The sequence below is a fragment of the Pantoea sp. QMID4 genome (assembly GCF_030270445.1).
GTDB classification, from domain to species: Bacteria; Pseudomonadota; Gammaproteobacteria; order Enterobacterales; family Enterobacteriaceae; genus Pantoea; species Pantoea vagans.
The window spans coordinates 806,212-859,955 of sequence record NZ_BSXL01000001.1 but is presented as its reverse complement, the minus strand read 5'-3'; the positions used below and the strand labels follow the sequence as shown (position 1 = coordinate 859,955).

General features: G+C 51.3%; 64 protein-coding genes and 2 pseudogenes (2 of these 66 only partly in view). 30 read left to right on the top strand and 36 right to left on the bottom strand.

Annotated features, from left to right (window positions below; translation table 11 throughout):
- From cspE to QSK07_RS03930, 4 genes are all read right to left on the bottom strand, one after another.
- On the bottom strand, positions 1-23 hold the 5' end (the start) of the coding sequence (gene cspE / locus QSK07_RS03945) for a transcription antiterminator/RNA stability regulator CspE (protein WP_003852684.1). The gene continues 187 nt to the left of window position 1, outside the view; 23 of the gene's 210 nt are visible here — the first part of the coding sequence; its start codon is at positions 21-23; its stop codon lies beyond the left edge, outside the window.
- 81 nt (positions 24-104) lie between these two features.
- Positions 105-152, bottom strand: a complete 48-nt coding sequence (locus QSK07_RS03940) for a DUF2627 domain-containing protein (RefSeq protein ID WP_285720606.1) — start codon at positions 150-152, stop codon at positions 105-107.
- 467 nt (positions 153-619) lie between these two features.
- Positions 620-1,681 (bottom strand): MBL fold metallo-hydrolase, encoded by a 1,062-nt coding sequence (locus QSK07_RS03935; RefSeq protein ID WP_285720504.1) that lies wholly within the window; start codon positions 1,679-1,681, stop codon positions 620-622.
- Positions 1,682-1,699: 18 nt separating this feature from the next.
- Positions 1,700-1,972 (bottom strand): YebO family protein, encoded by a 273-nt coding sequence (locus QSK07_RS03930; protein WP_098050321.1) that lies wholly within the window; start codon positions 1,970-1,972, stop codon positions 1,700-1,702.
- Between the two features lie 212 nt (positions 1,973-2,184).
- Here QSK07_RS03930 and QSK07_RS03925 point away from each other — a divergent pair, with 212 nt between their 5' ends.
- Complete coding sequence (locus QSK07_RS03925) at positions 2,185-2,421, top strand: YobH family protein (RefSeq protein ID WP_090960331.1); 237 nt, start codon at positions 2,185-2,187, stop codon at positions 2,419-2,421.
- A 30-nt stretch (positions 2,422-2,451) separates the two neighbouring features.
- Here the strand turns inward: QSK07_RS03925 and kdgR are convergent, their stop codons facing one another.
- Entirely contained in the window at positions 2,452-3,243 is a 792-nt protein-coding gene (gene kdgR, locus QSK07_RS03920; protein WP_275219316.1) for a DNA-binding transcriptional regulator KdgR, read from the bottom strand.
- A 186-nt stretch (positions 3,244-3,429) separates the two neighbouring features.
- Between kdgR and QSK07_RS03915 the strand changes: the two genes are divergently transcribed.
- Entirely contained in the window at positions 3,430-4,800 is a 1,371-nt protein-coding gene (locus tag QSK07_RS03915; RefSeq protein ID WP_285720503.1) for an MFS transporter, read from the top strand.
- Positions 4,801-5,139: 339 nt separating this feature from the next.
- Here QSK07_RS03915 and htpX read toward each other — a convergent pair whose 3' ends face one another.
- The 4 genes from htpX to msrC all read right to left on the bottom strand — a co-directional run bounded on the left by htpX (position 5,140) and on the right by msrC (position 9,623).
- The gene (htpX, locus tag QSK07_RS03910) at positions 5,140-6,021 is read right to left on the bottom strand and encodes a protease HtpX (protein ID WP_098050318.1); all 882 of its coding nucleotides are present in this window, start codon (positions 6,019-6,021) and stop codon (positions 5,140-5,142) included.
- A gap of 244 nt (positions 6,022-6,265) precedes the next feature.
- Positions 6,266-8,305: a carboxy terminal-processing peptidase gene (prc, locus tag QSK07_RS03905; RefSeq protein WP_285720502.1), complete on the bottom strand. Its 2,040-nt coding sequence runs from the start codon at positions 8,303-8,305 to the stop codon at positions 6,266-6,268.
- A gap of 19 nt (positions 8,306-8,324) precedes the next feature.
- Positions 8,325-9,026 carry an RNA chaperone ProQ gene (gene proQ / locus QSK07_RS03900; RefSeq protein WP_285720501.1) on the bottom strand — a complete coding sequence of 234 codons (702 nt, stop codon included), beginning with the start codon at positions 9,024-9,026 and terminating at the stop codon, positions 8,325-8,327.
- 96 nt (positions 9,027-9,122) lie between these two features.
- Positions 9,123-9,623 carry a free L-methionine (R)-S-oxide reductase MsrC gene (msrC, locus tag QSK07_RS03895; protein ID WP_285720500.1) on the bottom strand — a complete coding sequence of 167 codons (501 nt, stop codon included), beginning with the start codon at positions 9,621-9,623 and terminating at the stop codon, positions 9,123-9,125.
- 214 nt (positions 9,624-9,837) lie between these two features.
- On the opposite strand from msrC, the gene yebS reads away from it, so the two are divergent.
- Genes yebS through rsmF form a run of 3 tightly spaced genes read left to right on the top strand, consistent with a single transcriptional unit; the run spans position 9,838 to position 15,193 of the window.
- On the top strand, positions 9,838-11,082 hold the full coding sequence (gene yebS, locus QSK07_RS03890) for a membrane integrity lipid transport subunit YebS (protein ID WP_098050316.1): 1,245 nt from the start codon (positions 9,838-9,840) through the stop codon (positions 11,080-11,082).
- Complete coding sequence (locus tag QSK07_RS03885; protein WP_098050315.1) at positions 11,051-13,684, top strand: PqiB family protein; 2,634 nt, start codon at positions 11,051-11,053, stop codon at positions 13,682-13,684. The genes yebS and QSK07_RS03885 overlap by 32 nt, the downstream gene beginning before the upstream one ends.
- Positions 13,685-13,726: 42 nt before the next feature.
- Positions 13,727-15,193 (top strand): 16S rRNA (cytosine(1407)-C(5))-methyltransferase RsmF, encoded by a 1,467-nt coding sequence (gene rsmF, locus QSK07_RS03880; protein WP_285720499.1) that lies wholly within the window; start codon positions 13,727-13,729, stop codon positions 15,191-15,193.
- 1 nt (position 15,194) lies between these two features.
- On the opposite strand, the gene QSK07_RS03875 is transcribed toward rsmF, so the two are convergent.
- The 4 genes from QSK07_RS03875 to QSK07_RS03860 form a co-directional block, all read right to left on the bottom strand.
- Positions 15,195-15,842, bottom strand: a complete 648-nt coding sequence (locus QSK07_RS03875; protein ID WP_285720498.1) for a metallophosphoesterase — start codon at positions 15,840-15,842, stop codon at positions 15,195-15,197.
- Positions 15,843-16,074: 232 nt separating this feature from the next.
- Positions 16,075-16,323 (bottom strand): DUF1272 domain-containing protein, encoded by a 249-nt coding sequence (locus QSK07_RS03870; protein ID WP_285720497.1) that lies wholly within the window; start codon positions 16,321-16,323, stop codon positions 16,075-16,077.
- 146 nt (positions 16,324-16,469) lie between these two features.
- Entirely contained in the window at positions 16,470-17,831 is a 1,362-nt protein-coding gene (locus QSK07_RS03865) for an MFS transporter (RefSeq protein WP_098050311.1), read from the bottom strand.
- 135 nt (positions 17,832-17,966) lie between these two features.
- Positions 17,967-19,997 (bottom strand): choline transporter, encoded by a 2,031-nt coding sequence (locus QSK07_RS03860; RefSeq protein ID WP_098050310.1) that lies wholly within the window; start codon positions 19,995-19,997, stop codon positions 17,967-17,969.
- A gap of 255 nt (positions 19,998-20,252) precedes the next feature.
- On the opposite strand from QSK07_RS03860, the gene betI reads away from it, so the two are divergent.
- From betI to QSK07_RS03820, 8 genes are all read left to right on the top strand, one after another.
- The gene (betI, locus tag QSK07_RS03855; RefSeq protein WP_098050309.1) at positions 20,253-20,846 is read left to right on the top strand and encodes a transcriptional regulator BetI; all 594 of its coding nucleotides are present in this window, start codon (positions 20,253-20,255) and stop codon (positions 20,844-20,846) included.
- 14 nt (positions 20,847-20,860) lie between these two features.
- Positions 20,861-22,333 carry a betaine-aldehyde dehydrogenase gene (gene betB, locus QSK07_RS03850; RefSeq protein WP_285720496.1) on the top strand — a complete coding sequence of 491 codons (1,473 nt, stop codon included), beginning with the start codon at positions 20,861-20,863 and terminating at the stop codon, positions 22,331-22,333.
- Between the two features lie 23 nt (positions 22,334-22,356).
- A complete protein-coding gene (gene betA / locus QSK07_RS03845) occupies positions 22,357-24,039 on the top strand; it encodes a choline dehydrogenase (protein WP_275219308.1) in 1,683 nt (560 codons plus the stop codon).
- Positions 24,040-24,467: 428 nt separating this feature from the next.
- Complete coding sequence (mdtJ, locus tag QSK07_RS03840) at positions 24,468-24,818, top strand: multidrug/spermidine efflux SMR transporter subunit MdtJ (RefSeq protein ID WP_095707088.1); 351 nt, start codon at positions 24,468-24,470, stop codon at positions 24,816-24,818.
- Positions 24,805-25,134, top strand: a complete 330-nt coding sequence (mdtI, locus tag QSK07_RS03835; RefSeq protein WP_285720495.1) for a multidrug/spermidine efflux SMR transporter subunit MdtI — start codon at positions 24,805-24,807, stop codon at positions 25,132-25,134. Before mdtJ ends, mdtI begins: the two co-directional genes overlap by 14 nt.
- A gap of 207 nt (positions 25,135-25,341) precedes the next feature.
- A complete protein-coding gene (locus QSK07_RS03830; protein WP_098050304.1) occupies positions 25,342-26,484 on the top strand; it encodes an acyltransferase family protein in 1,143 nt (380 codons plus the stop codon).
- 412 nt (positions 26,485-26,896) lie between these two features.
- Positions 26,897-27,157, top strand: coding sequence for a hypothetical protein (locus tag QSK07_RS03825; protein WP_285720494.1), 261 nt, complete (start codon positions 26,897-26,899; stop codon positions 27,155-27,157).
- Between the two features lie 116 nt (positions 27,158-27,273).
- Positions 27,274-27,459, top strand: a complete 186-nt coding sequence (locus tag QSK07_RS03820; RefSeq protein ID WP_013358127.1) for a hypothetical protein — start codon at positions 27,274-27,276, stop codon at positions 27,457-27,459.
- Between the two features lie 95 nt (positions 27,460-27,554).
- Here QSK07_RS03820 and QSK07_RS03815 read toward each other — a convergent pair whose 3' ends face one another.
- The 4 genes from QSK07_RS03815 to QSK07_RS03800 form a co-directional block, all read right to left on the bottom strand.
- Positions 27,555-27,692 (bottom strand): hypothetical protein, encoded by a 138-nt coding sequence (locus QSK07_RS03815; RefSeq protein WP_285720493.1) that lies wholly within the window; start codon positions 27,690-27,692, stop codon positions 27,555-27,557.
- 216 nt (positions 27,693-27,908) lie between these two features.
- Positions 27,909-28,931, bottom strand: a complete 1,023-nt coding sequence (adhP, locus tag QSK07_RS03810; RefSeq protein ID WP_285720492.1) for an alcohol dehydrogenase AdhP — start codon at positions 28,929-28,931, stop codon at positions 27,909-27,911.
- 289 nt (positions 28,932-29,220) lie between these two features.
- The gene (locus QSK07_RS03805) at positions 29,221-29,505 is read right to left on the bottom strand and encodes a hypothetical protein (RefSeq protein WP_285720491.1); all 285 of its coding nucleotides are present in this window, start codon (positions 29,503-29,505) and stop codon (positions 29,221-29,223) included.
- Positions 29,506-30,084: 579 nt separating this feature from the next.
- Positions 30,085-30,795 (bottom strand): hypothetical protein, encoded by a 711-nt coding sequence (locus tag QSK07_RS03800; protein WP_195858010.1) that lies wholly within the window; start codon positions 30,793-30,795, stop codon positions 30,085-30,087.
- Positions 30,796-30,863: 68 nt separating this feature from the next.
- On the opposite strand from QSK07_RS03800, the gene QSK07_RS03795 reads away from it, so the two are divergent.
- The gene (locus QSK07_RS03795) at positions 30,864-31,121 is read left to right on the top strand and encodes a hypothetical protein (RefSeq protein WP_230299992.1); all 258 of its coding nucleotides are present in this window, start codon (positions 30,864-30,866) and stop codon (positions 31,119-31,121) included.
- 522 nt (positions 31,122-31,643) lie between these two features.
- Here the strand turns inward: QSK07_RS03795 and QSK07_RS03790 are convergent.
- Together QSK07_RS03790 and QSK07_RS03785 are read right to left on the bottom strand one after the other, a co-directional pair.
- Entirely contained in the window at positions 31,644-31,967 is a 324-nt protein-coding gene (locus QSK07_RS03790; RefSeq protein ID WP_285720490.1) for a S24/S26 family peptidase, read from the bottom strand.
- Between the two features lies 1 nt (position 31,968).
- Positions 31,969-32,208 carry a DNA polymerase V gene (locus QSK07_RS03785; protein WP_285720489.1) on the bottom strand — a complete coding sequence of 80 codons (240 nt, stop codon included), beginning with the start codon at positions 32,206-32,208 and terminating at the stop codon, positions 31,969-31,971.
- 269 nt (positions 32,209-32,477) lie between these two features.
- Here QSK07_RS03785 and QSK07_RS03780 point away from each other — a divergent pair, with 269 nt between their 5' ends.
- The 3 genes from QSK07_RS03780 to QSK07_RS03770 all read left to right on the top strand — a co-directional run bounded on the left by QSK07_RS03780 (position 32,478) and on the right by QSK07_RS03770 (position 34,425).
- Positions 32,478-32,705, top strand: a complete 228-nt coding sequence (locus tag QSK07_RS03780; RefSeq protein ID WP_285720488.1) for a putative hemolysin — start codon at positions 32,478-32,480, stop codon at positions 32,703-32,705.
- 236 nt (positions 32,706-32,941) lie between these two features.
- A complete protein-coding gene (locus QSK07_RS03775) occupies positions 32,942-33,400 on the top strand; it encodes a RuvC family protein (RefSeq protein WP_285720487.1) in 459 nt (152 codons plus the stop codon).
- Entirely contained in the window at positions 33,397-34,425 is a 1,029-nt protein-coding gene (locus QSK07_RS03770; protein WP_285720486.1) for a serine/threonine-protein kinase, read from the top strand. Before QSK07_RS03775 ends, QSK07_RS03770 begins: the two co-directional genes overlap by 4 nt.
- Before the next feature lie 296 nt (positions 34,426-34,721).
- On the opposite strand, the gene QSK07_RS03765 is transcribed toward QSK07_RS03770, so the two are convergent.
- The 3 genes from QSK07_RS03765 to QSK07_RS03755 form a co-directional block, all read right to left on the bottom strand.
- Entirely contained in the window at positions 34,722-35,861 is a 1,140-nt protein-coding gene (locus QSK07_RS03765) for a tail fiber domain-containing protein (RefSeq protein ID WP_285720485.1), read from the bottom strand.
- A 62-nt stretch (positions 35,862-35,923) separates the two neighbouring features.
- Positions 35,924-36,940: a DUF6453 family protein gene (locus QSK07_RS03760; protein WP_285720484.1), complete on the bottom strand. Its 1,017-nt coding sequence runs from the start codon at positions 36,938-36,940 to the stop codon at positions 35,924-35,926.
- Entirely contained in the window at positions 36,915-37,409 is a 495-nt protein-coding gene (locus tag QSK07_RS03755; RefSeq protein ID WP_285720483.1) for a F0F1 ATP synthase subunit B family protein, read from the bottom strand. The genes QSK07_RS03760 and QSK07_RS03755 overlap by 26 nt, the downstream gene beginning before the upstream one ends.
- 100 nt (positions 37,410-37,509) lie before the next feature.
- Here QSK07_RS03755 and QSK07_RS03750 point away from each other — a divergent pair, with 100 nt between their 5' ends.
- The gene (locus QSK07_RS03750; RefSeq protein ID WP_285720482.1) at positions 37,510-38,007 is read left to right on the top strand and encodes a hypothetical protein; all 498 of its coding nucleotides are present in this window, start codon (positions 37,510-37,512) and stop codon (positions 38,005-38,007) included.
- On the opposite strand, the gene QSK07_RS03745 is transcribed toward QSK07_RS03750, so the two are convergent.
- The 3 genes from QSK07_RS03745 to QSK07_RS03735 are packed head-to-tail and all read right to left on the bottom strand — an operon-like array spanning position 38,004 to position 41,003.
- The gene (locus QSK07_RS03745; protein ID WP_285720481.1) at positions 38,004-38,909 is read right to left on the bottom strand and encodes a minor capsid protein; all 906 of its coding nucleotides are present in this window, start codon (positions 38,907-38,909) and stop codon (positions 38,004-38,006) included. The genes QSK07_RS03750 and QSK07_RS03745 overlap by 4 nt on opposite strands.
- Before the next feature lie 7 nt (positions 38,910-38,916).
- The gene (locus QSK07_RS03740; RefSeq protein ID WP_352230952.1) at positions 38,917-40,401 is read right to left on the bottom strand and encodes a terminase large subunit; all 1,485 of its coding nucleotides are present in this window, start codon (positions 40,399-40,401) and stop codon (positions 38,917-38,919) included.
- A 2-nt stretch (positions 40,402-40,403) separates the two neighbouring features.
- Positions 40,404-41,003 (bottom strand): hypothetical protein, encoded by a 600-nt coding sequence (locus QSK07_RS03735; RefSeq protein ID WP_285720480.1) that lies wholly within the window; start codon positions 41,001-41,003, stop codon positions 40,404-40,406.
- Between QSK07_RS03735 and QSK07_RS03730 the strand changes: the two genes are divergently transcribed.
- Together QSK07_RS03730 and QSK07_RS03725 are read left to right on the top strand one after the other, a co-directional pair.
- A complete protein-coding gene (locus tag QSK07_RS03730; RefSeq protein ID WP_285720479.1) occupies positions 40,978-41,505 on the top strand; it encodes a hypothetical protein in 528 nt (175 codons plus the stop codon). The two genes, QSK07_RS03735 and QSK07_RS03730, sit on opposite strands and share 26 nt — an antisense overlap.
- A gap of 77 nt (positions 41,506-41,582) precedes the next feature.
- Positions 41,583-42,038, top strand: coding sequence for a hypothetical protein (locus tag QSK07_RS03725; RefSeq protein WP_285720478.1), 456 nt, complete (start codon positions 41,583-41,585; stop codon positions 42,036-42,038).
- Between the two features lie 87 nt (positions 42,039-42,125).
- Here QSK07_RS03725 and QSK07_RS03720 read toward each other — a convergent pair whose 3' ends face one another.
- From QSK07_RS03720 to QSK07_RS03700, 5 genes are all read right to left on the bottom strand, one after another.
- A complete protein-coding gene (locus QSK07_RS03720; protein ID WP_285720477.1) occupies positions 42,126-42,374 on the bottom strand; it encodes a hypothetical protein in 249 nt (82 codons plus the stop codon).
- A gap of 167 nt (positions 42,375-42,541) precedes the next feature.
- Positions 42,542-43,039, bottom strand: a complete 498-nt coding sequence (locus QSK07_RS03715; protein ID WP_285720476.1) for an HNH endonuclease — start codon at positions 43,037-43,039, stop codon at positions 42,542-42,544.
- 8 nt (positions 43,040-43,047) lie between these two features.
- Positions 43,048-43,518 (bottom strand): lysis protein, encoded by a 471-nt coding sequence (locus QSK07_RS03710; protein WP_285720475.1) that lies wholly within the window; start codon positions 43,516-43,518, stop codon positions 43,048-43,050.
- Complete coding sequence (locus tag QSK07_RS03705; protein WP_285720474.1) at positions 43,502-44,011, bottom strand: lysozyme; 510 nt, start codon at positions 44,009-44,011, stop codon at positions 43,502-43,504. Before QSK07_RS03705 ends, QSK07_RS03710 begins: the two co-directional genes overlap by 17 nt.
- 3 nt (positions 44,012-44,014) lie before the next feature.
- On the bottom strand, positions 44,015-44,257 hold the full coding sequence (locus QSK07_RS03700; RefSeq protein ID WP_285720473.1) for a phage holin: 243 nt from the start codon (positions 44,255-44,257) through the stop codon (positions 44,015-44,017).
- Positions 44,258-44,449: 192 nt separating this feature from the next.
- Between QSK07_RS03700 and QSK07_RS03695 the strand changes: the two genes are divergently transcribed.
- On the top strand, positions 44,450-44,764 hold the full coding sequence (locus QSK07_RS03695) for a hypothetical protein (protein ID WP_285720472.1): 315 nt from the start codon (positions 44,450-44,452) through the stop codon (positions 44,762-44,764).
- A 454-nt stretch (positions 44,765-45,218) separates the two neighbouring features.
- Here the strand turns inward: QSK07_RS03695 and QSK07_RS03690 are convergent.
- Positions 45,219-45,332 (bottom strand): annotated as a pseudogene (locus tag QSK07_RS03690) (antitermination protein); the annotation flags it as partial.
- Between QSK07_RS03690 and QSK07_RS03685 the strand changes: the two are divergent.
- The 6 genes and pseudogenes from QSK07_RS03685 to QSK07_RS03660 form a co-directional block, all read left to right on the top strand.
- Positions 45,330-45,752, top strand: a pseudogene (locus QSK07_RS03685) (PD-(D/E)XK nuclease-like domain-containing protein); the annotation flags it as partial. The pseudogenes QSK07_RS03690 and QSK07_RS03685 sit on opposite strands and share 3 nt — an antisense overlap.
- A complete protein-coding gene (locus tag QSK07_RS03680) occupies positions 45,749-46,651 on the top strand; it encodes a RecT family recombinase (RefSeq protein WP_285720471.1) in 903 nt (300 codons plus the stop codon). The pseudogene QSK07_RS03685 and the gene QSK07_RS03680, both read left to right, overlap by 4 nt.
- A gap of 11 nt (positions 46,652-46,662) precedes the next feature.
- The gene (locus tag QSK07_RS03675) at positions 46,663-46,893 is read left to right on the top strand and encodes a hypothetical protein (RefSeq protein ID WP_167423269.1); all 231 of its coding nucleotides are present in this window, start codon (positions 46,663-46,665) and stop codon (positions 46,891-46,893) included.
- 112 nt (positions 46,894-47,005) lie between these two features.
- The gene (locus tag QSK07_RS03670) at positions 47,006-47,287 is read left to right on the top strand and encodes a hypothetical protein (RefSeq protein WP_147789070.1); all 282 of its coding nucleotides are present in this window, start codon (positions 47,006-47,008) and stop codon (positions 47,285-47,287) included.
- Positions 47,288-47,380: 93 nt separating this feature from the next.
- Complete coding sequence (locus QSK07_RS03665) at positions 47,381-47,791, top strand: hypothetical protein (RefSeq protein ID WP_285720470.1); 411 nt, start codon at positions 47,381-47,383, stop codon at positions 47,789-47,791.
- A 109-nt stretch (positions 47,792-47,900) separates the two neighbouring features.
- Entirely contained in the window at positions 47,901-48,038 is a 138-nt protein-coding gene (locus QSK07_RS03660; protein WP_285720469.1) for a hypothetical protein, read from the top strand.
- Between the two features lie 73 nt (positions 48,039-48,111).
- Here the strand turns inward: QSK07_RS03660 and QSK07_RS03655 are convergent, their stop codons facing one another.
- The 3 genes from QSK07_RS03655 to QSK07_RS03645 are packed head-to-tail and all read right to left on the bottom strand — an operon-like array spanning position 48,112 to position 49,663.
- Entirely contained in the window at positions 48,112-48,342 is a 231-nt protein-coding gene (locus QSK07_RS03655) for a hypothetical protein (RefSeq protein ID WP_285720468.1), read from the bottom strand.
- A 60-nt stretch (positions 48,343-48,402) separates the two neighbouring features.
- Complete coding sequence (locus tag QSK07_RS03650; RefSeq protein WP_285720467.1) at positions 48,403-48,873, bottom strand: hypothetical protein; 471 nt, start codon at positions 48,871-48,873, stop codon at positions 48,403-48,405.
- 40 nt (positions 48,874-48,913) lie between these two features.
- On the bottom strand, positions 48,914-49,663 hold the full coding sequence (locus QSK07_RS03645; protein ID WP_285720466.1) for a hypothetical protein: 750 nt from the start codon (positions 49,661-49,663) through the stop codon (positions 48,914-48,916).
- A gap of 429 nt (positions 49,664-50,092) precedes the next feature.
- On the opposite strand from QSK07_RS03645, the gene QSK07_RS03640 reads away from it, so the two are divergent.
- The 3 genes from QSK07_RS03640 (at position 50,093) to QSK07_RS03630 (ending at position 52,331) form a co-directional block, all read left to right on the top strand.
- Positions 50,093-50,842, top strand: coding sequence for a DNA cytosine methyltransferase (locus QSK07_RS03640; protein WP_285720465.1), 750 nt, complete (start codon positions 50,093-50,095; stop codon positions 50,840-50,842).
- A 162-nt stretch (positions 50,843-51,004) separates the two neighbouring features.
- Positions 51,005-51,277: an excisionase gene (locus tag QSK07_RS03635; RefSeq protein WP_095707051.1), complete on the top strand. Its 273-nt coding sequence runs from the start codon at positions 51,005-51,007 to the stop codon at positions 51,275-51,277.
- The gene (locus QSK07_RS03630; protein WP_285720464.1) at positions 51,246-52,331 is read left to right on the top strand and encodes a tyrosine-type recombinase/integrase; all 1,086 of its coding nucleotides are present in this window, start codon (positions 51,246-51,248) and stop codon (positions 52,329-52,331) included. The genes QSK07_RS03635 and QSK07_RS03630 overlap by 32 nt, the downstream gene beginning before the upstream one ends.
- Before the next feature lie 308 nt (positions 52,332-52,639).
- Here the strand turns inward: QSK07_RS03630 and QSK07_RS03625 are convergent, their stop codons facing one another.
- Together QSK07_RS03625 and copD are read right to left on the bottom strand one after the other, a co-directional pair.
- Entirely contained in the window at positions 52,640-52,987 is a 348-nt protein-coding gene (locus QSK07_RS03625; protein WP_013358153.1) for a YebY family protein, read from the bottom strand.
- Positions 52,988-53,015: 28 nt separating this feature from the next.
- Positions 53,016-53,744: the 3' portion of a copper homeostasis membrane protein CopD gene (gene copD, locus QSK07_RS03620; protein ID WP_285720463.1), read on the bottom strand. 147 nt of this gene lie beyond the right edge of the window; only the last 729 of its 876 coding nucleotides appear in the window; the start codon falls outside the window, past its right edge; its stop codon occupies positions 53,016-53,018.

Sequence of the window (53,744 nt, the reverse complement as noted above, 5' to 3'; positions counted from 1 at the left end):
ACCTGACCTTTAATCTTTGCCATTTTGCAAATTCCTTTAGATGTTTATTTAGCCTGAAGGCTGTCATACAGAAAAACCAGAGACATTACTGCATGAGGCACTAATTAAGGTTCGGCAAGGAAGCGGTATTCAACGTCAACGTCTTTACTCATACTTCTTTACTGAAGATGCCATGCATAAACAGAACTGTACCTCGTTTAACTCAGGAATTGTTATCACATATCCTAAAAACAATGGCAAGCCATTTTTAAGGCCTCAGCAAGCCTGCGCACATAATTGCCAGAAGGCTCACAATGCATGTTCGGCGGGGTTTACAAAAACCCGCGTGAATAACGCGTCAGCAAGGCCAGCGCCCTCTTCTGCCACTGCTTCCAGGGCCAACACGATGGATACCATAAGAAATTAATATTTCACAAATATGGCAATGACAGAATTAATAAGCGAAGCGGTGACGAAGACAGTTTTCAGAAGTGGGGCGTCAATCCTGTACAGCGCCTTTTATTTCGTACAAATAACATTTTTTTGCACCAAAAGCAGGAGAGACACATTAGTCCTGCTCCAAATAAAAGCAACGAAGCCGATTTTACTTATTAAGAATTTAACTTTTTATTTGGAAAATTCACATCAGATAAATAACTGCCGGGATTTTTTTATCCCGGGGGGGGGGGGTTTGGGATAATTCCTGGGCGCAATTATTCAGACTGCGGCTTTCGCCTATTCGCCAGGGCGCGAAGCGGCCGTTATGTTCGTCTGCCCGCTGTAGCGCATTCGCCAGCTCCTGTGGTGGCGCATCCAGCGACTCATCGGCCAGCTCAAACACGCCCCAGTGAATAGGCAGCGTCAATGGCCTGCCTGCCACCTGCCATAATGCCACCGCCTGATCGGGATCCATATGCTGGCTTGCCATGAACCATTTAGGTGCATACGCGCCAATCGGCAACGCAGCCATGCTGAACGGGCCAAGCCGGGCCGGAATATCCAGCAGGCGATCGCTGTAGCCACTGTCGCCCGAAAACCAGAAACGCAGGGAGGCAGAGCGCACGACCCAGCCGCACCAGAGCGAACGGTTGCGATCGCGTGGGGTTCGCATACTCCAGTGACGGGCTGGCACAGCATCAAAACAGAGGTCGCCGACCGTTATCTGCTGCCACCAGTCGAGCTGATGGACGTTTTTCACGCCCCGCGCCCTGCACCACTTTGCCAGACCCAGCGGCACAATAAAGGTCGCTTGCGGAAACCGCTGGATAATCGCTTTAACCGTCGTTTTATCCAGATGATCGTAATGGTTGTGTGAAATCAGCACGATATCAAGCCGCGGCAGATCAGCGATGCTAATGGGCGCTGGCGTTTTACGCTGTGGCCCCGCAAACGCCAGCGGCGAGGCGCGTGATGAGAGCGCCGGATCGATCAGGATATAGTGTCCATTGAGCCGCAACAGTACGGCGGCATGTCCCAGCCACCAGATACGGTCGTCACTGCCGCAGATATCGGCAGGCTGCCACCATTGATCGGTGAACGCCCTGTAGCCCTGCTGGGGTGGCGCCGGCAGCGCCTGTACTTTACGCTCCCTGCGCCAGCGTTTCAGGTCACCCGGCCTGCGCTGTTCCGGTTCAGGATTACGGAATCCCTCTGGCGTGTGATGCGCTTTGCTGCTGTCATACCACGGATTTTTCCAGGCCATTCCGTCTCTCTGCTGTGATTAACGTTCCGGGATTAACCGGATAAAGTCGCGCTTCTCACGCTCGTCATCGGTTTTTGTATTTTCTGCCCCAGGCTGCATCTCAATCAGACGGCGCAACAACTGATTCTGTTTCTTCTGCTCTTCCAGCAAGAATTCCAGTAAACGGATTTGCTCACCCGCGCGCACGCTGGCCCGGTTAACAAAGAACCAGGCGATAAACGCCACAATCAAAATAATGACCAGCAGGCCATAGCTTACCAGGGGGCCCGGATTTGCGGCTAACTCATTCATAACTGCCTCGTAAAACTCAGTGGAAACGCCAGAACATGGCAACCGCCTATTCTACCTGTAGCCACCGCAAAAGATAATGGGGTAGACAGCAATGCAGAATTTACCGTTTCAGTTATCTCTGATCGATCCCACCAGAAAAGCGAGGCATGCTGATATCATCATAACCGGCAACACCAGGTGGCGCGCTGAGTTATCTTTCACAAGGAGACACAATGAAACTGTTTATTCGCACAATAGGCTTGCTGGCGGTGATCTGGCTGGCAATGCTGTTTACCGGCTATGGCGTGTTAACCGGCAGCACTAAAAATGCCGCCGGACTTGGCCTGCAGTGCAGCTATCTGACTGCGCGCGGCGTCATCAGCGCGCAGTATCTGCATACCGACAGTGGCGTGGTGGGCGTGACGGATTGTCCGTTGCTGAAGAAAAGCGGAGAAGTGATCGATAACTAATGGTAAAGCGGGCCGGATGGCCCGCTTTATTCAGAATGGGTAGTCGTGATAGCCCATTTCTGCTGAAAGCGTACGCGCCGCCCGATGCAGCATCGCCACATAATCCTGGCGGGCATCTTCAGAAAAACGGATGGTGGGAAACGAGATGCTGAGTCCCGCAATCACCACGCCAAACCGATCGAACACCGGCACGGCAAGGCAGCGTAATCCCTCTTCCTGCTCTTCATTATCTTCGCCGTAACCCTGTGCGTTGACCTGATCCAGCGTCGTAATCAGCGCCTCCGCGCTCAGCAACGTATTAGCCGTGCTACGTTTGAATTCCACATCCCGCAGAATTTCCTCAACATCGCTGCGATCGCGCCAGGCGAGCAGAACTTTACCAATCGCGGTGGTATGCAGCGGGTTGCGGCGGCCAATGCGCGAATACATACGCAGGTTATAGAGGGAGTCGATTTTATGGATGTAGACAATACTGTCTTCTTCCAGTGCCCCCAGGTGAATCGTCTCTTTTGTCAGACGCGACAGCTCACGCATCTGCACATCCGCACTGCGAATCAAATCGACGTTCTGCAGCGCCTTAGCACCCAGTTCAAACAGCTTCAGCGTCAGTGAGTACTTCTCGCTCTCACCTTCCTGTGTCACATAGCCCAGCGATTTCATGGTTTGCAGGAAACGGTAAACGGTACTTTTTGACATCATTACGCGCTGCGCAAGCTCGGTTATGCCGTGATCGCGCTCTTCACCCAGCGCCTGCAGAATGCCGAATACTTTAAGAACCGAAGAGACGGAATCGGGCTGTTTATCATTTTCAGCAGAGGACATCGCACACCTTGTTAAACCTGTTTCAAAAAAAATGGAACGGACTGTCAGTATAGAGGGATGCACAGGACGGCAGCAATGTTTTAACCATTGAGTCATATTTTAAGACAGTTTTTATCCAGCCGGACGCTGCTTTTCAGGGCTGATTTCATTAGCATGATGATATTCACCCTCTTTAGTAATTAACTTATGACACTCTCACCTCCTCAGGATGGATTACCCCCGCGTCAGCGCTATGTGGCTATCGTCACCATTGCGCTGGGCCTGACCATGGCGGTATTAGACGGTGCGATTGCCAATGTCGCGTTACCGACCATATCGCGTGAACTGAATGCCAGTCCGGCACAGTCCATCTGGATTGTGAATGCCTATCAGATTGCGATTATCGTTTCGCTGCTGTCACTTTCGTTTCTGGGCGACATGCTGGGTTATCGCCGCGTCTATCAGGCTGGCCTGGCACTGTTTATCGCGACCTCTCTGTTCTGCGCCTTTTCGACCACCCTGACCATGCTGACCTTTGCCCGTGTGCTGCAGGGGTTGGGCGGCGCGGCGCTGATGAGTGTGAATACCGCGCTGATACGCATTATCTACCCGCAGCGTTATCTGGGACGCGGCATGGCGATCAACTCGCTGGTGGTGGCCGTCTCAACCGCGGCTGGCCCGACGGTAGCGGCAGCAATACTCTCGGTAGCCAGCTGGAAATGGCTGTTTCTGATTAATGTCCCGCTGGGGGCCACTGCACTCTGGCTGGCACTGCGAACCCTGCCTGATAACCCGCAGAAAGCCGCAACACAGAAATTCGATGTGCCCAGTGCCATCATGAACGCCCTGTTTTTTGGCCTGATCATCTCCGCTTTGAGCGGCTTTGCCCAGGGACAGAGTCATCTGCTGGTGCTCTCCGAGGTCGTTGCGCTGCTGGTCGTGGGCTGGTTCTTTATTCGTCGTCAGCTCAACATGGCGGTGCCGCTGCTGCCGGTTGATCTGCTGCGTATCCCGATTTTCAGCCTGTCGATGGGGACGTCTGTCTGTTCGTTCTGTGCCCAGATGCTGGCGATGGTCTCACTGCCCTTCTTTCTGCAGAACGTCCTGCAGCGTAATGAGGTGGCAACCGGTCTGTTGCTTACGCCCTGGCCGCTGGCAACGATGGTATTTGCGCCGATTGCCGGCCGCCTGATTGAGCGGGTGCATGCCGGGCTGTTGGGGGGAATCGGACTGGCGATGTTTGCGCTGGGACTGTTCCTGCTCGCCTGGCTGCCGGCCAATCCGGGCGATGGCGATATTATCTGGCGCATGATGCTGTGCGGTGCCGGTTTCGGGCTGTTCCAGTCACCCAACAACCACACTATCGTCACCTCCGCGCCAGGTAATCGCAGTGGCGGTGCCAGCGGCATGCTGGGTACTGCGCGTCTTCTGGGGCAGAGTATGGGTGCCGCGCTGGTCGCACTGATGTTTAATCTGTTTGATGAAGGTGGGACGCACGTTTCGCTGCTGCTGGCGGGCAGTTTCGCTGCCGTGGCGGCACTGGTGAGCGTGTCGCGCATGACGCAGACCCGCGCCTGATGGCAGTAAAAAAGGCGTGCTCCTGACATAAGGCGACCCGATTCGCTGTAAGGCCGAGCCTGCACAGGGAACCCTGTCAGATCGGAAAGACGACAGTCATCCATGACGGTCGGTCCGCACCATTCCGCACCTTATCCCTGAGGTGCGACCGTAAACGGGCCAACGCTATGCGTTGTTTAAAAACGCTCCCGGCGTATTTATCCAGGCGTCAGGACGCTTTCCTCCTCAGCCTGGGTTCGCTGCCCGTTGAGCTAAGATATTGCTGTCAGATTCAATCTGATGCTGATTTCTAAAACAGAAAAGGCGACCCGGGGGTCGCCTTGTTTGCTCTGCTTAACACTACTTCAGATACTGACCGCTGCGCAGTGCTTCAATACGCTTGTCTAACGGCGGGTGTGACATGAACAGCTCGCTGAACGATTTGCCCTTACCGTTGATGCAGAACGCCATCATGCTGCCCGGCTCCTGCGGTTCGTAGCTGGTTTTCAGACGTTGTAACGCCGCAATCATCTTCTCACGGCCGACCAGCTTCGCTGAACCGGCATCGGCGTGGAACTCACGATGGCGCGAGAACCACATGGTGATGATGCTGGCGAGAATACCAAACACCAGCTCCAGCACCATCGACACTGCAAAGTAGACCAGCGGGTTGCCGTTGCTGCTCTCCTCACCATCGCGGTTGCCGGACATAAAGCCCGCCGCAATCTGCGCCAGAATACGTGAAACAAAAATCACGAAGGTGTTCACCACACCCTGGATCAGCGTCATGGTGATCATGTCACCGTTAGCGATGTGCGACACTTCGTGAGCCAGCACCGCTTCCGCCTCATCACGGCTCATGTTCTGCAGCAGGCCGGTTGAGACAGCCACCAGTGAGGCGTTACGACGCGCACCGGTCGCAAAGGCGTTGATATCAGGTGCGTGATAGATCGCGACCTGTGGCATTGCAATGCCCGCCTGTTGGGCCTGACGGCCAATGGTATCCACCAGCCAGCGCTCAGTTTCATTGCGTGGCTGTTCAATCACTTCACCACCAACCGAACGCAGCGCCATCCACTTCGACATCAGCAGTGAAACAAACGCACCGCCGAAGCCAAACAGACCTGCCATGATCATCAGGCCCTGAACACTGCTTGACTGGATCCCTGTCAGGCTGAGAATCAGCCCGAATACCAACATCACAGCCAGGTTGGTCATCAGGAAAAGAGCAATACGCATCATTTTTGTTAATCTTCCTCAGTAGTTCACGCGCCTATACGCGGATACATATCCTATGAGCATTATGCGGCTTTTCAAGCGACCTTAACGTTTAAGTGCCTAAAAAGACATAACTTTACATTCTGACACGTCTGTCGGGCGGCACGGCTTGCAGACGGGTTCATCATCGCTAATCATTGGTTACCGAAAAATTTTCTGCGTGCAAAAAAAAGCACCGCAGCGCGGTGCTTTTTCTGACAACAGCAGATTATTTCGCCGCTGGCGCGTCTGGCTGGGATTTCTCCAGTTGCGCAAGATCGTTAGCGATCTTCACCGTCTCATCGAGATACGGATCCGGCTCTTTATAATCTTTCGGCAACTCATCCAGGTTCTTCAGCGGTTTTTTGCCTTCAGCCTGATAGCGCGCATTGATGCGCTCCAGACGTGACGCATCATCTTCGTGGTTCTCTTTCTCACGCTGAGTAAGATTGAGTGACACGATGTTGCGCTTATCTTTCAGGGCATTGTAACGGGCAATGTCCTTCATGATGTACTGGAACTCGCGATCCTGAGCGATACGGTCAGCATGCTGCTTCGTCAGCTGCGCAACCAGCGGTTTAACATCACCGGTTTTGGTATAGGTTGCCGCTTTGATGCTGTCCCACGGCAGGGCGTTATCTTCAAATTTCTCACCGGTTTCAGCCGCTTCAACGCCGGTTGGCATAAGCAGATCCGGCGTGACGCCTTTACGCTGTGTGCTGCCGCCGTTGATGCGATAGAATTTCTGAATGGTATAAGAAACGGAGCCTAACGCTGGCCACTCCGGACGCAGCATCTGATCGTAGATGCGATTCAGAGAGCGATACTGCTGAACGGTGCCTTTACCAAAGGTTGGCTCGCCAACAATCACTGCACGACCGTAGTCCTGCATCGCGGCAGCAAAAATCTCAGAAGCAGAGGCGCTGAAGCGATCGACCAGCACCACCAGCGGACCTTTGTAGTAGACCACGCCATCGTTATCGCTGTCTTCACGCACCCGACCATTGTTGTCGCGAACCTGCACCACCGGACCACTCGGAATAAACAGACCAGAAAGCGAGACCGCTTCGGTTAGCGCTCCACCGCCATTGGTACGGAGATCGATCACCACGCTATCGACGTTCTGTTTCTGCAGCTTCTGCAGCTGAACTTTCACGTCGTCGGTGAGACCCACATAGAAGCCAGGAATATCGAGCACGCCCACTTTCTGCTTGCCGACATTTTTGATGGTCAGTTTAACCGCGCGATCTTCCAGACGGATTTTCTCACGCGTCAGGGTCACAGTACGGGTTTTGGTGCCCTTACCGGCGGGCAGAACTTCCAGGCGCACTTTGCTGCCCTTGGGTCCTTTGATTTTTGCCACGACATCATCCAGACGCCAGCCGATAACATCTTCCATCGGCTTGCCCGGCTGACCAACACCCACGATACGATCGCCCACGGTGATGGCTTTGCTTTTCGCTGCCGGACCGCCTGCCACCATCGAGTTGATCACGGTGTAGTCGTCATCCATCTGCAGGACTGCACCGATGCCTTCCAGTGACAGGCTCATCTCGGTATTGAACTGCTCGGTGTTACGCGGCGACAGATAGCTGGTGTGGGGATCGATTTCGCGGGCAAATGCGTTCATTACCAGCTGGAAAACGTCTTCACCGTTGCTCTGGGCCAGACGACGGATCGCGAAGTTATAACGTTTGGTCAGAACATCGCGGATCTCATTATCATCTTTGCCTGCCAGCTTCAGACTCAGCTGGTCATATTTGACCTTGGCATCCCAGAGCGCATTCAGTTCAGCCTGATCTTTCGGCCAGGGCGCTTTGGCGCGGTCAATGTCGATTGTGTCATTGCCGCTGAAATTCATCGGACGCGCCAGCACCGTCAGCGCATACTGATAGCGCTCAAAACGGCGTTTCTGCGCCAGATTATAAATATCGTAAAAGAGATCCAGCTTGCCACTGCGCAGCTCATCGCCAACGGTGGTTTTTTTGCTGGCAAACTGCGCCACATCTGACGCCAGCAGCACATTGTGGCTGTAGTCGAGCATGTTCAGGTAGCGATCAAAAATTTTCGCTGAAAAGTTCTGATCCAGATCGAACTGGCGGTAGTGGGATCGGGTAAAGCGCGACGTGACGCGCTCACTGACCGTCGGATCCTGCGGGTCTTCGTGAAGCTGGGGAATCTGATCGGCGCGGGTAATATTCTCTGCGCCGAAGGTTGGGCCTGCTAAGAGCAGGCCCGCAATAAGTCCAACTTTAAAAAGGGTGTTCATGCCGGGGTTAGCCTCCGTTTCAGAACTGCAAGTGTTCTGCGCGCACAATCATTGCCATGCCGGAAGCGAGCTGGACCCGAACGCCGTCTTTAGATACTTCAAGAACGGTAGCGTCCATCGCACTTTTGCCTGCTTTAACTTTAATACTCTGGCCGGGTTGCAAAGTTGAGGTATCAGTGATGGGTCGGGCTTCCTGCTCCGGACGTGGGGCTGGCTTGCGATGCTGTGAGGCGGTCGCACGCGGAGCAGTCGTCTGCGGACGGGGTTTACGCGCAGCATCGGCTTCTGCAGGCTTACGCGGCGCGGGCTTGCGTGGACGACGCGGTGCGGTGCCCTCTTCACTTTCGCCTGCTTCACGGCGTGCAGCACGCTGCTGGTCACGCTGTGCCTGAACGCGTGCTTTGGCTTCTTCCAGCTGCTTGCGGGCATGCTCAACGTGCTGCTCATCCAGCACGCCACAGGCGTTGCCGTCGAGATCGACACGAATCGCACCGGCTTTGATGCCGTAGAGATAACGCCAGCTTGACGTATAAAGACGCAGCGCGGAACGAAGCTGTGTTTTGCTCAGACCCATTTCGCCCTGAACACGCTCGACCAGATCCTGAAAGATACCGATTTTGAGCGGACGCGCTTCACCTTCAGCGCTAAAGCAGTGCGGAAAGCGCTCCGCCAGAAAAGTGATGACTTCTTTACTGCTATTCAACTTAGGTTGATTTTCCATGAAATTTCCTGATTACAACGGGTTTGCCGACCAGCGCAGGCATGAACAGGCGACATTATAATGACAACATCGCTAAATGCCATGTGATCCAGTCGATTAGCTGCGCGTCAGCTGCAGATATTTTTCTAAGTCGCTGTTCGCAAGCACTTCACAAAGCCCATCAGTCAGAGTGACCAGCCCCGATTCGTCGTCGCTGTCAAAGCGATTGTACTCAACGCTGTCGATGTCCAGCACCCCAACCACAGTGCCATTCACTTTCAGAGGAATCACAATCTCCGCATTACTGGCAGCGTCACAGGCGATGTGGCCCGGGAAAGCATGCACATCATCTACGCGTTGCACTTTTTCTTCTGCCAGCGCCGTGCCACACACGCCTTGACCGACCGGAATGCGCACACAGGCGATTTTCCCCTGGAACGGACCAAGCACCAGTGTATCGGCTTCCGTCAGCAGGTAGAATCCTGCCCAGTTCACGCCATCGAGACGTTCGTACAGCAGCGCGCTAAAGTTTCCCATTGCGGCGAGGAACGCCGTTTCTCCCGCCAGCAAGGCGCGCATATCGCGATTCAAATCGGCGTAAAAGGCAGTTTTGTTCATTATTCAACCGTTACCAATGACATCTGAACGGGGCAATAGAAACCGTTCGTTAAAAATAAGTTTTAAATATCCAGAGCCATAAGGTGAATCATAGCGTTAGTTGCTATACCCTTAGCATTCTGTGGATCGAAGCGTGATGCCCGAGACAGGCACACAGACAATGTCTTAATGACCGATATCTGTTCCCTCTGAAGAGCGAAAATTGCATCACCCTATGAAAATTCACGCTATCAGCCAGACATTGCCTCACGCACGTTATCAGCGTTGCCCGCAATGCGATACCCTTTTTTCCTTACCGGATGTGAAAACGCATCAGTCGGCACATTGCCCGCGCTGCAACGCTGAGATTCTCAGTGGACGCGACTGGCCAATGACCCGATTGTTGGCCATGGCCGCCACCATGATCGTGTTGATGCCCTTCGCCTTTTCCCTGCCGCTGGTGGATATCCGGCTGCTGGGTATGCGCATTAATGCCAGCGTGCTGGAAGGGGTGATACAGATGACCCAGCAGGGTGATGTGCTGACCGCTTCGATGGTTGCGTTCTGCACTATCGGCGCGCCGGTTACACTGGTAGCGGGCATCTGTTATCTCGGCATCGGTCATCGCCTGGGCATGAACCTGCGGCCCGTATTGATCATGCTGGAGAAGCTCAAAGAGTGGGTGATGCTCGACATCTATCTGATCGGCATCGCCGTGGCATCCATCAAAGTGCAGGACTATGCGTCGCTGGAGATTGGCTATGGGCTGGCGGCTTACATTGCCCTGACGATGCTGAGCGTGCTGACCATGATCCATCTGAATATGGAGCAGCTGTGGGAGCATTTCTATCCGCAAAGCCCCGGCAATATGGCCCGTGACGACATGCAGGTCTGCCTCAACTGTCATAACACCGGCATCGCCGACGAGCGGGGCCGCTGCCCGCGCTGCCACACGCCACTCGACTTCCGACGTCGCCACAGCCTGCAGAAATCCTGGGCCGCGCTGATCGCGTCAATCGTGCTGCTGATACCCGCGAACCTGATGCCGATTTCCGTGGTTTATCTCAACGGTTCACGGCGCGAGGACACCATCTTCTCCGGCATCCTGGGGCTGGGTGAAGGCAATATTCCGGTGGCAGCGATTGTGTTTATCGCCAGTATTCTGGTGCCCTTTACCAAGGTACTGGTCATGCTGACCCTACTTCTCAGCATTCATTTCCGCTGTGAACAGGGACTAAGAACCCGCATCCGGTTGCTGCGGTTTGTGACCTGGGTGGGCCGCTGGTCCATGCTCGATCTGTTTGTCATTTCATTAACCATGTCGCTGGTCAACCGTGATCAGCTGCTGGCTTTTACCATGGGACCGGCTGCGCTGTTTTTTGGCGCGGCCGTCATCCTGACCATTATGTCTGTTGAGTGGCTGGACAGCCGCCTGCTCTGGGATGCACATGCAACAGGAAACGCCGACTACACCGACTAACGCAACGCTGCGTAATAAGCGCAAAATTTCGCCCTTCTGGCTGCTGCCGGTCATTGCGATGCTGATCGCCTGCTGGCTGCTCTGGACCAATTATCAGGAGCGCGGCACCACCATCACCATCAATTTCCAGACGGCGGATGGTATCGTGCCGGGTCGTACCCCGATCCGTTATCAGGGCGTGGAAGTGGGCACCGTGCAGGGCATTAATCTCAGCGACGATTATCGCAGCATCCAGATTAAAGCCAGCATCAAGAGCGACATGCGCGATGCGCTGCGTGAGGATACCCAGTTCTGGCTGGTGACGCCCAAAGCCTCACTGGCGGGCGTCTCGGGTCTGGATGCGCTGGTCGGCGGTAACTATATCGGGATGATGCCAGGTAAAGGTAAACCCAGCGAGGCGTTTACCGCCCTTGATACGCAGCCGAAATACCGGGTCAATACCGGTGAACTGATGATCCATCTGCATGCGCCCGATCTCGGCTCGCTCAACACTGGCTCGCTGGTTTACTACCGCAAAATTCCGGTTGGCCGGGTCTATGATTACAGTATTGATAATAAAGCCGATGGCGTGGCGATTGATGTGCTGATTGACCGTCGCTTTATCAATCTGGTGAAGACCAACAGCCGCTTCTGGAACGTGTCGGGCGTTAATGCGGACGTCAGCCTGAGCGGGGCTAAAGTCCAGCTGGAAAGTCTGGCGGCGCTGGTTAATGGCGCGATTGCGTTTGACTCACCGCAGGGGGCGGAAAACGCCAAAGCGGAGCAGAACTACCGGCTCTATCCCGATCTGGCGCACAGCCAGCGCGGCGTACAAATCACGCTTGACCTGCCCAACGGCAAAAATCTCAAGGCCGGCAGCACGCCGCTGATGTACCAGGGCCTGGAGGTCGGTACGCTGACCAGACTGAACCTGCTGGATGGCGGTAAAGTGACCGGCGAGCTGACGATTGATCCTTCTGTGGTCGGCCTGATGCGCAGCGGCACCCGCATCGAGATGCACAGCCCGAAAATCAGTCTGACCGATACCAGCCTCAGCGCCCTGCTGACCGGCAATACGCTGGAACTGGTGCCAGGTGAAGGCGAACCGCAGCAGCACTACACCGTGCTGGCGTCCAATGAGACCCTGCTGCAGAAACCCAATGTGCTGACGGTAAAACTCAGCGCACCGGAGAGCTACGGGATCGATCAGGGCCAGCCGCTGATGCTGCACGGCATGCAGATTGGTCAGGTGATGTCGCGTTCGCTGGATGAAAATGGCGTCAATTTCGTTGTCGCGGTCAATCCTGAAAACCGCAATCTGGTGCATGGCGACAGCAAATTTATCGTCAACAGTCGCCTCGATGTGAAGTTCGGTCTTGATGGCATGCAGGTGTTAGGTGCCAGCGCCCGCGAGTGGGTGGATGGTGGCATCCGGCTGGAGCCGGGTAAAAAAGGCGAGCCGAAAACGGCCTATCCGCTGTTTGCCGATGCTGAAAAAGCGGACGAAGGCATTACCGGCGATGGCCCGTCTACGACGCTGATGCTGACCGCCAACAGCCTGCCTGACGTACAGGCCGGTTCGGTCGTGCTTTACCGTAAATTCCAGGTGGGTGAGATTGTCAAAGTGACGCCGCGCGCTGACGCTTTTGATATCGCGGTGCATATTCAGCCGGAGTATCGCAAGCTGCTGACCAGCGAAAGCGTGTTCTGGGCTGAGGGTGGCGCACGCGTCAGCCTGAACGGCAGCGGCCTGACGGTGCAGGCCTCGCCGCTTAACCGTGCGCTGAAAGGCGCAATCAGTTTCGACAATATGAGTGGTGCGCAGTCGGTCAAAGGGGCTAAACGCATACTCTACTCCTCTGAAACCGCCGCCCGTGCGGTGGGCAGTCAGATTACGCTGCACACTTATGACGCCAGCAAACTCGCTGCCGGGATGCCGATTCGTTATCTGGGTATCAATGTTGGTCAGGTGGAGTCACTGTCGTTAAGCAAAGATAACAATCAGGTCGTGGCGAAAGCCGTACTTTACCCTGAGTATGTGAATGATTTTGCCCGCCTCGGCAGCCGTTTCTCAGTGGTTTCACCGGAGATTTCCGCTACCGGCGTAAATCATCTGGAGACCCTGTTACAGCCGTACGTCAACGTTGATCCGGGCAAAGGCGGTGCCGCACGCACCTTTGAATTGCAGGAGAGCACCATTACCGATTCGCGCTACCTGAATGGCCTGAACATTTATGTTGATGCCACTGAGGCCGGTTCCCTGTCGCTGGGTACGCCGGTGCTGTTCCGGGGTGTGGAAGTGGGTACCGTCACCGGCACGTCACTGGGGAATATGGCGGACCGCGTGCAGATCGCCCTGCGCATCAGTAAGAAGTATCAGCATCTGGTGCGGAACAATTCGGTGTTCTGGCTGGCGTCCGGCTACAACCTCGACTTCGGTCTGGTAGGCGGCGTGGTGAAAACCGGGACCTTCCAGCAGTTTATTCGCGGTGGCATTCAGTTTGCGACGCCACCGACGGTGCCGCTGGCACCGCAGGCGAACCCGGATAAACACTTCCTGTTGCAGGATGAAGCGCCCAAAGAGTGGCGTAACTGGGGAACGGCGATCCCGTCTCCGCGTTAATTTACGCTGAACGGGCAGCCTGGCTGCCCGTTTTCTTTCCTCATGGTACACTGCCACCTTTGCCTTAACTGGAATGTGCCCGTGTCAGATGCGTCTTCGTTTTTCCCCGCCGATTTTCTCTCGTTAATGCGTCAGAGCCTGCCCGATGCGGCGAGCTTCGCGCAGTTCATCGCCTACAGTCAGCAACCGCTGCGCCGCAGTATTCGCGTTAATACCCTGAAGATCAGTGTGGCCGATTTTCTGAGCCAGACTGCTGGTTATGACTGGCTGCTGACGCCGGTGCCGTGGTGCCAAGAAGGATTCTGGATCAGCCGGGAAGATGAGAGCCTGCCGCTGGGCAGCGTGGCTGAACATCTCAGCGGCCTGTTCTACATTCAGGAAGCCAGCTCCATGCTGCCGGTAACTGCACTCTTTGATGCCCAGCCAGAGGTCAGCGCTGTGATGGATATGGCGGCGGCACCGGGTTCAAAAACCACCCAGATAGCAGCGCGGATGGGCAATCAGGGCGTTATCCTGGCAAACGAATTCTCGTCCAGCCGGGTAAAAGTGCTGCACGCCAATATCAGCCGCTGCGGCGTCAGCAATAGTGCCCTGACGCACTTTGACGCGCGGGTCTTCGGGCCCGCGCTGCCGGAACAGTTCGACGCCATCCTGCTGGACGCGCCCTGCTCGGGCGAAGGGGTGATTCGTAAAGATGCGGATGCACTGAAAAACTGGTCGCTGGCGAGCACCGAAGAGATCGCCGCGACCCAGCGCGACCTGCTCGACAGTGCCTTTCACGCACTCAAACCCGGTGGCACGCTGGTTTATTCAACCTGCACCCTGAATCAGATTGAAAATCAGCAGGTGATAGACTGGCTGCTGCAGCGCAATCCGGATGCGGTTGAGGTCGTGCCGCTCGACGGGCTGTTTGAGGGTGCCGATCGGGCCGCGACGCCCGAGGGCTATCTGCATGTCTTCCCGCAGATGTTCGACAGCGAAGGGTTTTTCGTGGCGCGTCTGCGTAAAACCGCATCAGTCGAGCTACTGCCTGTGCCGGGCTACAAAGTCGGCAAGCTGCCCTTCTCACACCTCAGCCGTAAGCTGGAGAGTGAGATCGCACAGGCCGCCGCTGCTGTCTCTATTAAATGGGATGAGTCACTGGAACTCTGGCAGCGAGATAAAGAGATCTGGCTTTTTCCTAAAGCCGTCACCCCGCTGCTGGGCAAAGTGCGCTTCTCGCGCATTGGCCTGAAGCTGGCAGAAACCTTTGCTAAAGGCTATCGCTGGCAACATGAAGCGGTGATAGCACTTGCGCAACCTGATGCGACGCAGACCTTTGAGCTCAAGGCCGCAGAAGCAGAAGAGTGGTATCGTGGCCGCGATATCTATCCGGAAACGGCACCCGCCAACAATGAGATGATTGTGACGTATCAGCAGCAGCCGCTTGGGCTGGCGAAGAAAGTCGGCAGTCGCATCAAGAACAGCTATCCACGCGAACTGGTGCGTGACGGCCGCCTGTTCCGCTGAGTCACTTTAGTTGCAGCATCGTCAGATGATTGCCAAACACCGCGCCGGTATCGATGTAATGCAGATTGGCAATCGTCAGCGGCTGTTTCAGCGGTGTATGACCGAAGTAAAAGGCATCTGCACCACGGATGCCCGCCTGCTCACCTGACTCCATCGCCTCCAGTCGCTGACGGCTCCAGACCACCTTTTGCCAGTCGAGTGGCTTATTCAGCGCGTATTCCCGTGCCGGATAATCTGCATGAGCAATCACAACAGTGCGCTCACCCAATTGCAGATGCAGTACCAGCGGCAGTTCACGACAGCGCCACAACGCGTGGCGGGCCGCGATTAACGCTGCGCCCCGCAGCCGAAAGAACCAGTCGCCCCCGTTCATCTGCCAGAGCGCCATGTCCTGACCCTGTAACGCCGACAGCGCCATCTCCTCATGATTGCCGCGCACGCAGCGAAACCAGGGCTCCTGAAGCAGCGCCAGACAGCCCAGGCTGTCGGGGCCGCGATCGATGATGTCGCCTGCCGAAATCAGTAAATCCTGCTGCGGGTCAAACTGATGCTGCTGTAACAGCGCATCGAGTTCGCGGCGGCAGCCATGCAGATCGCCAACGACCCAGATTCGTCGCCATGCTGCGCCATTCAGGAATTCATAATACATCGGTGCATGCGCCTCTCTGTGCTGAAAGTACCTTAAGAGTATAAGAGCTGAAGGTGAACAGGAGGGAGGAGAGAGAAAGCAGGTGTGAAAGAGAAGGCGTCACACTGTCGGGAATGAGAGATTCGCCGGGCACTGAAAAGTGCGTACCTCCCGGCGCTTATCTCCGGCACTCAGTTTAGGTGGTAGCTCTGTCACAGACGAAATTTATCATAATGACATTGGGCCGCGCAGGCTATTCTGCCTCTGACGTATTCGTCGTCATTTGAAACCAGCTGCGCATTTTAGCCGGGTATTTCTGTAGTTTTTCTGCCGGACGCACCGGACGGCGCACCAGTTCACCACCGCACTCAGGACAAACATGCGCGAAATGCTCATCGCAGTCAGCGCAGAAGGTGCATTCAAACGAGCAGATGCGTGCCGCAAGAGAAGATGGCGGCAGATCGACGTCGCAGTGTTCACAATTAGGGCGCAGTTCGAGCATGGTTTAACTCCTGAAGAAGCGGGTTACCGAGCATCGCCGTTGCTGGCCCGGATGTCGAGCCAGCGACCGGACAGAAGTGAGCCAGATCCGGACATCATGCATTTAACCCTGCAGATAGACGTGAACAACGTGATGCGCTGTCGCGGCTATTTATGACGCGGATCTGCGCGAACATCACCTGGATTATCATCAGGCAATGCCTCTTCATCAGCCCTTTCAGCATCCTCATCGTTCTCCTCTTCCGGCTCCTGACCGCCCATTGACGCCTGAATCACCTCCTCTTCCAGCGTCGGGATCAGCGCAGCGCCCAGTGGCGAGGTCGCCAGACTGTCAGGCATGACCACATGCGGCAACGGCACTTCGGTTGTCGGAAGCGGACCTGGCGCACGGACAAAACTGAGTCCGCCAGTCACCAGCGCACAGAGCGCAAAGAAGAGATAGAGCATATTGCTGCCCAGCGGCTGCATCAGCGCACCCACCACCAGCGGGCCGATACTGGCACCGATACCAAACGCCATCAGCAGACAGGCGGTTAACGACACGCGGCGCTCGGCGGCAACCTGATCGTTGGCCAGCGCCACCTGCAACGGATAGAGCGCGAACTGCATCATGCTGGCGGCAAAGGCGATGCCGATCATCCAGTCAAACGTCAGATGCGGCAGCAGGATCAGCGGGACGCAGGTGACGGCAAACAGCATCGCGATGATAAATAGCAGTCGCTGACGATCGTAGCGGTCAGAAAGCCAGCTCAGCGGAAACTGCGACACCAGCCCGGCAAAAATCGTAAGACTCATAAAATAGCCGGTCTGGCTGGTGGTGAAGCCTTTGCTGTTGCCATAAACCGGTGCCAGACCATAGAAGGCACCAATTACCATGCCGGTTACCAGCGTGGTGCCGAGCAATTTGGGGATGGTGCGGATAAAATAGCCCAGTTCCATCGGCGCGGGTGTCATCGGCCTGACATGGGTGCGGGTGGTCAGCGCTATCGGCACCAGACAAAGCGCGAAGCAGAGAGCCACAATCAGCAGCGTACTGACGCCAAATCCGGTCTGCAGGCTCAGTATTACCTGTCCGCCACTGAGTCCAAGATAGGTGGCGACCATATATAAGCCGAAAATCATGCCACGCTGGGACGATTCCGCCTGATCGTTGAGCCAGCTCTCCAGCACCATGTACTGGCACATCATGCAAAGTCCGATAATCAGACGCAGAAAGACCCACAGCGGAATAAAGTCAGTCAGGCCGTGACCCACCACGGAGGCGGTAATAATCCCGGCGCAGGCCACATAAGCGCGGATATGGCCGACGCGGGCGATCAGGTTATGCCCCACCTTGCCGCCAATCACCAGCCCGATATAGTTTGCCGCGATAATCGCACCAATCAGCGCGCCGTTAACCTGCTCACTGGCCAGACGTAGTGAGACATAGGTGGTCAGCAGACCGGAACCGAGCAGCATCAGTAGCGTGGTGGTGTAGAGCGGCAGAAACGTACTGAATATTTTTCCCATATGACTCCCTGTCTATACCCTTCAGGCATCACGCCAGCAAAGCCCTAAAGATAGACGATATCGGCAGGCGACGGCGTGTAACGACTCGTCGATGGCAAAAAAAAGCCCGCCAGCACACTGCTGACGGGCCCTGGTTTACACGCTCGGGAAGCTGATATTACTGCCCGGCGCTTCACGGTTAAGATGGATGAAGTTCAGGTGTCGCTCATACTGATCCAGTATGTCGATAATCACCTGCTCTTTGCTGTAATCCATCAGGTCGTTACCCTGGCTGCCCTCCATCAGGAAGGTTTCCAGTCGGTAGTAGGTCGACTTGCCGCTACGGGCGCGATAGGTAAAGCCCGGAATCGAATATTGCTGCGGCCAGACCTGATAAATGAAGTCCTGCTCTTCGCCCAGATGAACACGCAGATCCAGATAGCCAATCGGGTTCGCCTCATCGGCCTCAACGCTTTCCAGCGTGACGCGGGCATCACGCAGTTCCAGCTCTTTCGCCACTTCCTGCATTGCCGGGAAAATGGTCTTTTCCATCATCTGCTGGGTGTACCGCGAGCCTGGATAGTTCATCAGACGTGACAGACGCTTCTTCCAGGTCAGACGGTCGGTCGCATGCGCCAGATAGGGCGCGGTGTCGCGCGTGGCGCTGGCCCGACGGTGATCCTCAATCTTCAGCGATTTAAACAGACCCGCCATCACAAAGAAGATCACAAAGCTGAACGGCAGTCCCATGATCACCGTGGTGTTCTGCAGGGCAGTGATACCGTCGGTCATCAGCATGCTCAGCGTCAGCACCCCAATCGCTACGGACCAGAAGATGCGCAGCCAGTTCGGCGCGTCGCTGTTAATGTCTTTAAGCCGCGAGGTGAAGTTACCCAGCACCAGCGAACCGGAATCCGCAGAGGTGACGTAGAACAGCATGCCGGTGATGGTGGCAACCGATGCGCTGAGTTTAAACGCCGGATACTGCGCCAGCAGGCTGTAGAAGCCACGCTCCGCATGGTTCATCACTTCCTGCGCAAATTCCGTATTGCCGTGAATGATCTGATACAGCGCGGCGTTGCCGAACACGGACAGCCACAGCAGCGTAAAGGTAAACGGAATAATCAGCGTGCCCAGTACGAACTCACGAATAGTACGGCCGCGTGAGATACGCGCCAGGAACAGACCGACAAACGGTGACCAGGCCACCCACCACGCCCAGAAGAAGAGCGTCCAGCTGTTCATCCACTGAGTCGGACGATCAAAGGCAAACGTATTAAGCGTCATGCCCATGAAACGGTTGATGTAATCGCCAACGTTGAGCACCAGCGCATTCAGCAGGAACTCGGTGTTGCCGAAGAACAGCACAAACAGAATCAGGCCCAGCGCCATGATTACGTTGAGTTCGGAGAGGAAACGAATCCCTTTATCAACACCTGACGTCACAGAGATGGTAGCGATCACCACAGAGAGGACAATCAGCGCGGTCTGCGCGGTCAGGCCTTCGGGGATATCAAACAGGACTTTCAGGCCGTAGTTCAGCTGCACGACCCCGATGCCGAGCGTAGTGGCGATACCAAAGATGGTGCCGACCACGGCGGCGATATCTACCGTGTGACCAATCGGGCCATAGATGCGTTTACCGAAGATAGGATAGAGCGCCGAACGAATAGTCAGCGGCAGATTATAACGGTAGCTGAAGTAGCCCAGCGCGATGCCCATCAGCGCATACATCGACCAGCCGGTCAGTCCGTAATGGAACAGCGTCCAGACCATCGCCTGGCGGGCAGCTTCCAGCGTCTGCCCTGCTCCTTCCGGCGGCTGCATATACTGCGTCACCGGTTCGGCGACCGAGAAGAACATCAGGTCGATGCCGATCCCGGCTGCAAACAGCATGGCGGACCAGCTGAGCACACTGAATTCGGGTTTAGAGTGCTCCGGCCCGAGCTTAATAGAGCCAAAGCGTGAGCAGGCCATATAAAGCACAAAGACAATATAGAGGGTGGCAGCCAGCATGTAGTACCAGCCGAAGGTGGCGGAAACCCAGTTGACCGCCTTGAGGATCCAGCTCGCGGCCAGTTCACTGTAGAGAATCGTTACAAGTGAAAACGTCAGAATCAATCCGGCAGAGGTATAAAATACAACGGGATTGAGTCTGTCTTTTTCACCGGCAGGTGGATTATTCATCGATTACCTCTGGTTAATGTCCTGAAAATATGCAAAGGATACGTCTTGCCGCCCACGGTGTTCAGGCCGTGCGGCTCTGTTTCGTTCTGTCACTTCCTGTTAATCGCTATGACAATCCAGCCTATTTTAGCACTCATTGCCGTTTCGCTTACGCTACATTTAAAAAACAGCATCCTAACAAATTTTCTTTTTATATTGAACGTGCAATCAAAAAAAGATTTAATAGGGGCTCGATTTGAGGGTGGAGCTGGAGCTATGCCGAAGGTAGGGATGCAGCCGATACGACGTCGGCAACTGATTGATGCGACCCTGAGCACGATTAATGAGAGGGGGATTAATGATGCCACGATTGCCCAGATCGCCCGACGGGCGGGGGTCTCAACCGGCATCATCAGTCACTACTTCAAGGACAAGAACGGTTTGCTTGAAGCCACGATGCGTGATGTAACGCGTCAGCTGCGCGAAGCGGTGCTGACGCGACTGAAACCGCTGGCGGATGCTTCCGCAGAACAGCGGCTGTGTGCCATTGTCGACGGGAATTTCGATGAAACCCAGGTGCACACCGCAGTAATGAAAGCCTGGCTCGACTTCTGGTCGAGCAGCATGCATCAGCCCCAGCTCAACAGACTTGAGCGGGTCAGCAGCCGTCGGCTCTACTCAACACTGGTGGTCGAATTCCGACGTGAACTGCCACTGGAAAAAGCACGCCGGGCCGCACACGGTCTGGCTGCCCTAATCGACGGTCTGTGGCTGCGCGCCGCGCTGAGCGGCAAGCCATTCGATCCCGTTATCGCCATCACACTGACCACCCAATTCATCCGTCAGCAACTGGCTGGCGAGCACGAATAACGGAAGGAGAAAACATGTCCCGATTTACCGAGCAGAAACTCTACATCGATGGCGCTTATGTTGCCGCAGCGTCTGGCGAAACGTTCCAGACGATCAATCCGGTCAACGGCGAAGTCCTGGCAGAGGTTCATGCCGCCGGCCAGGAAGATGTTAATCGCGCCGTTGTTGCCGCCAGAAAAGGCCAGCAGGTCTGGGCCGCGATGACCGCCATGGAGCGTTCACGCATCCTGCGTCGCGCCGTCGATATTCTGCGTGAGCGTAATGATGACCTGGCAGAGCTGGAAATGCTCGACACCGGTAAGCCTTACAGCGAAACCTCCGCGGTCGATATCGTCACCGGTGCAGACGTACTGGAGTACTACGCGGGTCTGGTTCCGGCGCTGGAAGGTCAGCAGATCCCCCTGCGTGAAACCTCCTTTGTTTATACCCGCCGCGAACCGCTGGGCGTGGTCGCCGGTATCGGTGCCTGGAACTATCCGATTCAGATCGCCCTGTGGAAATCCGCACCTGCACTGGCTGCGGGTAACGCGATGATCTTCAAACCCAGCGAAATGACCCCGCTTACCGCCCTGAAGCTGGCGGAAATTTACACTGAAGCGGGCCTGCCGGATGGCGTGTTTAACGTGCTGCCGGGCATCGGTTCGGTTACCGGTCAGCTACTGACTGAGCATCCAGGAATCGATAAAGTTTCCTTCACCGGCGGTGTTGTCAGCGGCAAAAAAGTGATGGCCAATGCAGCGGGTTCAACGCTGAAAGAGGTCACCATGGAACTGGGTGGTAAATCACCGCTGATCATCTTTGATGATGCCGATCTCGATCTGGCCGCTGACATCGCCATGATGGCGAACTTCTACAGCTCCGGTCAGGTCTGCACCAACGGCACCCGTGTCTTTATTCCTGCGAAACTGCAGGCGGCGTTCGAGGCCAAAATCAGCGAACGCGTTGCCCGTATCAAAGCAGGCGACCTGCGTGACCCGACCACCAACTTTGGTCCGCTGGTCAGCTTCAGCCATCGCGACAACGTGATGCGCTACATCGAGTCCGGCATTGCTGAAGGTGCACGCGTGCTGTGCGGCGGTAACCGTCTGACCGGTGGCGATTTCGACCAGGGTGCCTGGGTGGCACCGACCGTGTTCACCGACTGCCGGGATGAGATGAAGATTGTCCGTGAAGAGATCTTCGGGCCGGTGATGTCGATCCTGAGCTACGAAACCGAAGAAGAAGCGATCCAACGCGCCAACGACACCGAGTTTGGTCTGGCCGCCGGACTGGTAACGCAGGATCTGAACAAAGCGCACCGCGTGATTCATCAGATCGAAGCCGGTATCTGCTGGATAAACACCTGGGGCGAGTCCGCCGCAGAGATGCCGGTGGGCGGCTACAAGCACTCCGGCATTGGTCGCGAGAATGGCCTGATGACGCTGCAGAGCTACACCCAGGTGAAGTCAGTGCAGGTTGAGCTGACGCGTTTTCAGTCAGTCTTTTAATCACTTAACCTGAGGAACGACGAATGGAATTTGATTACATTATTATTGGAGCCGGATCCGCAGGAAACGTTCTGGCGACCCGCCTGACCGAAGAAAGCAACGTGAGCGTTCTGTTGCTGGAAGCGGGCGGCCCGGATTACCGTTTTGATTTTCGCACCCAGATGCCTGCGGCCCTTGCCTTCCCGCTGCAGGGAAAACGCTATAACTGGGCGTATGAAACCGAGCCAGAGCCTTACATGAACAACCGCCGCATGGAGTGTGGTCGCGGCAAAGGCCTGGGCGGTTCATCCCTGATCAACGGCATGTGTTACATCCGCGGCAACGCGATGGATCTGGACAACTGGGCCAGCGAGCCGGGACTGGAGAACTGGAGCTATCTGGACTGCCTGCCCTACTACCGTAAAGCGGAAACCCGTGATATCGGCCCGAACGATTTCCACGGCGGCGATGGCCCGGTGTGCGTTGCAACCCCGAAAGCGGGCAACAACGTGCTGTTTGAAGCGATGATTGAGGCAGGCGTGCAGGCGGGTTATCCGCGCACCGACGACCTGAATGGCTACCAGCAGGAGGGTTTCGGTCCGATGGATCGTACCGTGACGCCAAAGGGTCGTCGCTCCAGCACGGCGCGTGGCTATCTCGATATGGCCAAAGGCCGCCCCAACCTGAAGATCATTACGCATGCCACCACCGATCGCATTGTGTTCGACGGTAAGCGCGCGGTCGGCGTGGAGTATCTGCAGGGCGACAGCAACACCCTTAATAAAGTGACTGCTCGCCGTGAAGTGCTGCTGTGTGCGGGCGCTATCGCCTCGCCGCAGATCCTGCAGCGTTCTGGCGTCGGTTCGCCTGAGCTGCTGAAGCAGTTTGACATCCCGCTGGTTCATGACCTGCCAGGCGTGGGTGAAAACCTGCAGGACCACCTGGAGATGTATCTCCAGTATGAGTGTAAAGAGCCGGTTTCTATCTATCCGGCCCTGAAATGGTGGAACCAGCCGAAGATCGGTGCAGAGTGGATGTTTAACGGCACCGGTATCGGCGCCAGCAACCAGTTTGAAGCAGGCGGCTTTATCCGCAGCCGCGAAGAGTTCACCTGGCCAAACATTCAGTATCACTTCCTGCCGGTGGCGATTAACTACAACGGGTCTAACGCCGTTGATGCTCACGGTTTCCAGTGTCACGTCGGCTCAATGCGTTCGCCAAGCCGTGGTCATGTGCGCCTGAAGTCACGCGATCCGCGTCGTCATCCGGCCATTCTGTTTAACTACATGTCACATGAGCAGGACTGGCATGAGTTCCGCGATGCTATCCGCATTACGCGCCAGATTATCAATCAGCCAGCGCTGGATAAATATCGTGGCCGTGAAATCAGTCCGGGCCTGGATTGTCAGACCGATGAGCAGCTGGACGAGTTCGTGCGTAACCACGGCGAAACCGCCTATCACCCGTGCGGCACCTGTAAGATGGGTAATGACCCGATGGCCGTTGTGGATGGTGAAGGACGTGTGCATGGATTGCAGGGATTACGCGTGGTGGATGCGTCGATTATGCCGTTGATCATCACCGGCAACCTGAATGCCACCACTATCATGATTGGTGAGAAGATTGCGGATAAGATCCGAGGCCGCGATCCGCTGCCACGCAGCACCGCCTCTTACTATGTCGCGGGTGATGCACCGGTTCGCACCGCGCCGCAGCGCGCAGAGTAATTCGTGACAGCGTCACGTAATAATCGCCGGGCACGCTGTTGCCCGGCTTTTTTATGCATGAATTAACGACTCCCCTTTTCCATACCTCCTTTTACATAGAATTCCTTTTTCAATCTATCGAACCTTAACCTGCGTCAAATAAAGCAGCATCTGCTATAGATTTCATGATGCGCAGAATGCTATAAAACCGGCGTGTATTTAACCGGAGGCACTATCGGTCCACTGATGAGAAGCAACAATGTGGATGCGTTGTAAATTTTATGAGCAGAATGTTCATGTCACACCTTACTCCCACCTTCCTTTCTGGCTGGAACGTCGCCGATCAGCACTGGCGTAATGCCCTGTAGTCCCCTCACCACTTCGACACTGTTCTGAGTCTGCCCTGAGTACTGTGGCAGGCCGTCATTTATCGTTGCTGGAGAGCACTCATGTGCGCCTGGATTTTATTATCACTCGCTATTGTTACTGAAATTATTGGTACCCTTTTCATGAAGTGGTCCAGCGTTAATGGCAGCCATTCAGGCTACCTGATGATGCTGGGCATGATTGCCTGTTCCTATATTCTGCTAAGTTTCGCCATCAAACGTATCGCGCTGGGCGTGGCTTATGCCCTGTGGGAAGGTATCGGCATCATGCTGATTACCTTATTCAGCGTGCAGCTGTTTGGTGAAGCGCTGTCCGCTCTGAAAATCTGCGGGCTGGTGACGCTGATAGTCGGGATTGTGTTGATCAAGACCGGCACCCAATCATCTGCGGAGGTTAATCATGGTCATGGCTGATTTTATGCATGCCGCCTGGCTGGCGCTGGCGATCATGCTGGAGATTGCCGCCAACATATTCCTTAAATATTCTGACGGGTTTAAGAAACCGCTACATGGCGTGCTGTCACTCTGCTGTGTCCTGCTCGCGTTCAGTGCACTGGCGCAGGCGGTCAAAGGTATCGATCTGTCGATTGCCTATGCCGTCTGGGGCGGTTTTGGCATCATCGCCACGGTTGCGGCCGGATGGGTGCTGTTTGGCCAGCGGCTGAACCGTAAAGGCTGGGCGGGTCTGACCCTGCTGCTGGCCGGTCTGATCCTGTTAAAGCTGGCCTGATGGATCTCCGCAATCCGTAATCCGTAATCCTGGTTAAGGGTGTGCCACTGCACGCCCTTAACTTACTGTGCTTTACCTCCTTTTCCCGGTTGATTTTTCACTCTTTCCTGTGCTCGGAATTCTCTTACTTTTGTAAAGGGCCGTTTACATATCTTTTGCCTTAAGGCTTAGTGAGCGCCAAAAGCCGGATAAAAACGAGGAAAAGTTATGTCTGCAACACGAGGTTGGTCAACAGAGCTGGAAGGATTACGCGGCATTGCCTCTCTCTGGGTTCTGGTTGGCCATATCAGCTTACTGGTTCACTGCCACATTACGCTGATTTCATCACCGGGCATCGGGGTCGACCTGTTTATTCTGTTATCGGGTTATCTGATGGCGAAAAACTACGTCGAGCGCCAGCAGAAAGAGCCATGGCAGAGCGCGGAGACGATTAAGAAGTTCTGGGTCCGCCGCTTCTTCCGTATCGCCCCGCTCTACTATCTGCTGTTAATCATCGCCCTGATTTATGGCCCGTGGTTTGGTGAGATGCGTGACACCATTGCGCATTTCTATTCCGGCACCGCCACGGAGTCGTCGCGTTACAACGACCAGTCGCTGGCAAACATCCTGACTCACTTTAGCTTCCTGTTCGGCATGCTGCCCGAGTATGGGTTTAACACCGTGCTACCAGACTGGAGCATCGGGCTGGAGATGCAGTTCTATCTGCTGTTTCCGTTCATCATGCTGGTCACGCTGCGCTTTGGTTATGCCGCCTCGCTTATTGGCATCATGGCGCTTTGCTGCGCTGGTCGCTATGTGCTCGCCGATTATTATGAGGCGTTTGAGATGCCTTCGATGATCCTGATTAAGCTGAACATGTTCCTGGCAGGGATGCTGCTGGCCGAAGCAATTCGCCGTAAATCCCTGCTCTATGTGGCCTTTGCGCTGCTCGGCCCGGTCGTCACCGTAGCAATTGGCATGGACGCGATTAAGCTGCAGGTGATTATGGAGGCGCTGATGATCGTCGGTATGGCGGCGATTCTGTGGCAATACCCGCAGGGCAGCATGATGGTTAAGCTGATTGCTCTGCCGCGTAAACTGCTGAACAACCGACTCAGCACGTGGCTGGGCGACGTCTCGTTCTCGGTCTACCTGCTGCACCTGCTGATTGTGATCCCGCTGATTGCCCTGCTGCTCACTCACACCGACATTGAGTATAAGAGCGATATGACACGTTTCCTGATCGTCTGTGTTTCCGCTATCCCGGTGACGTATGCCCTGGCCTCTTTACTCTATAAGTATGTTGAGAAGCCTGGCATTCAGATGGGTAAGCACGTGCTAAAGCCGAAGCAGGCCGATCAGACCAGCTAAATTGCAGGCCATTCATTTCTTAAAAGCCCCTGACGGGGCTTTTTTTCCAGCAAAAGCGCAACTGGCTGTGAAAACGAGCCTGCTCAGTAAACAGGGACAGATTGGAAAGACGCTCAGGCCAGTCCATGACACGCCCGGCCCGCCCGATTACACACCTCATCTCTGAGGTGTGCCCGCAAACGGGCTAACGCGTTGCATTGTTCAAAAATGCTCCCGGCATTTTGATCCGGGCGACGGGACGCTTTCCTCTTCTGACCCTGTTCCCTGCGCGATGAGCAAATTAATTGCGGTCAGATTAAATCTGCTTAGACTTTATCAGCCCTGCACAGGCATTGATTAAGCGCCGTCGCCAGCACGCCTGTTTAGGTGAACTACACTTTCCCGGTTAGCAATCTGACGCTGAGGAGAGAACATGAGCATTCAGCATCTGCTGCTATCCAGTGACGGTGACGCGGTGATCATTGAAGCAGATCAACGTGAAAGTGAGCTGGTAACCCCCCCCCATCTTCAGACCCTGAGCGGCGATGAAGCTGACAGCGATACCGGCCATCGGGTGGCGGTTACAAAGCACTACTGCAAGGGACGCTACTATGCGGTTGCCCTGGATCGCCATGCAGCCAGCAATGAAATCGATGACGTGATTGACCTGCTGCATCCTGCCCCGCTGGATTAGTCTTTGTCGGCCACGCTGTCTTTAACGGCATGTTCCACTCAGGGCCCGGCGGAAAAGCAGCTTGTCCAGTCATGGCTGCTACGCGGCATCACCCTTTTCAGAAGAGGAAAAGTATCATGGAAAAGAAGAAGTGGTTTGTTTCCTACGTGATTAAACCAAAAGGTGAAAATCATGTCACGACGCACGCCTTTATTGAGGGTGACAATGTTGAGGAGGCGCTCGAAGCCTTTATGTTTGAAACCAAAAAAAGCCTGTCACTGGAAACTGAAGAGCTGACGCTGTTGTCGGTAAGTCTGGTGTAATCTCTGATTAACCTCGCGCTAGCGGGGTTTTTTTGCCCTGTGTGAGGGTCGTTTTCTATTTATATTACTTATAGTTTCCCTGGTGCGGCACTCAGTTATTTAGTGGGATAAGGCCAGGCGTGATCCATGCCCATAGATGACATCAGGCCGGTCACGGCCAGATACGCCAGTATCAGGACAAACAGTACTATTGCAGCAATTTCAATGGATTTAATTAAGTGATGCTTCGCCATAAATAACCCTCCTTCAGTTGTGTGTAATCAAGACCTCACCTCATAAACTATAATGTTACCGGTAAAGTGCAAGTGAAAATCACACAATGAAACATAAAGCCTGGCTTATTAATGTTTGTGGAGAATACGCGTTAAGGCTTTCACGTGGCAGGGGTGGGCGCTGCAGGCATAAAAAAAGCCCGCAATTTGCGGGCCTTAGTGACGCTCAGTTGGGTCCTAACTGGCAGACTGACCGGTAAAGTCGATCACCATCCTGCCGCGGATTTTGCCCTGAATCATCTCATCGAAGATGGCATTGACCTCACCAATCTTCCTTTTAGTTACCCTAGGTACCACCTTGCCTTCTGCCGCAAACTGAAAAGCTTCCGCCAGATCGTTGCGCGTTCCGACCAGCGATCCCACCACCTGAATGCCATCAAGCACCAGTCGCGGGATATTCAGGCTCATCGCTTCCGGTGGCAGTCCAATCGCAACAACACGGCCACCTGCTCTGACTGCATCCACCGCCGAGTTAAAGGCCGCTTTGGCGACGGCTGTAACCACAGCAGCATGTGCCCCACCGGTTTTCTCCTGAATAAAGCGTGCCGCATCTTCGCTGGCAGAGTTGACGACCAGATCGGCACCCATCTCCTTCGCCAGCGCCAGCTGTCCGTCACTGACATCAATCGCAATCACTTTGGCGTTAAAGACGTTTTTCGCATATTGCAGAGCGAGATTACCCAGCCCGCCAAGGCCATAAATTGCCAGCCACTGCCCCGGTTTAACCTCTGATACTTTTACCGCTTTGTACGTAGTGACACCGGCGCAGGTGACGCTACTGGCGGCGAAAGGATCGAGCCCATCGGGAACTTTAACCGAGTAGTCAGCAACAACAATACACTCTTCAGCCATACCGCCATCGGCGGTATAACCGGCATTGATGACGTCTCTGCAGAGCGTTTCGTTACCGGAATTACAATATTCACAGTGCCCGCAGCCCTTGAAGAACCAGGCGACGCTGGCGCGATCGCCCGGCTTGAGCGAGGTGACATCCGGCGCGACCTCCTCAACGATGCCGATCCCTTCATGACCCAGCGTGACGCCGGTCTTGTCACCAAAATCACCGTTCTTCACATGCAAATCGGTATGGCATACACCACAGCATTCCATCCTGAGCCGCGCTTCGCCGGTTTTGAGAGGACGCAGCGTCTTCTCAACCACTTCAACCTGGTGTTCACTATTAGCAATTGCCGCTTTCATAAACATTCCTCCTTTTGACTGGAGATTAAGAATAAGCCAAACGGAGATGATGACAAGATGACAGGTAAGCTTTGGGTGCTTGCTGCGAGAGTTGTTGTGACTTTTGCGAGTGGGGTCGGTTTTTTAGGGATTGTGTTTAGCGGCAACGCTTCGTCAGGCTTACGTTCTCTGTCGGGTAGAGATGAAGCGCGCTTACTGAACAATTTGGTCAGGTGAATATTGCCCGTTAAAAGGGGCGATTAAGCCCCAGTCGCTTCAGAAGATTTCGTACTGATTGCTCAAACGTCTCTTAAGAGTGCCAGCGGTGGATGCCACTGTCAGCGGGTGGCGGCCCCATATGCTGAGCGGCACTATCCGGCGCTGGCGGTGGTCCCATATGCTGAGAAGCGTTGTTTGCGGGCGCAGCCGGCCCGGCGTGATGGCTCCAGCTGGTGTTGTTATGCTGGCTTTCATGATGACGATGCCAGTCAGAAGATGGGCCACGGTGATGACCACCATCAGCCATCACACAACCTGACATTGCGGCACTTGCCAGCGCTAGAATCACATAAGGAATAACTTTTTTTATGAACATAACTGACCCTGGTTAAATATCACTGGGGCAGGTTACGTCCCGGTTTTTATACGGTGGGTAAACGTTAGAAGGGGTTTGGGGAGGATGTTGGGGAGGGTTGATTGAGGTCAATTTTGGGGATGACCTGCTATCGGGAAAGGATCGATTATGCTGTCAGTAAGGTGAAAGCGTCAATGAGCATTAACTGGACCTAAGATAATGACAAAAATAGTGGAGCAGTGATTGATTTTTGAGCACGCCACTGATCGTTAGTCAGATAAACGGATACGCTTTCTTAGCCTCAATCAGTGACGACAAGTTGATATAATCACTACATATAAACCAGGTCTCCTTTTAAGGGTGTTACTCTTCTCTCACTTTAATCGCTAATGATTTGAATAGAACATTTAAATATTTCCGGATCGAGCTAATACCATCTATTGTATTTAATATACACATAAGAAACGATAGCTACCCATGATATGCTAAGAAGCCCTGCATGCTCTGGAATAAACCGGATAAAAATGTACAAACCTGCCATAATGACAGCAAAAGGTATTAAATAGAAAAAAGACTGTACTAGCCATAAAAGTACACGCTTCATTTATTCAATATCTCATATAAAGCATCTGCGATTTTTTCTTCATTATTATCCCCTGAATTTATCTGATAAATTATCTGGCTCATTTGAGGCTCAATCAGAAAGTAAAGCATTTCGATATTTTCCTGACACAAGGAATGATAGTAAGAAGGATCCTGAAACTTCAGCCTGTTAGCTGCAGCTGCGGCAATTTGTGCATTAGCATACAGCGTAGCCCCATTCACAAACCATGTAGAGAAGGAGTTAACGATTTGGATATGTTTTTTTTTGAAATCGCCACTTTCAAGAATTAAATTAGCGAGAGTCAGTGACAGGGAAAGCTTGTTAGCTTTGGTTGAAGCATGTTCTGCTGCTTTGCCGATCAATTGCTGGATCCGAGACACAAGATCACTACTTTTTTGAGGCCCGAGTTTTGTTAAAGTTTTACGAAAATAAATTTCAACCATATCAAGACTAACGTCACCCCTTGCATATATTTCACCCAAAGCGAGAACTAACCTTTTGTCCTCTCTCCACGTATCACGGCATGAACTGCGATAATATTCATCGGCAACGAAACATGAACCATAATTCATAAGCCTTTGACTACCTAATCTGAATTTTTCAATTGTAGATATATGGTCTGCATGGATGTCATTAAGAGAATTTGTAAGAACTACCGCTAGCTGCTTATTAGCCTGCATCTTCAATTGCAAATAGGTTTGTGACATTATTTAGGTCCATGTTGTATCATTTAACCAATTTTTGATCATGTTCACCTTTAAGGGCAAGAAAGAAGATGAGTAAAGCAAAAAAAATGTTGATTTATGTCCCTGTTGTTATTATTTTTTTTCTAATTATACCGGAGATTACCCTTCGACTAACGACACCTGAACAGCTGGCAAGTCTGAGTGATTTTACAAGCTTAGGAGGAATGCTGAACCCATTGCTTTCATTAATGATTTTTTTAGGATTTTTTTCGATCTTTCTGGCTGTTATCACCGTATCCGTTTCCAAAAAAATCTATCAGACAAGAGCAAACTCAAAGAACAAATGAAGTCTGGTATTAGCTGTAATTGGCTTCACTTACAATGACTGCCAATTAAGCACATGACTAATATTGATTTTAGCGTTCTGTAATTATTGCTCCCTTTTTTCGGAGCGAGGCAGGCGGAACAAGCACCTAAAATCGTTGTTTCCCGGACAACGTCACCAAGTCGATACTGATTTTCGATGAAAAACAACGTGAGCATGTCATAGGCTGAGACACAGAAAGTCTTTGAAAGGGTTAATGTATTTTCATACATGGATGAGTGTACTGAGGTTTCGGTAAATCCCGCTATCTTTGGTAAATAATAATTCTGATGAGTTGATTCAAATCCTGGCTTCAGCTTCAGCCAACCAAAAAAAGACCGAATACGATTCCTGTTTGCGATACACAGGGGTTTTCCTGTTATTTAACAGTGGGTTGAATAACAAAAGCACCCCTTTTAATGGTTGAAATACTTACCAATGCACCCGTTTAAGATCAAACGCTTGCAAGTTATTTCGTTTGAGGTTCGGGAAATTTTCGTTACTGCTAAATTATCGGCCGGAGTGGCTCATACACTGAAATCACCTTGGCCGTCACCTTCCCCAGCACAATGATGCCTTCCAGCCCCTCCCCGTCGATCGTCTCGCCGTCCTGCGTGATGATCCCTGTTCTAAATAATCTTCCCAGCTGAGAATAATCACCGAACTTGAATGCCACTTTATCGCCCGATTTACCCTGGACCGCCCTGTCGACGATAGCGAATCCGACCGGTGTCTCAATCATGAACATATGGGTCGGATGAGGCATTAAGATTTTGTTCAGGTTGATGCGCGTTTCAACATAGTCCGATGCCGGTGATGGGAAGCCCATATCAGAGTCCCCCGTTCGGGTTGAACTGCTTGTATGTCTTAGCCTCACCCTCCTGTGTCGATGCATCGCGGAACGTCACTGTGTTGGCCTTAACCCACTGGTTTGCCTCTCGCAGGCTGAAATGCCAGTTAACCAATTCCAGCTGTCGCACAAACTCCTGAGTCGTGACGATGATGCCCAGACCTGGCTCTCTCCTCATGGCAGCCATGAATGCCGCCTGTATGTCACTTTCTCTCGCCATGCAAAATCCCCCCTGACAAATACTGTATGGATAAACAGCAATATCGATCAGTGGATTTGATCAAGGCGGAGCGGTGCACATATTTGTAAAGCTGTTGAGAGTGCTTGATTTTTAGGCTGGCGTCTTCAGTCGCGAGTGACTACCTCAAATTTCCCACCCCAAAGCCTGCTAAACCCATAGCAAGTTATATATAAACCCACACTAGCTGGGAGGCTTAATCTCAGGTTAAGATTAGCAAAATCGTTTGGACTTTGAGCTCAAGGCACGTTATGAAGGTTTTTAACCTGATTGCTTCCACTGTATTATTGGTAGCCTGCTCGACACAGAACGACAAACCCAAACAGATTGGCATGGCTAACTCTGCCGCAGTGTACTGCGAAAAAATCGGTGGCAAACTGGACAAAGTCAAAGGCCCAGATGGTGAGTCAGGTTACTGTACCCTACCGAGCGGAGAACGTATAGAAGAATGGGCGCTGTACCGAAGAGATAATCAGTAGGAAGCTGTGGCCGATGAACGGTAACTTTAAGGTGCTAGGTGTAGCGATCGAGACAAAGATGCGGCTGGTTTAAAGCTCAGTGGACGGAAGAGACGTTTGGGTGAGGTCGCAGCTTGGGTGAGAGCGCATAGATGCGGCCTTAAGCCTTGCGACAAATGCTGATGATACAAACAAAGCGCGTATCCGGCACAGATCGGAACGTACATAGTTTACCAAGGGAATATTAAAGGTTAATTATGAGAATATTAGGAGTAAGAGCTGCACCAAAAGTCGCCTCTTTTATTGTCTACTGTAGCGTAGATAAAGATTTAAAATGTGCCGACGTAATCAACATACCTCAAACCCTTAGCATTCCAGAAAGGTTGAAATACATACGAAATAATATATTAGATATTTTAAGAGAATATGATGTTTCATTGGCAGCAATTCGGGTGTGTGAGGCTAACGCTCAAAAACAAAGCATAGAAAGACTTTATATTGAAGGTGTTATTCAGGAGGCACTTTCAAGCAGTAATGTGAAAAAATATTTTACATTAAGAAAACAAGGCATATATAGCCGTATTGGTATAACTTCTAAAGAATATGACCGTGCAATTAGCGGCGAACTTGAAGTCAGTGGTTTTGATACAAGTAGTTATAGCCAAGCTACTAATGAAGCAATTCTGTCAGCTTTAGCAGCGGAGGCAAGTAAATGATTGGTCTTCTAAAGAAAGCGGATGTTAGCTTTACTTATTTGAAAGATATTGGGCAGGCGGGACAAAACTCACGTGTCTATCTTGCGAAAGATGAGCATCTAAATGCTGAAGTGGCAATTAAAGAAGTTTTGAAATCAACAATAAAAATAGCTGATTATTTTCAAGAGGCGCAGGTTTTGTATGCAAGCAGGCACCCCAACATTGCGGCAATCAACTACGCATGCCAAGACTCTGATAAGATTTATGTTTGCATGCCTTTCTATGCAAATGGAACCATTAATGACAAGTTAAATAAAACCAATATTACTCCGCGTGAAATCATAAGATACTCAATAAACTTTTTAAGTGGACTTCACCATATACATTCAAAATCCTTGATGCACTTTGATATAAAGCCAAATAACATAATGCTTTCAGATAGAGATGAAGCTATGCTATCTGACTTTGGTTTGGCTCAAAAAATTGATCCTAGCGGGTTCGCCTCACAAGGAAAGCATTATGGAATACATATGCCACCTGAGGCATTTACTACAAAGCAATTTAATTTGACGTATGATATTTATCAGGCTGGAATTACCATGTATCGAATGGCAGTTGGAGCTAAGCAGTTCTCTGAAGAAGTTACAGAACTATTAGCAGACCCATCCAATAGCATAACAAAAATAAAATCTGGTAATTTCCCGAAGAAACTCTATCAGAGTCATATACCTAAACCATTGAAAACAATAATAAACAAGTGCCTTTCTGTTAAGCCATCAGATAGATACCAGTCTGCTTTAGATGTTTTAAACGAGCTCTCCACAATTGATAACGTATGTTTAGACTGGCGATTTGAAGACACTGCCACACATTATACCTGGTCAAAAACACTAGATGACGCTAAAATGGTATTGAAGGTTGACAAACAATCCACAGCATGTGAGATGTTTAAAGAAAAAACAGATGGAACCAAAAGGAAAGACAATTCCAACTGCAAATCTAAAACTAAAAACTCTGATATCTATATGATATTGAAGGGCAACTGATATTATGAAGAAAATTCTGAGAAACAAAATACCCAAGAGGAGTGCTCAAGCTCGTGCAGAGCCTTACTCTAAAAAAAACCTTCTAGATCGGGAGTCGCAGCAAAAAATCGAAGATGATTTTTTGAAGTGCATTTCTGGAAAGTCTAGTGGATTTTATTTTTCTCAGAATTAGAGTTTACCCGGCCACCGAGCCGGGTTTTTTGTGCCTCAATCCCCCAGCGACTACCCTTACCTTACCCACTCCGTAGCCTGCTCAGACAGGAGCGGCTGAGTCTTGCCCGGTCGCCGGGCTTTTTTTATGCGTCAAGGCCGTCAAGAGCGTTGAGTCTTTTTAGCATTTCATCAATCAGCGCATCTCTCTGCACCAGTTTGCCGTTAAGCTCTTTGACCGCCTCAACCATTAGACCAAACGTGGCTCCATAATCGACTGCAAGGCCATTTTCGACCATCGTTCCATCAGGCAATTCATGATCAATGAATGTTTCAGTAACAACTTCTGGCAGGACTTCACGAATCTCTTGGGCCAGACCACCCGCCCTCCTTTCCCCGAACAGATCAAAGGTATAACCTGAAAGCGTCAAAACTTTCGCTAGTGCGTCTTTAATCTTTTCCTTGTTTAGTTTCAAACGTGAGTCTGATGTCGGGTTAAATGACGCGGCATAACAAGCACCATTGCTTCTGGCAGTAAACGTTGCCGTATTGTTTTGAACGAAACGAAGGCTGTGATAGGAGCCAGCCTGCAGGAAGTATTGAATATATCCGACAAAGTTAGCATCAGCAGCGTCCATGATTATAGTGTTGGTGACGTTCCCTGAGGTATCCGAGGCTTTACCGTCTACAAAAATACCACCACCGCTTGTACTAACCCCACCTTTAACTGTGATACCGGAGGTGATGGTACCCCCGCTCTTCGCGTTGACAGTTGTTAGTCTGCTGTCATTGCCTTGTGCAACTGTGCCTGCAGTCGTTCCATAAGCCAATCCAAGATTGCTCCTGGCAGATGCGACGTCTGACACATCTTTGAGGTTATTTGTTTTGCTAAGGGCATTTCCCCACGCCGGACCGGTCCAGCTGCTACCGTCCGGAAGATTCACAGTTACATTACCGGTACCGGTAAAAATCTGCTGCCAGTTGACTTTATCAAGGTTTAGTCCGCGAATGGCTTTTGCTACGTCGGCAGCCACCTGAGCTGTAATTCCAACCAGTGCCGCATTGGGAACGGCAGTCCAGGCAACACCTGATGCTGCTGGGCCATTGTAAGCCGTGATGAGGGTAACGCCGGTAGCAGAGTTAACTGACTGCACACCGAGCGTATAGGTAACACCACCTACAATCGCCACGATAAAATCGTTCGCTTTAAGCTCAGTTGTGAAGCTTGTACCTGAGCCTGTCACAGCTGTTGAGTTATTGGTTAATGCAATAGTGCCTGCTGGCATAGCTTTCTCCGGGCAATAAAAAACCCGGCACGGTGGCCGGGTTCATTGGATTGTGTGTTTGTTCAGAAGTAATAGCTGGCGTCGATACACGGGAGCTGGCAGGACGCCTGAATGGCCTTTGGATATTCGTATACCGCAATCTCCCGGCCTGTCGATTTAGCTCTGGCAGTCGTAACAGCATTGCCGTTCATCTTCAGTCCGGACTCAAGGCATATACGGAACGTGTAGTTATTATTGTTCCGACTGTAATCGCCTCTCTGAGTGCCAAGGCTGCATAAAGGCACCATGGGCTGTGAAACTGAACCGGTTGGATTTACCCAGGATTGAACCTCGCCGGTGGACCCATCAAAGTTCTCATACCCTCCGATATCGTAATAAGCATCAGTCCACATAACGGGTGGGTATTTGCTGGAATAGGTGACCTGATTCGATGCATTGCGTATAACCATTCCATAACCAGAGACCGGCAGCGATGGAGAAAAACCACAAGACACAACCACCACCTGAACGCTGTTTACTTTTCCCCCTTCCTTTGAGCCTTCGGTACTGCCAAAAGCGTTATATGACTTTATAGAGTTTGTGCCTCTGTCGAGATAAAGGGGGTTATCCGTATTAGACCATCTGGCGAAAACTATATAGTTTCCAAGGTTCACCACATCTGATGGAATGCTCCACGATCCGTTTATATTTATCACTGCCCTGTAGGTTACAAATCCAAGGTACGATACATCGCCAACTTCCATGAAATTTGAGCCGTTCGTAATTCTGACTCCATACTCAACTGCAGGGTTGGCTGCATAGGAGACTGAAAACACGTCTGCAAATCCCGCCTCTACAGCAGGTGGAGTATTGCCATCCGGGCTTCTGTATTTGGCATTATAAATAAGCGAGCTTCCGCTGAATGAAAGACTGCTGACATAAGCCATCGGAGGGCCGGCCGGGTCGGTTCCCTGATAGACACGAACCAGATTACGTGGAACTATCAGCGCTTTACTGTTAGCAGGCTGAGCTTTAAATCCCCCAACAGAGCCCGCATTTGCCATCATGGATGCATTACCCAGATAAGATGCGTAACGCATTGAGGCGTCCAGGATGATAGGCTTCCTGCCCTTCTGCCACCTTCAGACGGCGGGCAATAAACTCGGTGAGGATTTCAGCGTTAGAGCCATCTGCAATAGCCGTAGCTACGCGAGTGGCCGCAAGGTTGATGTCTCGCTGCTCAATGGAGCGGCGAAGTTCGACGAGGCTGCTACGTTCGCGATCAAGCTCAGCCTGAGAGCTTTCAAACAACTGCTGATAGTTACCTTCTGCGCGGGCTCGCTCATCTGCTTCACGTTGCGCCTGCTCTTCTGCTGCGCGGCGGCGCTCCTGCTCGGCTTTCTTCTCTGCCAGAAGCTCGTCGCGCTGGCGCTTGAGGCCGCTGACGTCTTCCTGGGGGATGCCATCAACCTGCAGCAGATATACCTCACCCTGCTGTACATACAGCGCTTGTTTGGCTTCGTCGAGCTGAGCGAATTCCTCAGCGGTAAGCTGATACTTCAGAGTCATACATTCTCCTGAATGGATGTGTGCTGGCCCGGCCAGCTTGATTATGTTGTAAGAGGAAGAGAAACTTCGTTATCAGAATTGATATTTGAATAGGATTATCATGGCTAACTTAATAAAAAATTTTTTCACCTCTTCAGCATCGCCTGTTATTTTCACGCTTTTAGGTGTGATTATTTCAAGTAGCTTTACATGGCTGGGAAATTATCAAAGCAGCAAAATGATTTATAAGACTTCATGTATTGCACGCGCAGACCAGCAGGAAGCCCAGCTTAGAGAAAAATACAGTAGCTTTTTGATTGCATTATCTAATTTCTCTTTCTCTCCTGAAATCTTAGATGTGAGCAGCGAAAAAGAATTTAGAAAGATCGCTATGCCTCTAGCTGCAGCCGCTATGGATATGACAGCTTACACACCAGGATCAATGACTCTAATTGCAATGAAGGTCACGCAGGCTCTAAATTTTGCAGTAATGGCTGGCAATGATCCAACCAAACAAGAGCAGGCGATTCAGATGGCGCTCAAATCATCAAATGGTTCCTATGAGGCTTATCATTTATCTCTTGATGAAATAGATAAGCAAAGGAAAAACTGCGGCTAGCCAGTCCCTGCCAGCTCAAATGCATGGGGCTCTAAATCTCTGAGTTGGTCGAGAGAGTACTGCTTGCCGTTGTCATCGACGAATCGGTCAATGCTGAGGTCGCCTTTACTGAACAGCTCGTAGCGCGCCGGACCTAGCACCTCTTTCTGAAATGCTGCAGGCTGTCTCGCCAGCCATTCCCCATAGGTCGTCTTACTACTGACCTGCTCAACGCCATTAGGCCCGATTGCTGGTCGCGTTGAGCCAGGAATTTCCCGGCGATACTCGGCCTTCAGCACAGGAACCTCCGACGTACGGCATCCCCAGTGAAACGGCGGTGATATGGCATCCAGTGGCACAGTTTTGCCGTCCAGCGACCGGCAGAGCGGTGTTGTTCGTCCGTCCAGCGTGGCAACGCGCTTCTTGCCCTCAAGGATGTCATCGTTTGATTTCATCGTTTCAGAGTGGGCAGAGGCGGCTACGTGATTAGTCATCGTTCTGACGAGAGAACCCACCTGCTCCTCATGAGACACGCCCAGCGACGTTAAGCGCCGGACAATCTGCTTTTGCGTCTCACCGAGCGATGACCCGATAGCGATCTTACTGAGTATATCCGCTGTCTTCTTGCTGCCGAACTGTGACAGCGCGCCGGTAATGTTAATAACCTGTCTGCCTTTACCCATAGCAAGCTCTAGCGGGTTAGCCAGTACAGCAGCGGCTATCATCTCCGCCGAAGGCTCAGCGAGACGCACGGAGGCTTTTACGATTTGACCGAGTAGTTTGCTGTTGAAGGTAAATTCGTATTGCGCGAACTCACCCAGGTTAAGCTTCTGCTGCTGTGACATCTCCCCGTAGATGGCATTCAGGTCACTCCTGAGCGTTTCTATCTGCCGGTTATAGCGAGCGGTGGCGTAATGACTCAAGCCTTCGTTAACGGTCTCTTTGGCGCGTCTGATTGCCTTGCGGACAAACTTGGCGGCCTTGCCTGCCAGACCTGAACCAAATCGCTGTAAGTATACCTGATGGCGCGTGGCGGCGTTTATCTTTCCAGCACCCGCGTTTGTCATCCCACTCTTTGCGGTAACCTTCCAGCGCGATGATGCCCTCAGCACACTTATGCTCATCAAAGGCGCACTTCGGCAGGATTTCACGCACCTGCTCAATGCCGTTATCAACACCGAGTTTTGGCACCACCTGAAAAGTGATCGTGTATCTCGCCCCGTCGATTTCGTAACCTTCGCGGGCTAGTTCGCGGCGTGATTTCGCATCGGAGCCAAACTCGCGGTTGTCGATATCGTGCGGCCCCCAGTGAGCGGCGTACTCGTAGCCTTTATCCTTCAGCACTTTCATATAGTGCCGGAGACCTTCGCCTGAGTTTTCGTAGTAGTCGATGACGTGATATTCCTCGCCAATGATGCGCACAAACCAGATGGCCGTGGAGTCTCCTACGCCGATATCCCAGAACGTGTGAACCGGCAGGTGTGAGTTGTCAGGAAGCGTGCCAATACGCTTCTGCTCGTATAGCTTGCGGAACTGCTTAGCGTAATAAGCACCCTCGACTGACTGCTGAAACGCCTCCGCTGGTATTGACGGATATTCGCGCTTCATGTCATCGCCGAGCGTTTTCTCTTTGGCGTAATACCAGGCTCTCTGGCGCTCGTTGGTAATTACGCCATGCTTTGCCTCAATATCAGTGAAATAATCGCTCAGGCGCTGCGGTATTGGCTCTACGGGGTCGATTGCATACAGGGGATTCTTCCACCACGAGAAGAAGAAAAACTTCCAGTCTAACTGTGAGAGCTGCTTGCCCTGAATGAGCGCCTTTTCTGCCGACTGGCAGTAATCGAAGAAGTAACCAGCCCGGCCTTCTGCAGTGCTTTCAATCGTCGTGAAACAATCGCCTGATACTGCTTCAAAAGCACCGGTAACAATCTCGCGGGCCTTGTCAGGAAATTTAGCGCATATCTTGCCGAACTCGGAAACATGTAGATAACGAAGCGTACCGCCACGGAAAGACGTGCTGATATAGAGTGAACCACCTTTGCTGAATACCAGCTCACCCGCTGCATCGTTGCTCGCAGGGTTGGCTGCCTTAATCTCATCAGGAAGGCGATCATAGGCATATTTAATCTTCTCTAGGAAAAGGCGCTTGGCATCGTTAAGGGTGTGGGCGATCAGGGCGCATTTGGCTGCTTCGAACAAAGCCGCATCCAACTGGATAATGCAGACTTCGGTCGTAAAGCCTAGCTGGCGAGCCTTCAGGATGATGTTGCGGGTATGCATGCCCTCAAAGTATTCAAGCTGCTCCGGTGTCATCTGGAAGCGTATCGGCTTACCTTCTTTATCGGTTATCCAGTAGAGGTGATTCAGGCGCCATAACTTATCTCGCAAGAGATTGAGATGTTCAGGCTTCATGCTCACCCCTTCGCGAGATCGTCCATCAGGTCAGAAAGTTTCTTCGATGCTTCATCACCATTCGGGCCGTCGATGTCATATGCCTGACGCTCAAGACCAATCAGAGTTTTCAGCGTGTCAGATAAATCTTTCATCGACTTCACCCGGCCAGGCATGCTGATAACCTTGTGGTAAATTTCGTTGAGCTTGTCCTGTCCTTTGTCGTCAGGGCTAAGCATCAGTTCGCCAAGCTGTTCCAGTGCACCTACGTCAGCGCACTGCGCTTCGAGCTCACCAAACAATGAGCTGGCGATGTTACGTGCTCTGCGAATGTCACCACGATGCTCCATGCGGACGTTGGCGATTACCTCAGCGTTGGCCTCGATCAGTATCCGTTCGTTGGTAGCCGTTTCAGTGGATACCTGTTTGGATACCTCACGTTTGGATACCAGCGCATCAGCCTTGGCTTTGATCTTCGCCTTGAGGTCTCGCTCCCATCCATCACGTTTTGCACGCTTGTTTATCGCGCCGTGAGTGATGCCATGTTGTGAGGCTATTTCGCGGATAGACATCAAGCCAGCCCGGTATGCCGATTCGATGGCCTCCCAATCTGGTGATGCCATTTTCAATATTCCCAATCAAGTTTATAAAGATACTGCCGATGTATTCATGGAACTCTTTTCGCTCATGGTGATTATGAACAGACGAACTACCGCCAATGCATTTGCGCTTATCCTCTTAGGTTTCTCTTATTCCGCTCTGGCTAATAGCGATTTATGCTCAACAGTTACGTTTGAAGCCTTTGGGGAACCTAAACAGACTGTCAGAGATTGTGCTGACCCCAATGAATCCTTTTGGGTAGCGGTAACGATTGATGGTGCGCGTTTTATGACCCAGGGATTAGGCTTGGTCGTGCCGCAGACGTCATCTCATCAGCAGGGTGATGAGATGCAATTCTTAACAATTCAGGTCACTAAGAAAAATAATGAATATACTGTTCGCTTCCTGCGGGCGATCAACGGTCAATCAATTTACTGGTCTGGTATCATGTTGCCAGGTCATCAACAAGGCGCAACCATCAAAGGGCATAAAGTGAATATCCGCTTTGAGCGTCAAGAAAACTGATATTCATCATTGGTACTCGCGACAGAACATTTCTTTTTTGTCGGTGAGTGCCATTGCTTATACCTATGGAGAGGAAAATGAGGCTATATAATTTCTGCTTGAACTGTTATCAAGACGGCGCTCGTGCGAGAAACAATGGATTATTTTGCGAGACTGAAAATATCATCATGATGTTAGATGCGATTTACAAATCCTACCTTTCTGGTCTGCCTAATACTGATAATGCACCTAAACTTATGAATCTCATTGCCATGGAAATGTCTGAGGATGGAACATTTGATCATAGGAATCTAGCAGACATGATCGCCTTGGTTTTCGACACTATGACTGAGTTGAATGTGAACCATACGCTTTGGTTATCTGAATTAGATAAAAATAGCGAAGCAAATCATATTTTCATGGTGCTTATTCATGGGCCTGACGCACATATTATCCAAAATGCAAAGGGTGCTTTCACTGGTGGAAATTATAGCGAGGTCAAATCCAAGCTAATTAGTGATCTTGAACAGCCTTTAAATCGCCATCTTTATTAAATGCTTTTTACAGGGCACATTTCCGATATGTGCCCTGTGAGGCAAGTCATTACAATAATTAAACTAACTATTGACAACTTATCCTATTCAATAAATTGGTTCCTTAACCCCTTTCGCACGTGCGGTAAGTCGGCGTTCGGCAATGCTGACCACCTGATCATGATCAAACTTCTCATGCAAATAAAGTACGTTTTCAAACTCATAGCCCACAGGCTCAAAGTAACAGTCAACATCTTGCATTTGTACTTGTTTACATAACCAATCACCATGTGAAGTATTCCCAGCGAACCAAAAAATCCCATGAGTCAACAACGCATGTATAGCTTGCTGCACCATACTAGAATCCTTCCAAAAGTTTTCTACCTTACAAATTTTTAAACTACCTCAAGTGGTTTCATTAGTGAAATTATAATTCACTTAAAAAAATTTGTGTCACATACTCTTGAAGCCCTGCTATTTGCTTTCCGGCGACTTCGATTCGCTCTCTGAGGTTTAAAGCATACTCATGCCGCATGTGGTTCAGCGTAAAACTCACCATGAGCGAGCTGGCAATAGCTTTCTCTGACTCGGATAGCATCATCCTTATCTGCGTAGGTTCCAAGGCAAATTTGTTTGCCGTTGGACTTAGTGAATGCTTTCCACTTCTTCTCTCGCTTGTTCCAGATAACACCCGGCACTCCCGACTTGTTATTTGCCTGAGTCTTGCGATTCATAGCGTTTTGAGAGGCGTTGCACTGACGAAGATTTAATGCTCGATTGTCGCTTCTGTTGCGGTTTTTGTGGTCCACCATGTCAGGCATGAACCCATACATATAAAGCCAAACCAGTCGATGAGCCCGATAATCATGACCGTCGATTGTTATGCGCCAGTAACCTTGCTCATCTTTCCATCCGGCCAAATCCCCAGGTTGTATTGCATTTGTTTTCTCTGAAAGCCAATGAAATAAGCCTGTTTCAGGGGAGTAATCCAAAAGGCTTTTCAATTTACCTTGTGTCAGCATCACGCCTCCTATTTCAGGCAAATTCGGTTGATGTAGTCTTGCAGGTAGGTCACTTGGTTGGTGATGGTTGAGATTCCATTTCTGAGACGCCAATAATTCCGTTCAGCATCTGCTGTAAGGCTTGCGGTGGCATCATCGCCCACGCCGCTGGTGCCGGTGGCGGATTGCTTCGCGCAGGTGACGTTGAGCTGCAGCCGGCGCTTGCCAGTAGCAACGTCATCATGCAGCTGATCGATAGTCGCCTGAGCATCGGCTAACTCCTTCGTGTATTTCGCATCGAGCGCGGCTACATCACGCTGACGCGTCTGCATGTCGGTGATGGTGTCTTTTGCCAGCTTGAGAGCACTTGTTGCGGTGTCACGCTGCGCCTTGTAGTCGATGGCATTGGCGCGGTAATAAAGCGCGAACGCTACTGACGTGGCTAAGACAATAAGAACCAGCAGGATGAGCGCAGTGAGCACTTTAGCCTTTGAGGTCATCGGCACTCTCCGCCAGACACATGGTGCGCTCCATATCGCGGCGGTTCATTAATCCGCGCCACTTCTGGCCGCCAGCGTAAATCCAGCGGCGTAGCTCTTCACATGCGCCATCAACGTCACCAGAGTTAAGCCGCTTAAGCAGCGTTGATTTAGAAAACGCACTGGTGCCAACGTTATAGGTGAAGCTGTAAAGTGCGGCGCGCTGATATTCGCCCAGTGGTATTTTCACCATTCCATCCACAGCCTTCTTAACTGGCTGAAGGTCATTCCACATAAGCCGATCGCATTCGCGGTCTGTGTATTTCTTGCCTTTGATAATGTCGGTGCCGGTGTGACCGTCGCAGACAGTCCAGACGCCCGCCACATCTTTGTAAGGCTCGTATACCCTGCCCTCTACCCCATCCTTTCCGCCGAGAAATACCGTAGCGATAGCCATAGCTCCGCCACCCGCGACAGCAATAAGCTTATTGCGCAGGCTGTTTGATATAGCCATGGGTTAATCCTCGTTGATGTCTGGTGCAGTGGGCCAGCGCTGAAGGGCTTTGATTTGGGCCAGCGTTGCCTTGCGTTTGTAGTACCAGTTGATGCCGAGCGTGAACAGCGCGACTAGGATACCGGCCAGCACGCCTACAGCACTCCATTCATCGGGACTCAGCCGGGTCAGCAGACCATTAGCGATTGTCCCGGCAGATGCGCCGTAAGCTGCGCCTGATGCCAGTTTGCTCATACCGATACTCATGTCACCTCCGTGATTACGGGCGGTGCTGTAGGTAGTCATAAGAAAAGATCGCCCGCTGCCACACAGGAAAAGGTGAGAGTCGAGGTTGATTGGCAGGGTCGAAAAAAGAAAAAAGGCCCGCCGAAGCAGTGCCTTGTAAATTATTTTTTTCATCAGCCGATAATCATTCCTCCACTAACGGAGGATTTTATAATGTCAAAAGCAGTTTCAGTTAACTGGATAGTGCGTTTCCCGCTTGGCCTATATGCAAAGGTAAGAAGTCATATTCTTAATGACTGCATCTCAGAGGCTATGATTGGACCAAACGTTTTCACTCGATACGAAGACCGCTATTTCGTTGTTGCCAATACATGTGACGCTATAAAGACTTTGGAAAAATTCATATTAGATTTGAACTCAGCGTCTTCCTCACATGGAGTAGAAGTATTCCATATACCTCAAGGTAGGATGAGTTCATTTGCTGTAGATATCGAAGGGGATGGCCAATCAAGACCAAGGTTCGATTAATCTCACTCAACCGCAAAAGAGTGTGATTTTGAGATTTGATGCTCATAAAAATTTTGTTTCTCCTGCCAGGGAAAGTCGAAAAATGGAAGGATATTAATGAGCATTTTAAAATATAAAAGGCTAATTGAAATTAATGAAGAACTGGGCAGAATTGCATGTTAAACAAGAGGCATAGCTAGCTCAAGCGCATCTGATACAGATAAAGATTGTCAAATTTCTCCGTAACTGAAGCTTCATAAACTGCTTATAGATGAAGCCAAAAAGTTATTCCCTTAAAAATAAAAAAAGCGCCTTCAGCTTAAAAACGAGGCGCTTTAATTTACTTATGATGGAAGTCGTCGCAAGTCCCACGCCTTTCAACAACAGCGCGCAACTTCAACTGTTGGGAATCATATCCCCAGTTTCGGGAAAAGTAAATAGCCCACGATAAAATAATGAGCTATTTCTGAGCGCGCTATCCAGTGACCTTGTTCAGTGCGACATTGGCCCATGATTCCTCAATCTCAATCTTCCCGATCAGGGCATTATAGAAAGGCTTAACCGACTTCTTCCAGGTATCGATCGATATCAGGAAGCGTCAATCTACTGGAACGACGAACAGACCGGCGAACTTTGCCGTATCCGGCCAGATAAATTCCTTTCGGGACAGCCCGTCATCGTCGACGTAAAAAAAGTGGCCGATATGTCCCGCTTCGCCCGCCACATCGAAGAGTTCCGCTATCACGTTCAGGACGCCTACTATCGCGAGGGCTTCAGCAAGCACTTCGGCGAATTTCCGATTTTCGTTTTCATTGCCGTCAGTGAGTCGATCGACTGTGGCCGCTATCCGGTTCGCACCTTCCAGCTGCAGGAAGAAGATGTTGCCGTGGGCTACGACCTGTTCCGCCGCAATCTTGAGACCTATCACGAATGCATGCTGTCCGGTAACTGGGGCGGCATTGAAGAAATTACACGCCCGGACTGGGCTAAGAGAAAGGATTACGCATGAGCAAAAACATCATCACCGCGCCGGTCAATGAGGCTGACACGAAAGCGGCAATTTTCAGCCCAAGCGGCCTGCAGAAGTTGCAGGTGTTTGCTGAAGTCATGGCGCAGGGCAAAGCAACGGTACCTGCTCACCTGTCCGGCAAGCCTGCTGACTGTCTGGCGATCGCATTACAGGCAGCTCAGTGGGGTATGAACCCTTACGCAGTGGCGCAGAAAACGCACCTTGTCAACGGGACTCTGGGCTATGAGGCTCAACTGGTCAATGCGGTAATCACCAGCTCTACAGCCGTGCAGGGTCGTTTTAAGTACGAATACGGCGGCGACTGGGAGAAATTCAAACCGGGAGCAGCCAACGCATCGAATGAGCGCGGCCTGTCTGTACGCGTCGGCGCAGTGCTGAAAGGTGAAACGGAAATCACCTGGGGTGAGCCGCTTTACATGGAGTACGTCACCACGCGCAATTCTCCCCTCTGGAAGACGGCACCAAAGCAGCAGTTGGCATATCTGGCCGTCAAGTACTGGGCGCGCCTCTACTGTCCTGACGTGATTCTCGGTGTTTATACCCCTGACGAATTCGAGCCGGCGCAGCGAGCAGAACGCGATGTTACTCCGGCGCGCAGCCGCGCTGAACTGAACAACCTGATTAACAGCAAGCCTGAAACACAGCAGCCTGAGCGCGAAATAAACCCGGCGACGAACACCAGCACAGCAGTGCGCACGCCGGATGAACTGCTTGCCGATTTCACCATCACAGCCGCTGAGGCTGAAAACGTTGCGGGGCTTGACCGCTGCTACAAATACGCGGCGCGCATGCTGGCAAGCGAGGCTGAAACGCTGGAAAAGGCCACCGATGTTTATCTGCTTCGTAAAGCAGAAATCGAAGAGGCACTCAGCAAATAACAGGAGACAACATGGAATCACCTGAATACCGGCGTCGCGGCAATCAGTTAACTCTTGGCCGCCGCTGGTCACCCGATGAGATAGGCCTTCTTAAAGAACTCGCAGCAACCATCCCACCCAAACTTATAGCTCGGCAACTTAACCGCTCATACGAATCCGTTCGCCAGCGAGCCAGTCGCAGCCGGATACGTTTTCTGGAAGAGCGCAGCAAAGCTAACGGTGGTACTAAGCCAAATTTATGACACAAAAATACTGTACATAAAAACAGTATTTTACTGGTCTTCATCAGGCGGTGAGAGTAAGGTTGCTGAGTGAATTCACAGCCTAACTCACTCAACCAAAAGAGGATTTACTATGTCTCATACTGATCAAGAATTCGAAGACCTGCAAGACCTCAATACCCTGTATCGTTCTGCGATTCTGGACACCACAGAAGCTGTCGGCTGGGGTATCGAAATCCTGACCAAAGTTGTAGCGGCAAGCAATGCTGGCGCGCTGGGTTCATTCTCTGCGGCCGATCAGTATCAGGCTAAACAGACCCTGATGTATCTGAAAGAGCGGAAAGACAACAACGCTATGTTCCGCAAATCGGGTGACCCAGCGCCACGTACTTTTGCGCAGTACGAACACCCGTAACAGGTAGTCAGTAACTGACTTTTTCAGGCCGATGAAAGTCGGCCTTTTAACCTCACTGAACTTTTGATTTTACCTTTTAAAAGGATGCCAAATATGACTACTGCAACAGACCTGGCGCAACAGGCGATCGATAACATCAATGCCCTTAAAGCGCTGGCTGAAAAAAATGGGGGAATCCCGGCAGATGTGCAGGCACAGCTGGACGCCTATGCCAAACAGGTCGATAAACTGACAAGACAGTTAGGCAGCGAGCAAGAGACCCGTGAGGGTTATCGCGTCAATATTTTGATTGATGCAGAGGAAATTGGCCTTGCTCTCGAAATCATGAACAAGATCGAGGCTGGCCTGGGCGATAACAGCATTCCTCGAATGCATCCTACTTTACGACGCCAGCTTACCGAAACTCTAGGCTATGTTACGAATCGGCAGAAAGAACTGCTTTCTTTCCGTAAAGAAGGTGACTCGGAACCTCGTACGTACGAAGAGTACCGCATGGGAATTTAATCCCTTTTAATGCCTTATAAACAGCCGCCTCCAGGCGGTTTTTTATTGTCTGCTTTCTGACTATTTTCGCCGCGGCATTGAGCCTGACAGCGGCATAAGTAGTAAGAGAATGAGTGAATTTAAGCGTTATGACCTTTCCCAAAATGGTATTTATTGTGTAGAAGAAGATGAGGATTTTGCGATAAATGAAGACTACGTAACGCTCAAAGCCCAAGGTAAAACCTTAGTTTGTCTTTTAGGTAGTTAAAACATTTATGCCGGCAGTAGTGAGTAAAGTCATAGCAAAATAACACATGCGCTTGTTGTTGAAGTTTTTGAATTTACTTATATTTATTACAAAGCATCAAAACTTTCTCGCGGTGCTCTTGATTATCTTGATTTAAAGTCATATTGTTCATGCGTAGCAAATCATCTAAAGAATCAATTAACTTAAGCGTTGAAAGCCTCATTGACTTCATGTCAGCCAATGATTGATTATATTGTTGCGAGTGAGTATTTTGGAGTTCCTTTAACCTCTCAATGCTATTAGACAAATTTTGCTTTTCAAGCATTAACTGCTCATTGGCTAACTTAAATTTTTCATTTCGCTCACTTAAGTCATTAACTTCTTTTTATTTCTCGCCGTTTTGAGATTTCAATGAATTAATATCTAATCTTAACTTCTCGAGGTCTTTTTCGGAATCGGTGGTTTTACGGTCATAAGCTATGTCAGCTTCTGCTCTCAAAATTTCAGTTTTTACCTTTCTTCTGAGGGCGTTATCAATTCTATCAGCGAGTTTGTCTTGTGAGCGTTTAAAAGGACCACTTTGAAATTTATATGCGTATTCAACGAAATGAGGCATTACGGTTACATAGAAAAATGCTGATAATGATGGAAAAATTATGGATGTCCACCATCCCCCAAGTGATAAAATTGCTCCAATTTTGATTTCAATGCTTTGTTCACTAAAAAACAAAATAAGGATTACCTGCCAGTTAAATGCTATCCATGAAAATGAAAATGCTGCAAATATCGGGTTGGATACCCTTTCCAAGACAGAGTATCTTATTGTGTTTTTGAAGTCTGTTAAGTATTGAAGCATCTGTCACCAACCTTGTTTAGTCATTCTTTTTAAAGGTTTATTAAGAAGAGTTTCTAGCCATATTAAGACTATCTCTGCAATCGCTTAACTCAATATTTAGCGCTCTATTTTGGCTATTAACGGAAGCTATCTGCTGTTTTGCTTCGTCAAGTTCCTTTCTCTCTCGATCAATCTGATCTAACAAACTAGAATAACCACTTTGGAATTCTTTGAGTTCTGATATTTCATTATCTTTTCCGGTAATCATCTCCTCAAGAGCTTCAGACACAATAACAAGACTATTAAACTCCTCCACTTGAGAAATATATTTATTTTCAAGCTCTTCAAGTTTGATAAGATTCTTACGTGCCAAAGCTGCTTCGAATTTTAATTCTTCAGTTCTTTTTTCCGCTTCTGCAATTTCTTGCTTTTGCAAAGCAAGCGTTTTTTCTCTCTCAGTGACTATTTTCGCAGAAACCCTCTCCTTCCTTAAGGATAATACAGAATTAAAATAAGAGTCGTAAACATCAGAAAAATTATGTAACGCCTTAATTAAAACATTAAATATTGCATAAATTGCGTTCAATACAGGTACAATTAGCATCAAGACTAAAGTCATTTTTAATGGGTTTAAAAGAAGGCTATTTATGTTTGTGACTGCTTGGATATCGTCAATTTTCAAGTAAATACCTCTTTCTGAGAAAAGAAATATTGCGATAGCTTTCCAATTGAAAGAAATCCAAGAAAATATAAAAGCCCCATACAAAGGGTTGCTTATTCTTTGTTCAGAATTGTCTCTAAGAGAACTCATTAACCTGCCCCAAAAGCTACTCATAAAAAGACCTAATTGATAACGAATTTTGATGAATCATACCTTTAAAAAATGATTAGGAAAAGTCTTAGTACTGCTGTTTTGATACAAAAAGCCGCATGGTGTCAGGGTGCGTACTTTGTGACATCATTTGCGAAATTGAGGCTTTAGGCTGGTTTCAAGTAGGCCGTCGCCGCCCTTGATATGACCATCATATTTTACGACAAAGTGGTATTTGTCAGTGAGCCAGTCGGTGCGCAGTCGCGAAGCATTCCTTACGACGAAAAACCACATCTCATCACTAATGACGAGATTGCGCCGGGCAATCACTCTGCTCGCTGCCAATTCAATGTAGTAAACCTACCCCCCCTATTCACTATCGCGCTCTGCGTGAGGAGTTGTTATGTCTGAAATAAATAGTGAGGTGCCATGAATGAGCTGGCTCTTTTCGCAGGCGCTGGTGGAGGAATACTCGGCGGGCACCTCCTTGGATGGAGAACAGTTTGCGCCGTTGAGCGTGATGCCTACGCAGCACAGGTTCTGGCGCAACGACAGAACGATGGAGTACTCCGACCTTTCCCGATTTGGTCTGACGTGTGCAGTTTTGACGGAAAGCCATGGAGAGGAATTGTTGATGTCATTTCTGGCGGGTTTCCCTGCCAAGACATTTCAGCGGCAGGCTCCGGAGCAGGAATATCAGGAGAGCGATCGGGACTTTGGAAGCAAATGGCAAGAATCGTCGATGAAGTTCGACCTCAATACGTGCTGCTGGAAAACTCACCTCTGCTTGTGGGAAGAGGACTTGCCGTGGTCCTTGGTGATATTGCCTCGCTGGGGCTCGATGCGGAATGGTGTTGTATTTCAGCATCAGAGTGCGGGGCGTCCCATAACCGCGACAGAATCTGGCTTGTTGCCTACCCCAAGGGCCAGCATGGGCGGGCATGGAATAGCATGGTGTCGGGCAAGGACTGGCGATCACAGGCACAACCTCGAGGATTATCTAGCCTGGCAGCACCTGGAAGCTGGCGGGGAAGAAACGCCTGGCCTGAACGCCTGCCCCGATTATGTCGAGTGGCTGATGATGTGGCCTATGGGGTGGACAGACTTAAAGCCCTTGGCAATGGACAAGTTCCACGAGTGGCAGCAACTGCATTCAACATCCTGAGCAGCAAGACATGAACACCATCCCCGACATCTCCCCCGGCGAGTTCACCTTGTGGCTCGCCTTTTTTATTTGCATCGTGCTGGTCTGGAACTGGCCGTATAAGGGATAGAAGTCGCTCCACATGAAAACTTGCGATAGTTTGCGATCAAGTTCTGTTAAAAAGTGCAGGAGAAATTATGGCTAAGCTAATGAACCTTCAGGAGTGGGCGTCGGCAACATATTCGCAGCCGCCCTCTTTATCCACCCTGCGCCGCTGGGTCAGGGAGGGCAGGATTTACCCATGCCCGGAGCTTCACGGAAAAGAATACAAACTCGAACCGGATTCGGTATACGTTGACCCGCGCAAGAAGATGATGAAGCGCAGGCCGGAATACGTAGCACCGCCGAAAAAGGGATCGCTGATGGAGAAACTGAAACATGTCGAACAGGCCAAAGCGGTACGACGCTAATCTGCCAAGGAACCTGACGTTTCGTAAAACGAAGCAGATATACTCCTGGCGAAATCCTGTGACCGGTCAGGAGATTTCACTGGGTAAGATACCCCGCAAGGATGCGGTGGCCCAGGCTATCGAAGCGAACAGCTACATTGAGCAAAACTACCTACCATCCGCCCTTCTTGATCGGCTTAAAGAGACGCCTGATTTCACAGTGAGTAAATGGCTTGAACGGTACGACGTCATCCTGGGGCGGCGCAGTTTGAAGCCAAGCACAATGAAGATACGTAGCAACCAGCTGCTAACCATTCAGGCTGAGTTTGGTCGCCTGCCAATTACTGCGATCAGTACGCGTGATATAGCAGTTTTCCTTGAATCCTATGTCCAATGTGGGAAGCACAGCATGGCGGTTGCATTGCGATCGCTGCTGATGGATGTTTTCCGCGAGGCTGTTGTTGAAGGCATTATCGACAGGAATCCAGTAGAGCCAACCAGAACCCCATCACCTGAAGTCAGGCGAGAGCGCTTATCACTTGAGCAATTTCTGGCTATCCGTAAGGCCGCTGAAAGCATGGGGGGTTGGCTGCAGAATGCGATGAACATCGGCCTGCTCACCGGGCAGCGCCGGGAGGATGTAACGCGTATGACCTTCAGCGCGATCAGAGATGGGCGGCTTTTTGTGACACAAAGCAAAACTGGCCATAAGCTGGCGATGCCACTGGATTTAGAGCTGAAAGAACTGGGAATGTCACTGGAGGGGATCGTAGAGGAATGCCGGAAGGATAACCCATCGGATAGCCTGATTTATTCTGCAGTCCGTCGCGGGGGCAGAAAACCGGGGCCGGTTTCACCAGATGCGCTTACAGGTGCTTTTGCAGAAGCGCGTGAAATAAGCGGAATTAAATTTGGCCCTAACCCGCCGACATTTCATGAAATCAGAAGTCTTGCCAGCCGACTGTATGAAGTGGAAAATGGAGAGGATTTTGCGCAACGATTACTCGGCCATAAAAACCTTTCTATGACTAAAAAGTATCTCGATTCGCGCGGTCAGGAATACGTAATGGTATAGATTGGATATAGTGATTTCGGGATATTTTCGGGAAATTTCGTAACCGCCTTCAAAAAAACCATATAAATCAACCCACTAAAAAAAGACCGAATACGATTCCTATATTCGGTCCAGGGAAATGGCTCTCAAGGAGCCGTGCGCTAAAAGTTGGCATTTATGAAGGCGGTGTCGCCTTGCAATTTAAGGTTAGAACAGCGCGGTGGAAATGCCAGCAAACGCGGGAATCAGGGCCATAAACCGGATCAGTTTGTGATCGCAACGGCAAAAAATCGGTGATTGGGCGCAGCGCAAAGCTGCACCCGGGAGGTTTATTTACCGCACAGCGCCTGGGTGCGCTCAACAATCGGCTGCAGACTCATCATCTGACCCGGATGCGCCTTGTCTTCGGCCTGAATCACGCTAATCGGCTGCGCTTTCACCTGTTTGTTTTTAAACAGCTGGTCGGCGATGTCGTTCAGCGGGTATTGCATCAGCGTGCTCGGGTTGATGGCAAACATCGCACCATCTTTCTCGCAGGTCAGCATCACCTCTTCACGGTTAAACGGCCACTTCTCTTTCCCGATCTCAAAGCGGCTGACGGTAATGATTTGTGCCGCCAGCGCCTGGCCGCATACGGATAACAACAGGATGGCGGGGATCACTTTCTTCAGCAACATAACTACCCTTTTCTCTCTTAAACCACATTCAGGCGGGTGACAGCGTAGCAAATACGCTCACCAGCCCAACCACACCACACGCCAGCAGCAGTTCAAGCTGCGTCATGCGAATAAATTTTTGCTGCGTCCCGCTGCCCGCCAGGCGGAAGCGCGGCACCAGCCAGTATCGATTGATCAGCGCCACCAGCACCATCAGGGCAACCAGCAGCACCTTGCACAGCAACAACACAATGTAGCGTGAATCGTGCCACATGAGTGGCCAGCCTGCGATCATCACACTGTTTATCACACCACTCAGCAGCGTTAGCGCTACAGCCAGATGACCATAGCGCGAAAACCGCATCATGGTACGAATCGCGTCAGTGCGTCGATCGATCTGGCGCGCCTCGCGCATCAACAGCAGCAAGGGCAACAATCCGCCCACCCAGAACGCTGCCGCAATCAGATGCATTCCCTGGTTAATCTGCTGAAGCAGACCGGGCAATCCATCACGCATCGCGGCATGACCTATCAGGGCCATGCAGGCCAGTTGCAGCACGCCCGCCAGCAGTAACACCTGCTGACGCAGCTTTCCGGTCAGTAATAATGCGACAAGAGCCACAACACTAAAGAGTATTTCCCACTGCCACACCGCACCAAAATGTGTGTCGAGCACCGCCAGCCAGATGTCGAAATCGGCAAGATTGGTACTGTCGCCGCTCATCAGCACATTCTGGCAGGCCAGCATCAATAGCGCACTCAGCAGCGCCAGCCAGGC

Excerpts from the sequence above, each read along its gene's own strand:
- QSK07_RS03935 (WP_285720504.1), bottom strand. The coding sequence starts at position 1,681 with ATGGCCTGGAAAAATCCGTGGTATGACAGCAGCAAAGCGCATCACACG.
- QSK07_RS03930 (WP_098050321.1), bottom strand. The coding sequence starts at position 1,972 with ATGAATGAGTTAGCCGCAAATCCGGGCCCCCTGGTAAGCTATGGCCTG.
- QSK07_RS03925 (WP_090960331.1), top strand. The coding sequence starts at position 2,185 with ATGAAACTGTTTATTCGCACAATAGGCTTGCTGGCGGTGATCTGGCTG.
- kdgR (WP_275219316.1), bottom strand. The coding sequence starts at position 3,243 with ATGTCCTCTGCTGAAAATGATAAACAGCCCGATTCCGTCTCTTCGGTT.
- QSK07_RS03915 (WP_285720503.1), top strand. The coding sequence starts at position 3,430 with ATGACACTCTCACCTCCTCAGGATGGATTACCCCCGCGTCAGCGCTAT.
- htpX (WP_098050318.1), bottom strand. The coding sequence starts at position 6,021 with ATGATGCGTATTGCTCTTTTCCTGATGACCAACCTGGCTGTGATGTTG.
- prc (WP_285720502.1), bottom strand. The coding sequence starts at position 8,305 with ATGAACACCCTTTTTAAAGTTGGACTTATTGCGGGCCTGCTCTTAGCA.
- proQ (WP_285720501.1), bottom strand. The coding sequence starts at position 9,026 with ATGGAAAATCAACCTAAGTTGAATAGCAGTAAAGAAGTCATCACTTTT.
- msrC (WP_285720500.1), bottom strand. The coding sequence starts at position 9,623 with ATGAACAAAACTGCCTTTTACGCCGATTTGAATCGCGATATGCGCGCC.
- yebS (WP_098050316.1), top strand. The coding sequence starts at position 9,838 with ATGAAAATTCACGCTATCAGCCAGACATTGCCTCACGCACGTTATCAG.
- QSK07_RS03885 (WP_098050315.1), top strand. The coding sequence starts at position 11,051 with ATGCAACAGGAAACGCCGACTACACCGACTAACGCAACGCTGCGTAAT.
- rsmF (WP_285720499.1), top strand. The coding sequence starts at position 13,727 with ATGGTACACTGCCACCTTTGCCTTAACTGGAATGTGCCCGTGTCAGAT.
- QSK07_RS03875 (WP_285720498.1), bottom strand. The coding sequence starts at position 15,842 with ATGTATTATGAATTCCTGAATGGCGCAGCATGGCGACGAATCTGGGTC.
- QSK07_RS03870 (WP_285720497.1), bottom strand. The coding sequence starts at position 16,323 with ATGCTCGAACTGCGCCCTAATTGTGAACACTGCGACGTCGATCTGCCG.
- QSK07_RS03865 (WP_098050311.1), bottom strand. The coding sequence starts at position 17,831 with ATGGGAAAAATATTCAGTACGTTTCTGCCGCTCTACACCACCACGCTA.
- QSK07_RS03860 (WP_098050310.1), bottom strand. The coding sequence starts at position 19,997 with ATGAATAATCCACCTGCCGGTGAAAAAGACAGACTCAATCCCGTTGTA.
- betI (WP_098050309.1), top strand. The coding sequence starts at position 20,253 with ATGCCGAAGGTAGGGATGCAGCCGATACGACGTCGGCAACTGATTGAT.
- betB (WP_285720496.1), top strand. The coding sequence starts at position 20,861 with ATGTCCCGATTTACCGAGCAGAAACTCTACATCGATGGCGCTTATGTT.
- betA (WP_275219308.1), top strand. The coding sequence starts at position 22,357 with ATGGAATTTGATTACATTATTATTGGAGCCGGATCCGCAGGAAACGTT.
- mdtJ (WP_095707088.1), top strand. The coding sequence starts at position 24,468 with ATGTGCGCCTGGATTTTATTATCACTCGCTATTGTTACTGAAATTATT.
- mdtI (WP_285720495.1), top strand. The coding sequence starts at position 24,805 with ATGGTCATGGCTGATTTTATGCATGCCGCCTGGCTGGCGCTGGCGATC.
- QSK07_RS03830 (WP_098050304.1), top strand. The coding sequence starts at position 25,342 with ATGTCTGCAACACGAGGTTGGTCAACAGAGCTGGAAGGATTACGCGGC.
- QSK07_RS03825 (WP_285720494.1), top strand. The coding sequence starts at position 26,897 with ATGAGCATTCAGCATCTGCTGCTATCCAGTGACGGTGACGCGGTGATC.
- QSK07_RS03820 (WP_013358127.1), top strand. The coding sequence starts at position 27,274 with ATGGAAAAGAAGAAGTGGTTTGTTTCCTACGTGATTAAACCAAAAGGT.
- QSK07_RS03815 (WP_285720493.1), bottom strand. The coding sequence starts at position 27,692 with ATGGCGAAGCATCACTTAATTAAATCCATTGAAATTGCTGCAATAGTA.
- adhP (WP_285720492.1), bottom strand. The coding sequence starts at position 28,931 with ATGAAAGCGGCAATTGCTAATAGTGAACACCAGGTTGAAGTGGTTGAG.
- QSK07_RS03805 (WP_285720491.1), bottom strand. The coding sequence starts at position 29,505 with ATGTTCATAAAAAAAGTTATTCCTTATGTGATTCTAGCGCTGGCAAGT.
- QSK07_RS03800 (WP_195858010.1), bottom strand. The coding sequence starts at position 30,795 with ATGTCACAAACCTATTTGCAATTGAAGATGCAGGCTAATAAGCAGCTA.
- QSK07_RS03795 (WP_230299992.1), top strand. The coding sequence starts at position 30,864 with ATGAGTAAAGCAAAAAAAATGTTGATTTATGTCCCTGTTGTTATTATT.
- QSK07_RS03790 (WP_285720490.1), bottom strand. The coding sequence starts at position 31,967 with ATGGGCTTCCCATCACCGGCATCGGACTATGTTGAAACGCGCATCAAC.
- QSK07_RS03785 (WP_285720489.1), bottom strand. The coding sequence starts at position 32,208 with ATGGCGAGAGAAAGTGACATACAGGCGGCATTCATGGCTGCCATGAGG.
- QSK07_RS03780 (WP_285720488.1), top strand. The coding sequence starts at position 32,478 with ATGAAGGTTTTTAACCTGATTGCTTCCACTGTATTATTGGTAGCCTGC.
- QSK07_RS03775 (WP_285720487.1), top strand. The coding sequence starts at position 32,942 with ATGAGAATATTAGGAGTAAGAGCTGCACCAAAAGTCGCCTCTTTTATT.
- QSK07_RS03770 (WP_285720486.1), top strand. The coding sequence starts at position 33,397 with ATGATTGGTCTTCTAAAGAAAGCGGATGTTAGCTTTACTTATTTGAAA.
- QSK07_RS03765 (WP_285720485.1), bottom strand. The coding sequence starts at position 35,861 with ATGCCAGCAGGCACTATTGCATTAACCAATAACTCAACAGCTGTGACA.
- QSK07_RS03760 (WP_285720484.1), bottom strand. The coding sequence starts at position 36,940 with ATGCGTTACGCATCTTATCTGGGTAATGCATCCATGATGGCAAATGCG.
- QSK07_RS03755 (WP_285720483.1), bottom strand. The coding sequence starts at position 37,409 with ATGACTCTGAAGTATCAGCTTACCGCTGAGGAATTCGCTCAGCTCGAC.
- QSK07_RS03750 (WP_285720482.1), top strand. The coding sequence starts at position 37,510 with ATGGCTAACTTAATAAAAAATTTTTTCACCTCTTCAGCATCGCCTGTT.
- QSK07_RS03740 (WP_352230952.1), bottom strand. The coding sequence starts at position 40,401 with ATGAAGCCTGAACATCTCAATCTCTTGCGAGATAAGTTATGGCGCCTG.
- QSK07_RS03730 (WP_285720479.1), top strand. The coding sequence starts at position 40,978 with ATGGCCTCCCAATCTGGTGATGCCATTTTCAATATTCCCAATCAAGTT.
- QSK07_RS03735 (WP_285720480.1), bottom strand. The coding sequence starts at position 41,003 with ATGGCATCACCAGATTGGGAGGCCATCGAATCGGCATACCGGGCTGGC.
- QSK07_RS03725 (WP_285720478.1), top strand. The coding sequence starts at position 41,583 with ATGAGGCTATATAATTTCTGCTTGAACTGTTATCAAGACGGCGCTCGT.
- QSK07_RS03720 (WP_285720477.1), bottom strand. The coding sequence starts at position 42,374 with ATGGTGCAGCAAGCTATACATGCGTTGTTGACTCATGGGATTTTTTGG.
- QSK07_RS03715 (WP_285720476.1), bottom strand. The coding sequence starts at position 43,039 with ATGCTGACACAAGGTAAATTGAAAAGCCTTTTGGATTACTCCCCTGAA.
- QSK07_RS03710 (WP_285720475.1), bottom strand. The coding sequence starts at position 43,518 with ATGACCTCAAAGGCTAAAGTGCTCACTGCGCTCATCCTGCTGGTTCTT.
- QSK07_RS03705 (WP_285720474.1), bottom strand. The coding sequence starts at position 44,011 with ATGGCTATATCAAACAGCCTGCGCAATAAGCTTATTGCTGTCGCGGGT.
- QSK07_RS03700 (WP_285720473.1), bottom strand. The coding sequence starts at position 44,257 with ATGAGTATCGGTATGAGCAAACTGGCATCAGGCGCAGCTTACGGCGCA.
- QSK07_RS03695 (WP_285720472.1), top strand. The coding sequence starts at position 44,450 with ATGTCAAAAGCAGTTTCAGTTAACTGGATAGTGCGTTTCCCGCTTGGC.
- QSK07_RS03680 (WP_285720471.1), top strand. The coding sequence starts at position 45,749 with ATGAGCAAAAACATCATCACCGCGCCGGTCAATGAGGCTGACACGAAA.
- QSK07_RS03675 (WP_167423269.1), top strand. The coding sequence starts at position 46,663 with ATGGAATCACCTGAATACCGGCGTCGCGGCAATCAGTTAACTCTTGGC.
- QSK07_RS03670 (WP_147789070.1), top strand. The coding sequence starts at position 47,006 with ATGTCTCATACTGATCAAGAATTCGAAGACCTGCAAGACCTCAATACC.
- QSK07_RS03665 (WP_285720470.1), top strand. The coding sequence starts at position 47,381 with ATGACTACTGCAACAGACCTGGCGCAACAGGCGATCGATAACATCAAT.
- QSK07_RS03660 (WP_285720469.1), top strand. The coding sequence starts at position 47,901 with ATGAGTGAATTTAAGCGTTATGACCTTTCCCAAAATGGTATTTATTGT.
- QSK07_RS03655 (WP_285720468.1), bottom strand. The coding sequence starts at position 48,342 with ATGCTTGAAAAGCAAAATTTGTCTAATAGCATTGAGAGGTTAAAGGAA.
- QSK07_RS03650 (WP_285720467.1), bottom strand. The coding sequence starts at position 48,873 with ATGCTTCAATACTTAACAGACTTCAAAAACACAATAAGATACTCTGTC.
- QSK07_RS03645 (WP_285720466.1), bottom strand. The coding sequence starts at position 49,663 with ATGAGTTCTCTTAGAGACAATTCTGAACAAAGAATAAGCAACCCTTTG.
- QSK07_RS03640 (WP_285720465.1), top strand. The coding sequence starts at position 50,093 with ATGAATGAGCTGGCTCTTTTCGCAGGCGCTGGTGGAGGAATACTCGGC.
- QSK07_RS03635 (WP_095707051.1), top strand. The coding sequence starts at position 51,005 with ATGGCTAAGCTAATGAACCTTCAGGAGTGGGCGTCGGCAACATATTCG.
- QSK07_RS03630 (WP_285720464.1), top strand. The coding sequence starts at position 51,246 with ATGTCGAACAGGCCAAAGCGGTACGACGCTAATCTGCCAAGGAACCTG.
- QSK07_RS03625 (WP_013358153.1), bottom strand. The coding sequence starts at position 52,987 with ATGTTGCTGAAGAAAGTGATCCCCGCCATCCTGTTGTTATCCGTATGC.